This window comes from Kitasatospora sp. NPDC001225 (assembly GCF_053597855.1).
In genome coordinates this window covers 1-57,671 of record NZ_JBSFJC010000039.1, presented here as the reverse complement: position 1 = coordinate 57,671, position 57,671 = coordinate 1, and the positions used below count along the sequence as shown (strand labels likewise).

The window sequence follows — 57,671 nt, the reverse complement described above, 5'->3', positions numbered from 1 at the left end:
GGCGGTGTTCGCCTGGTTCCGGCACGTCCACGGGGCCACCATGGTCGACATGCTGGTCTACCGGGCCGAGGGCCAGGCGGTGGTCCGCGGCGAGGACCTGTACGCGATGCGGCTGCCCGGCTGGGACCTGCCGGCCACCTACCCGCCGTTCGCGGCGATGCTCTTCGTGCCGAGCACCTGGTTCGACGTGAGCACCCTGCGCGTCCTGGTGATGCTCCTCAACTACGCGCTGCTCGCCGTGGCCGTGCACCTGTCGCTCAAGCTGGCCGGCTGGCCGAAGCGGCACCGCGCGGCCGTGGTGGTCCTGGCCACCGGCCTCGGCGTCTGGCTGGAGCCGGTCTTCACCACCTTCCAGTACGGCCAGGTCAACCTCGGCATACTCTGCCTGGTCCTGTGGGACCTGACCCGGCCGGACAGCCACCGCCTCAAGGGTGTGGGCATCGGCCTGGCCACCGCCATCAAGATCACCCCGGGCCTGTTCGCCGTCTACCTGTTCCTGACCGGCCGGGTCCGGGCCGCCTTCGTCTCGGCCGGCACCTTCCTGGCGGCGGGCCTGATCGGCTGGGCCCTCCTGCCCGACGCCTCGTACGGGTTCTGGACCACCTACCTCTGGGACCCGAGCCGGGTCGGTGTGACCGTCCTGGTGGACAACCAGTCGCTGCGCGGCGCCGTCTGCCGGCTGCTCGACGTCAACGACCCCGGCCTGGTCGGGGTCGTCGCCTCGGCGCTGGTCGCGGTGTTCGGGCTCGGGGTGGCGGTGCTGGCCGGCCGCTCGGCGCGGGTGCTGCGGCGGGCCGACGCCTGGGGCGCGGTCTGCGCCGCGCTCACCGCGCTGCTGGTCTCGCCGATCAGCTGGACCCACCACTGGGTCTGGTGTATCCCGCTGCTCGCCCTGCTGGCGGTGGAGGCCAGGACCACGGCCCGGCGGGTGCTGTTCGGCGTGACCGCGGCGGTCTTCCTCTCCCACGTGATGTGGGCGGTGCCGCACCGCTGGGGCCGCGGGGTCGCCTGGTACTGGCAGCTGCCCGGCGCGATCTACCCGCCGATCGCGATCGCCGTCCTGGTCGTCCTGGGCGTGCGGCTGTACCGCGCCCGGCGGCAGGCCGTGGACGCCGCCGGCGGCGGGGCCCTGACCCTGCTGACCGCCAGGCTGGACCGCGACCCCGCGCTGACGAACCGGACCTGACGGACCGGACCCACGGACCCCAGACCGGACGGACCAGACCAGACGTGACCACCCAGACCGCACCCCCGCCGCCGGCCGCCGCCGGGCCCGCCGTCCGCCGGATGGCCGCCGCCGTCCTGCTCGGCCCCGCCCGGCGCACCGCGCTGCTCACCGCGCTCTGCTTCACGGTGACCTGCGCCATCGGCCTGCAGGGCTGGACGTCCGTCTCGCTCGGCGGCTTCGACCTCGGCATCTTCGACCAGGGCGTGCGCGGCTACGCCCACTTCGGGCTGCCCGTCTCGACGCTGAAGAGCTTCCACCACGAGTTCCCGCCCGGCTTCTCGCTGCTGGGCGACCACTTCTCGCCGGTGCTGGCGCTGCTCGCGCCGCTGTACTGGATCTGGGACGACCCGCGCTCGCTGATCATCGGGCAGTCGCTGCTGTTCGCGGCCGGCGTGCCGCTGATCCGGCGGATCGCCGGGTACGCCTTCGCCGGCGCCGAGCCGCGCACCGCCCGCCGGGCCGCCGACCTGGCCGGCCTGGTCTACGGGCTCGGCTGGCCGCTGCTGGTCGCCGCCCGGGTGGGCTTCCACGAGGTCGCCTTCGCGGTGCCGCTGACCCTGCTGATGCTGGAGCGCGGGCTGGCCCGCCGGTACGGCACGGTGCTGCTCGCCGCCCTGCTGCTGTGCTGCACCAAGGAGGACCTCGGCCTGCTGGTCGGGGCGTACGGGCTGGTGCTGCTGCTGCGCACCCGCCGCACCGACGACCGGGCGGGCCGCCGCACCGGGCTGGGACTGCTGCTGGGCGGGCCGGTCGCCTCGGCCGCCGCCATCACCTGGCTGATCCCGGCGATGGGCGGGGAGCCGGGCTACTACTGGAACTACGGCTCGCTCGGCGCGGACGGCGGCGACGCGCTGCGCAACCTGCTGCACGACCCGTTCCTGCTGGTGCAGGCCGCCTTCGACCAGCCGCTCAAGCCGCTGCTGCTGCTGTGGCTGTTCGGCACCATGCTGCTGCTGCCGCTGCGCTCGGCCACCGTGCTGTGCGCGGTGCCGCTGCTGGCCGAACGGATCCTGTCCAGCAACCCCAACCACTGGTCGATCGCCCGGCACTACGACTCGCTGCTGTGGCCGGTCCTGCTCACCGCCGCGATCGAGGTGCTGGGCCGGCTGAGCGCCACCGGGCGGCCGGAGCGGAGCCTGCGGCGGGCCCGCCGGCTGGGCCTCGGCGCGGCCGGCATCGCGCTGGTGGCCGCGGTGCCGATCGGGCTGGTGCCGCTGGTCCTGCCGACCTCCTGGGCGCCCAAGCCGAGCGAGGCGGCGCTGGTCCGGGCGGCCGCGCTGATCCCGGACGGGGCGTCCGTCGAGGCGGACAACCAGATCGCGCCGCGGCTGACCGCCCGGACGGACGTGGTGCTGGTGGACGGCACACCGCGCGGGCGCGAGTACGTGCTCACCCGGGGCGACAAGCGGTCCTTCCCGTTCAAGACGGACAAGGAGCAGGCCGAGCGGATCCAGCTGCTGCTGGCGCACGGCTACCGGCAGCTGTGGGCCGAGGACGGGGTCGTGCTGCTGCACCGGGAGGGCGACGAGCCGGTCCCCGGCGAGCACGTGCCGGGGCCGGGCAGCAAGCCGGTCCAGGACGAGGTCCCGACCGACGTCGGACACAACCTGTTCCGCGGCTGAGGGCGGGGCCCGGACACGCCGGAGGGCCGGCCGGAACGACGTCCGGCCGGCCCTCCGGGGCGGGTCAGGGGCGGTCCGAGCCGGTGTAGTGGCCGCTCTGGTGGGAGCCCTGCGACGGGACGGCGCCGTAGTGGCCGGGCCGGTGGCCGCGCGGGTGCCGGGTCAGCCGGTAGCCGAGGATGCCGGCCAGCGCGGCCAGGAAGCCGCCGCCGATCGTCCAGTACCAGCGGCTGTTCCAGCCGGAGAACCAGCCGGTGTACCAGTGCTCCTCCTGGGCCACCGGGGCGGCCGCCTTGGCCGTGCTCGCGCCGCCGCCGGCCGGCGGGACCAGCGGGGCCTTCAGCTCGCCGCCCTCCGGCTGGGCGTTGTCCGCGTCGCCCTTGGCGGCGACGTGCAACTGCACCGAGGAGGCCAGGCCGAGGTCCGGCTGCGGGACGTCGCTGACCGACAGCCGCACGTAGTAGGTGCCGGGCAGCGGGTCGCCGGACCACGGCTCGGCCCAGGTGCGGACCTCGCGCAGGGTGCAGTTCAGCGCCAGCGAGCCGGCGCTCTGCTCGGCGGTGGCGTTCTGGGTGCCGGCGGTGCACGCCTGGCGGCGGCGCAGCCCGTCGAAGACCTCGACGGACCAGGTCTGCGGGCCGTGCCGGTCGGCCGAGGGGGCCAGGCCGACGGTCAGGTTGACCGTCGGGGTCTGGCCCTCGGCGGCGCCGAACGCCCAGTACAGGTAGTCACCGGTGGAGACGGAGACGTTGGCGTCCTGGTTGGGCGAGAGGTTGACCGCGGTCAGGAAGGAGGTGCCGGCCTTGGTGGCCGGGGCCGGGGTGCCGCTCGCACTGGCCGAGGGGGACGGCGAGGCGGCCGAGGCGGCCGGGGCGCCCAGGGCGCTCAGGGCCAGGGCGGGCAGCAGGGCGAGGGCGGCGAGGGCGCCGCGGATCGTCGTACGCATGGTCAGTTCTCCCGCCAGACGGCGATCCGCCAGCGCGCGATCCAGCCGAAGACCAGACCGAAGGCCAGGCCGGCCAGGGTGAGGGTGAGCAGCAGGATCCAGCCGCGGCCGAGGCCCATCGCGGCGCCCTCCGGGGCGGGCGAGGCGGAGGCCAGGTCGACGGTCAGCTCCAGCGGCAGGCCGGGGTCGGCCAGGACGCCGGCCTGCGGGGCCAGCGAGTTGCTGACGACCAGGCAGACCGTGGTCTCCGGCTTCTCCTTGGAGTCCTTGGTGGCCGTGGGGCTCGCGGTGACGTAGCCCTTGGAGTCGTCGGTGGACCAGCGCAGGCCGGTGGAGACCACGTCGGTGCGGCTGCTGCCGGCGTCGGTGCCGCGGACCAGTTCCTGGCCGGTCGCGCTGGTGGCCTGGAGCAGTACCCCGTAGTCCCGGGCCACCGGGCGGTCGAGGGCGACGCTGACCGAGGCGCGCAGCTCCTGGCCGGACTTGACCGGGACCTTGTAGACGCGGTGCTCGGAGAACTTCTCGCGGTCGGTGTAGACGCCCGGGGCGAGCACCGGGGCGCTCTCGCACTTGTCGGTGCCGGTGGTCTTGACCGGGGTCACCGTGTAGGTGTCGTTGGAGCGGTCGACCAGCTGCTTCACCTTGTCGGTGAGCTGCTCCTGGGTGCGGACGTCGGTGTAGGTGCCGCCGGTCGCGTTGGCGATGCAGAGCAGCTGCTGGCGGGTCTTGTCGTCGTGGGCCAGGCCCAGGGTGTCGACCACCAGGTGGATGCCCTGGGAGGCGAGTTCGCGGGCGACGTCACAGGGGTCGGGCGGGGTGCAGGTGTCCTCGCCGTCGGTGATCAGCACCACCCGGCGGGTGGTCTCGCCCTTGCCGAGGTCCTGGGCGGCGCCGCGCAGGGCCAGGCCGATCGGGGTCCAGCCGGTGGGGCGCAGGGTGGCGACGGCGGTCTTGGCCTCGACCTTGTTGGTCTTGCCGACCGGGTACAGCTGCTTGGTGTCCTGGCAGCCCTGGGCCTTGTCGTTGCCGGGGTAGTTCGCCCCCAGGGTGCGGATGCCGAACTCGGTCTCCGCGGGCAGCGCGTCGATCACCTCGTTCAGCGACTGCTGGGCCACCGCGATGCGGCTCTTGCCCTGGATGTCCGCCTCGCGCATGGAGCCGCTGACGTCCAGGACGAGGTCGACCCGGGGCGCCTCCTTGGTCGCGGGAGCGGCGCCGGCTGATGGTTCGTCGGCGTGGGCGGGCAGGCCGAGGAGCAGCGAGGCGCCCGTTATCGCCACTGCTGCCAGCAGGCTGCCGAGCCTGGTCTGTGGTCGTCGTCCGGTAGTCACCCGGCCGATCCTAGGGCGTGTCCGACAGTTCCCGCCGGGTGCGCGACGCCGGTGCACGCACCTCGCCGCGTTGTCGTCGGTCGCCGATGCTCCGCATGGACTCCCTCCTCCGCCTTGCGATGCACGCACCCCGACGCCGCGCCCTGATCCGACGCCAATTGTCGGACACGCCCTGGGGATCATCAGTTCGTCATGGCGAAACGGGCCCGGATCGTGCCTCAACCAGCTCCGGCGCGAACTCCGGTGCACAGCTGGGGAATCCGTGCTTTCACGGCGGTCTTACGCGGCGTGGATAGCCTTCCTTTCACGACGGACTGGGGCGGGGGAGCGATGGAGCTGACGGCGGTCGGCAAGCGGTACGGGCGGCGGGAGCGGTGGATCCTGCGCGGGGTCGATCTGGCGGTCGGGCCGGGCGAGCTGGTGCGGATCGCCGGGCGGAACGGGAGCGGCAAGTCGACGCTGCTGCGGCTGGTCGCCGGGATCGAGCGTCCGAGCACGGGGCGGGTGGCGCGGCCCGGCCCGGCGGCGTACGTGCCCGAGCGCTTCCCGCCGGCGCTGCCCTTCGACGCCGCCTCCTACCTGCTGCGGGTGGGGCGGGTGCACGGGCTGTCGGCGGAGCGGGCGCGGCGGCGGGCGGGGGAGCTGCTGGACCGGTTCGGTGTCGCGGACCGGGCGGGCACGCCGCTGAGCCGGCTGTCGAAGGGCACCTGCCAGAAGGTCGCGGTCGCCCAGGCGCTGCTCCCCGAGGCGCGGGTGCTGCTGCTGGACGAGGCGTGGACCGGGCTGGACCCGGAGGCCCGGGCGGTGCTGGACGAGGCCGCCGCCGAGCGGGCGGCGGCGGGCGGCACGGTGCTGTTCGTCGACCACGACCCGGCCCGGCTGGCCGGGTTGACCAGCGCCGCGTACCGGGTCGGTGCGGACGGCGTGCTGCGGCCGGTCGAGGACGGGGTGCCGGAACCGGCGGCAGGCGGCCCGGTGATGGAGGTCGAGGTGGACGTCCCGGACGGCGCCCCGCTGCCCACGGCGCTGCCGGGGGCGCCGGAGGTCACCGCGCTGGCCGGGACGGCGGTGCGGCTGGCGGTGCCGGCCGCGCACTCGGACGCGCTGCTGCGCCGGCTGCTGCTGGGCCGCCCGGCCGTCCGGGTGCTGGCGGTGCGTCGGCGCGAGGAGGGGGAGCGGTGACGGCGCGGATCGGTGCGCTGACCCGGTACCACCTGGAGCTGCTGCTGCGCTCGCACGCCTGGCTGCCGCCGTTCCTGGCGTACGCGGTGCTGCTGGTGGTCGGGGTGGCGGCGGGGGACCCGCTGCTGGGCGGCCTCGGCTTCGGCGCGGGGGTGCTGCTGCCGGTGAGCGCCTGGTACGTGCGCAGTGCGCTGAGCGCGGAGCCGCCGGCCTCGCGGGCCTGCCTGGTGGCGGCGGCGGGCCCGGTCCGGGTCCACCTGGGGGCGCTGCTGGCGGCGCTGACGGTGTCGCTGGTGCTGGCGGTCGGTCAGGTGGCGGCGGTCTGGTGGACCAGTGGGCCGGTGGTCGGCCAGGGGGCGCGGCAGGAGCCGGGGACCGGGCCGGCGGTGCTGGCCGGGCTGGTGGCCTCCGTGGTCTGCGCGCTGCTGGGGGTGCTGGCCGGGGCGGTGGCGAACCGTCCGGTGCTGGTCCACGCGCAGTACGGCATCCCGGCGGCGCTGGGGCTGGCCACGCTGCTGCTGGTGGTGCCGGCCTCGCCGGCCAACGCGGCGGTGCGCGGGCTGGTGTCGGCGGCCCGGACCGGCCGGGTCGCGGTGCCGTGGCCGAGCCTGCTGGCCGCCGCCGTCCTGCTGGCGGCGGTCGGCGCGGGGGTGGCGGCGCTGGCCGGGCGGCGGCCGGAGTGAGGGCCGGGGGCTGATCGGCGGGCCCGGGTGATTCGGGCATCGGCGGACACACCGTGGCGGAGTGTCAAAAATACGGATAGCACTCGTTAGGGTGACGAACCGGGACACGGGCGCCGCCGCACCGGCGCCCGGACCCTCCCCGCTAGACCGCGACCCCCAGGACGGTCCGTGGCGACACCCTCCGCCGTGCCGAGATCCGCCGCCGGGCCGAGCCGGCCGGTGCCGACCAGGCGCACCACCGAGCTCGTCCTGGTGGTCGGCGCCGTCCTGATCGCCGTGTTCGGCTACGTCGAGGTCGGCGTCAACCTGGACGGCCACGTCCCGGCCGACGCGGCCGAGTACGGCGCCGCGCTGGGCGTGCTCGCCCTGGCGGCGCACGCCGTGGTCCGGTGGCGGGCCCGGTACGCGGACCCGCTGCTGCTGCCGATCGCGGTGCTGCTGAACGGGATCGGGCTGGTGGTGATCTACCGGCTCGACCGGGCCACCCCGGGGCGCGGCGCCGCCTCCACCCAACTGCTCTGGTCGGCGCTGGGGGTGGCGCTGTTCATCGCGGTGGTGCTGCTGGTGCGCGACCACCGGCGGCTGCGGCGCTACGCGTACGTCGGGGCGCTGGTGGCGCTGGTCCTGCTGGTGCTGCCGATCTTCTTCCCGCCGGTGTACGGCTCCCGGATCTGGGTCGTGATCGGGCCGCTCTCCTTCCAGCCCGGGGAGTTCGCCAAGATCCTGCTGGCGGTCTTCTTCGCCGCGTACCTGGCGGTGCACCGGGACGCGCTGGCGCTGACCGGCCGCCGGGTCTGGCGCTGGCAGCTGCCGCGCGGGCGGGTGCTCGGACCGGTGCTGCTGATCTGGGCGGCGTTCGTCGGCGTCCTGGTGCTGGAGACCGACCTCGGCACCTCGCTGCTGTTCTTCGGCCTGTTCGTGGTGATGCTCTACGTGGCGACCGCGCGCACCGGCTGGATCGCGATCGGCCTGGGCCTGGCCGCCGTCGGGGCGGTGACGGTGGGCTGGCTCTCGCCGCACGTGCACAGCCGGGTCGCGGACTGGCTGGACCCGCTGGGCTCGATCGAGGCGGGCCGGGGCGCCAACCAGATCGCCCAGTCGCTGTTCGCCTTCGCCTGGGGCGGCGAGCTGGGCACCGGGCTCGGCAACGGGCACTCGGTGCTGATCGGCTTCGCCGCCAAGTCGGACTTCATCCTCGCCACGATCGGCGAGGAGCTCGGGCTGACCGGGCTGACCGCGGTGTTCCTGCTGTACGCGGCGCTGGTCTCGCGGGGCTTCCGGACCGGCATCGCGCTGCGCGACCCGTTCGGGCGGCTGCTGGCGATCGGGCTGGCCGCGATCGTCGGCCTCCAGGTGTTCGTGGTGGCGGGCGGGGTGCTCGCGCTGATCCCGCTGACCGGGATGACCATGCCGTTCATCGCCCAGGGCGGTTCCTCGGTGGTCACCAACTGGATCATCGTCGCGCTGCTCGTGCGGATGAGCGACGACGCCCGCCGGCCCGTGCCCGGGGAGGTCTGATGGCGCGCGTCCGGGCCAGGGGCGACGGCCCGCAGGGGCTGCCCGGCATCTCGGTCACCGGGCGCCGGGCGGGCACCTTCTGCCTGCTGCTGGTCGCGGCGCTGTGCGTGCAGGCCACCCGGGTGCAGGTGTTCCAGGCGCAGGACCTCGACCGCAACAGCGCCAACCAGCGGCTCACCGTCGAGCGGTACGCCCAGCCGCGCGGCGACATCCTGGTCGGCCCGGACCCGGTGACCGGCTCCGAGCCGACCGGCGGCCGGTACGCGTACAAGCGCGGCTACACCGACGGCCCGACCTACGCGGCGGTCACTGGCTTCGCCTCGCAGGCGTACGGCACCACCCAGCTGGAGGGGACCGAGGACGAGCTGCTGACCGGCACCGACGGCCGGCTGGCGGGCTGGTCGGTCTGGGACGCCGTCTCCCGCCGGCAGAACCCCGGCGGGGACGTCCACACCACGCTGAACCGGGCCGCGCAGCAGGCCGCGATGCGCGGGCTCGGCGACCAGAAGGGCGCGGTCGCCGCGATCGAGCCGGCCACCGGGCGGATCCTGGCGCTGGCCAGCACGCCCTCCTACGACCCGGGCTCCTTCGCCGGGTACGGCGCCGACGACCAGGAGGCCTGGAACCGGCTGCAGGCCGACGCCGACCAGCCGATGCTCAACCGGGCGCTGCGCCAGACCTACCCGCCGGGTTCGACCTTCAAGGTGGTCACCGCCGCGGCCGCGCTGGCGGCCGGGGTGGTCACCGACCCGGCCGCGCCGACCGGGGCGCCCTTCCCGTACGTGCTGCCCGGCACGACCACGCCGCTGGTCAACGACACCCCGGCCTGCGACCGGGCCGACCTGTCGCTGGCCGCCGCGATGACCGCCAGCTGCAACAGCGTGCTCGGCTACCTGGGGGTGCGGACCGGGCTGGACCGGATGGCCGAGATGGCCGGGAACCTCGGCTTCAACGACGCGAGGCTGGACGTCCCGGTGCGGGCGGCGAGGTCGAACTTCGACACCCGGATGGACGAGTCGCAGCTGGCGCTCTCCTCGATCGGGCAGTTCGACACGGCGGCCACCCCGCTGACGATGGCGATGGTCGCGGCCGGGGTGGCCAACGACGGGACGGTGATGCGGCCACAGCTCGTGGACCGGCTGACCAGGAGCGACGGCACCACGGTGCAGCTGATGAAGCCGGCCGTGTACCGGCGGGCGATGACCCCGGCGGTGGCCGGGCAGGTGCGCGGGCTGATGACCGGCGTGGTGGAGAACGGCACCGGCGGCAACGCCCGGATCGCCGGGGCGGTGGTCGGCGGCAAGACCGGGACGGCCCAGCACGGGGTGGGCAACAGCGGGACGCCGTACGCCTGGTTCATCGCCTGGGCGGCGCCGGCCGGCTCGGACGCGGTGCCGCCGGTGGCGGTCGCCGTGGTGGTCGAGGACAGCGGGGCCACGGACGTCACGGGTGGCGCGCTGGCGGCGCCGATCGCCCGGTCGGTGATGCGGGCGGTGCTCGGCGGATGATCTCCGCAGGTGCGCTGAGCTGCTGCTTTAGCGACCGGGCGGAGGATGCGCCGTTTACGAAGTGTCCGGTTTGTACATTGATATGCGCCGATTCGTACAATGCGCTGGTTGGGACTGTTCGTTTGCGACACTGGTGCTTTCGCGGGGTACTGTCCCATGTTTGTTCGGTTGGTCCCCGATGACACCCCCTGGCACGTCGGGTGACCGACTGCAAGGACACCCTCCCCCGCCCAGAAGGACCGTGGTTTTGGCCAGCAACACCATCGGTGCGCGTCTGCTGCGACGCAAGCCCGTCTCGACACTGATCGCCGAGACCGAAGGCGAGGACGTCCTCCCGGCCGGCGCACCCGAGGAGGGCGGGCGCTCCGGCATCCACCTGCGCCGCTCGATCGGCCTGTGGCAGCTGTCCTCGATCGGCATCGGCGCGACCATCGGCACCGGCATCTTCTTCGTGCTGAACACCGCGGTGCCCTCGGCCGGCCCGGCCGTCATCCTGTCCTTCGTGATCGCCGCGGTCACCGCCGGACTCACCGCGCTCTGCTACGCCGAGATGGCCTCCGCGATCCCGGTCTCCGGCTCCTCGTACTCCTACGCCTACGCCACCCTCGGCGAGGGCGTCGCCTTCGCCGTCGGCATCTGCCTGCTGATGGAGTACGGCGTCTCCGCCTCCGCGATCGCGGTGACCTGGGCCGAGTACCTGAACAAGTTCCTCGACCTGACCTTCGGGGTCACGATCCCCGAGCAGCTCTCCGGGGCGCCGGACAGCGGCCACTGGTTCAACCTGCCGGCGCTGCTGCTGGTCTTCATGGTCTGCTTCCTGCTGATCCGCGGCGTCAGCGAGTCGGTCAAGGTCAACGCGGTGATGGTCGCGATCAAGATCGCGATCCTGCTGATGTTCATCGGCATCGCGCTCACCGGCTTCCACTCCGGCAACCTGACCCCGTTCATGCCGCTCGGCATCAGCGGCGTGCAGATCGCCGCGTCCAGCATCTTCTTCTCCTTCATCGGCCTGGACGCCGTGTCCACCGCCGGTGAGGAGGTCAAGAACCCGCGCCGCACCCTGCCGCTGGCGATCATCATCTCGCTGGTCGTGGTGACCTTGCTCTACATCCTGGTCGCGCTGGCCGGCATCGGCGCCCAGCCGTGGACCAAGTTCGACGGCCAGGAGGCCGGCCTCGCCCAGATCCTCCAGGACATCACCGGCCAGAGCTGGCCCGCGATCGTCTTCGCGATCGGCGCGATCGTCTCGATCTTCAGCATCACCCTCGTGGTGATCTACGGCCAGACCCGCATCCTGTACTCGATGGGCCGCGACGGCATGCTGCCCAAGCGCTTCGCCAAGCTCTCCCCGCGCAGCGGCACCCCGGTCTGGAACACCGTCGTGGTGGGCCTCGGCGTCGGCGCGCTGGCCGCGTTCATCCCGCTGCGGGTCCTGGCCGACATCACCAGCCTCGGAACGCTCATCGCCTTCTCGGTGGTCTCGATCGGCGTGATCGTGCTGCGCCGCACCCAGCCCGACCTGCCGCGCGGCTTCAAGGTGCCCGGCTACCCCGTCGTCCCGCTGATCAGCGTCGGCTTCTGCGTCTACCTGATCACCGGCCTGCACGCCGACACCTTCCGGGCCGGGGCGATCGCCCTCGTCGTCGCCGTGGTCGTCTACTTCGGCTACAGCATCAAGCACTCCCGACTGGAGCAGGCCGAGCCGCAGTCCGCGCCCTCGGACAGCGCCGCCGGCTGACCCGGAGGCAAACCCCGCGTGAAGGGCCGCCGACCGCCACCGCGTCCGGCGGCCCTTTTCACGCCAACGCCCGTCCGGTGTCCGACACCATGGCGACAGGGCCCGGCTCCCACCCATAACCTTCCACCATGGTGAGCACCCGCACGCCCGGCTACCCCCGCCCGCGCGGCCGCTTCACCGGCCGCGGCGGAACGCCGGCCCAGACCTCCACGACCGAGGCGCCGGCCAGGCCACGACGGCCGCAGCGCGGCCTCTCCGTCCGGCCCTTCCCCCGCCAGCGCGGCGAGAGCACGTTTCCGCCCACGCCCGCCCGGCTGAACACCGCCCGGCTGGCCGGGCTCGCCTCGACACGGACCGTCCAACTGCTCGGCTGCCTCGTCGCGGCCGGCTGGGCCGCCGCCTTCCCGCTCGTCTCCGACCTGCCCAACCAGCGGCAGTGGGGCCTGATCGCGGCCCCCGGCTACGTGCTGGCCGGAGTGCTCTGCCTGACCCTGCCGCGCCGCTTCGCGGCCAAGGCGGCCGCCTCGGTCGCCCTGGTCGGGGCCGTCCTGGTGCCGCTCGGGCAGCTCGCCCTGCAGGGCCGCCACCAGTCCGAGGTCATGGTGGTCGAACGCTCGGCCCACCTGCTGCTCACCACCGGCACCGCGTACCTGCCGCACCCGGCGGTGGTCACCGACTACAACCCGTACCTGCCGGCGATGTCCCTGTTCGGGATGCCGCGCCAGCTGTTCGGCGACTCCACCGCCGTCGCGCGGGTCGCCGGGGACGCCCGGATCTGGTTCGCGCTGACCTTCTTCGTCTGCATGCTGGCCGCCTGGCGGCTGCTGCGGCCCGCCCGCCCCGGCGGCGGCGACGGGCGCGCTCCGTTGCTGCCGCTGGCCGTTCTCACCGCCTCGCCGCTGATCGCGCTCGCCCTGGTGGTCGGCGGGGTGGACCTGCCGCTGATCGGCGTCTGCTGCCTGGCCATGGCGCTCGCCGAGCGGGACCGCACGGTCGCCGCCGGGCTGGTGCTCGCCCTCGCCTGCACCCTGAAGTGGACGGCCTGGCCCGCGCTGCCGGTGGCTGTCCTGCTGCTCTGGCGGCTGTACGGCCGGCGCCCGGCGGCCCGGACCGCGCTGATCGGGGTCGGGGTGAGCGCGCTGGTGATCCTGCCCTCCGCGCTGACCCAGGCCGACGCGCTGCGCGAACAGGTGGTGCGCTTCCCGCTCGGGATGACGGCGATCCGCACCCCGGCGGGCAGCCCGCTGCCCGGCAAGGTGCTGGCCGGCTTCGGGCCGACCGGGCACGCGATCTCGCTGGCGCTGATGACCGTGGCCCTGGTCGCGGTGGCGATCTGGCTGCTGGCCCGGCCGCCGGTCTCCGCGATCGCCGCGGCCGACCTGCTGGCCGCCGGGCTCGCGATCGCCTTCATGCTGGCCCCGGCCGGGCGGTTCGGGTACCTGGCGCTGCCGGCGGTGCTGGTGATCTGGCCCCGGCTGGCGGCCCGGCGCTGGAGCAGCCGGCGCCCGGTCCCGCCGGGCCGGGTGCGGCGGGGAAGGCCGCAGCCCGCCCTGCCGCGAGGCTGAGCGGGCTGTCGGCGGCCCGCCCGGCTCCGGGCGGGCGGGGGCTTGCGGGGGCTCAGCGGCCGCCGGCGGCCTTCAGGATGGAGGCGACGGCCGGGCCGGCCGCGTCCACGCCGTGGCCGCCGCCCTGCACCTCGGCGGCCACCGCGACGTTGCCGCGGTAGGCGGTGAACCAGCTGTTGGTGACGTCGACCCCGGCGACCTCGGCGGAGCCGGTCTTGGCGCCCGCGTTGTCGGTGATGCCGGCCATCACGTCCCTGGCGGTGCCGCCGGTGGCGGTGGCCGCCATCATCGCCTTCAGCTTGGCGTCGACGTCCGGGGAGAGCGGGCGGGCGGCCTTCTGCTGCGGCAGCTCGGCGACCAGGATCGGCTGCTTGAACTCGCCGCTCTGCACGGTGGCGGTGACCGAGGCGATGGCCAGCGGGTTCATCTGGACCTTGCCCTGGCCGATGTAGTTCATGGCCTGCTCGTCCTTGCTGCCCGGCGCCGCCGGAACCTTGCCGTCGGTGTTCGGCAGGCCGGTCTTCCACTCCAGGCCGATGCCGAACACGTCCTTGGCCGTGCCGTTCAGCGTCTCGGGCTTGAGGCTGGTCAGGCCCTGGTTGATGAAGGCGGTGTTGCAGGACATCATGAAGTCCTGCTGGAGCGTGTTGTTCGGGAAGGCGCCCGGGAACGAGTTCGGGATCGCGTGCGGGTTGCTGCTCTTCTCCGGGCAGGCCACCACGGTGTCCGGGTTGACGCCGTTCTCCAGCAGCGCCGCCGAGGTGACGATCTTCATCGTCGAGCCCGGGGCGAGCAGCCCGGCGAAGGCCCGGTTCTGGCCGGTGGCCGGCGAGTTGGCGAAGGCCAGCACCTGACCGGTGCTCGGCTCGATCGCGACGATGGAGCCGGGCTTGCCCGCCAGGTCGGTCATCGCCTTCTCGGCGGCGGCCTGGAGGGTGTTGTCGATGGTGAGCTTGAACGGCTTGCCGGGCTTCGGCTCGACGATCGTGAACAGCTTGTCCTGGGGGCCCTTGCCGGCCGGGTCGGAGATCACCACCGCGCTGCCCGCGTCCTGGTCCTTGGCCGGGTCCGGCGGCAGCAGCTTGTTGGCGTTGTCCTGGAGGGTGGTCAGCAGCGACTGGGTGAGCGAGGCGCCCTGGACCGGCTTGCCGTTGCGGTCGACCACGGTGGACGGCGGGGCGAAGACCGGCTGGACGGCGATGGTCTCGTTGCCGGACAGGTGGGGGTGGATCACCGACGGCGCCCAGTGCACGGCCGGGGTGTTGTCGCTCATCTTCACGACGCCCAGGAAGCCCTGGTAGTCCCAGGCCCGGTTGGTGCCCGCGAACTCGGCGCGCGCCTTGTAGGACATCAGCGTGCCGGTGGGCGCGGGCGTGGCGGCGGCGGACGGCGAGTCGCCGGCGCCCGGCGTGCCGGTGGCGCCCGGGGTCGCGGAGGCCCCGGCGGTCGGCTTGGCGGCCGGGGCGGGGGTGCCGGTGGCGGCGGAGAAGACCTGCTGGGTGGTCGGGCCGAAGGGGGTGAGGGTCAGCGCGCTCGGCTTGACCTGGTCCCGGAAGGCGGTCAGACCGGCCGTGGCCGCGGCCGGGTCGTCGGTCAGCGAGGCCGCCTTGGCGATGTCGCCGGCCGCCCAGGCCGTCAGGAAGTCCTTCAGGCCGGCCGTCGCCTGGTCGGCGGTCGGCGGCTCGGCGACCACGGTGCGCGGCTTCTTGCCACCGGATACGCCGTCCGACTCGCTCACCAGGCTGTACACGCCGTAGCCGCCGCCCGCGAGGACGGCGATGGACACGCCGGTGATGATGCCGATCTTCGCGCCACTGCGCATGGTGCAGGTCCCCCAGGGGTCTCGCGGCCGGGCGCAACCGGCGGGGCCGGAAACGCGGTACCCCTCCACCCTAGGCAGCGCGGATCGGTGCGCCGGCGAATCGCCCGGCACTTGTGACGGATCTGGTACGTGTTGTGCACCGCATACGGACGGTTCGCGGGAACGCGGTGTGTCCGGGGCGGTGGATCAGATCCAGGTGTTGAACCACATCCGGCGGCGCCAGTCCTCCAGCGGGATGGTCTGCCCGGTGAACAGCGGATAGAAGAAGAGGAAGTTCCAGACGATCAGCAGGACCAGCAGTCCGGCCGCCGCGGAGCCGATGATCCGGCGGTCCCGGGAGGCGCCGGCCGGCCCGATCAGGGCGCCGATCAGCATCGTCACCGCGAGCACCAGGAACGGGACGAAGACCACCGCGTAGAAGAGGAAGATCGTCCGCTGCTGGTAGGCGAACCAGGGCAGGTAGCCGGCGGCCAGGCCGCAGAGCAGCGCGCCGGCCCGCCAGTCCCGCCGGGCCGCCCAGCGCCACAGGCAGTAGGCCAGCGCCGCGATGCCCGTCCACCACAGCAGCGGGGTGCCGATGCCCAGCACCTCGCGGGCGCAGTCGGCGGCGGTGCAGCCGGCCTGGCCGTACTTGGGGGACTCGTAGAAGAAGGACACCGGCCGGCCCAGCACCAGCCAGGACCACGGGTTGGACTGGTAGGTGTGCGGGTCGCTCAGGCCGACGTGGAACTCGTAGACCGTGGTGTGGTAGTGCCACAGCGAGCGCAGGGCCTCGGGTATCCACGGGAAGTCGGTGGAGCGGCCGACCGCCCAGTCCCGGCCCCAGCCGCCCTGGCCGGGAGCGGTGCTGCTGGCGAACCAGCCCCACCAGGACGCGATGTAGACCGCGACCGCGACCACGACCACCGAGACGAAGGCCGGCAGCACGTCCCGGGCGAGCACCGCCACGAACGGGCGCGGGGCGCCGGCCAGGCGGCGGGCGCCGACGTCCCAGAGCACCGTGAGCAGCCCGAAGGCCGCCGCGACGTACAGACCGCTCCACTTGGTGGCGCAGGTCAGGCCGACGCAGGCGCCGGCCGCGATCCGGTACGGGCGCCAGCCCAGGCCGAGCCGCTGGGCGAGCCGGGCGTCCTCGACCCCGCCCAGCCGCCGGGCCAGCAGGGCCCGGGTGCGGTCGCGGTCCAGCAGCAGGAAGCCGAAGGCGGCGAGGGTCCAGAACATCACCACCAGGTCGAGCAGCGCGGCCCGGCTGAGCACCAGGTGCAGGCCGTCCACCGCGAGCAGCAGGCCCGCCACGCAGCCCAGCAGGGTGGAGCGGAACATCCGGCGGGCGATCCGGGCCACCATCAGCACCGACAGGGTGCCGAGCAGGGCCACCGCGAACCGCCAGCCGAAGGGGTTCATGCCGAACAGCTGCTCGCCCAGGCCGATGATCCACTTGCCGACCGGCGGGTGCACCACGTACGAGGGCGTCGCCCGGTACGGGACGGCCGCGCCCGGCGTCATGATCGTGGTGTTGGCGTCCTCCGGCCAGTTGATCTCGTAGCCGCCGTGCCAGAGCGCGTACGCGTCCTTGGCGTAGTACGTCTCGTCGAAGATGATCGCGTGCGGCTGCCCCAGGTTCGTGAACCGCAGGAGGCCGGCGAAGACCGCCACCGCGACCGGACCCAGCCAGCCGGCCCAGCGGCAGAGGAAGAACCACAGGCCCTGCGGCAGCGAGACGCCCAGCCGCAGCAGCAGCGGCGACTGCGGCACGTCCCGGGGCGTCACCCGGGGGCCGTCCGGCATCGGCGGGGCCAGGCGCTCGGTGAGCGTCCCGGTGGGGCGGGCCGTGTAGCCGAACCGGGCCAGGCGCTCGCGCCAGCCGGCCGGCCCGTCCTGCGGTGGACGGGGGGACGGCAGGCCGACGCCGCCGTACGCGGAGTGGTCCGTACCAGTGGGCGCCTGGGCCGCCGTGTCGCCGTTCATCCGCCACATCGTAGGGGCGCTCTTCGCACGCGTGTCCGCTCCCTCGGAAGCTGACCGAATCGTCACCAAAAACCCCGGGCGCCCGACAGCTGCGAGGATGGGGACCGTGACAGGAGTACTCGTTCTCGCAGGCACCCCCATCGGCGACGTCTCGGACGCCCCGCCCCGGCTCGTCGACGAACTGGCCACGGCGGACGTGATCGCGGCCGAGGACACCCGGCGGCTGCGCCGGCTCACCCAGGCACTCGGGGTGACCCCGGCGGGCCGGGTGGTCTCCTACTTCGAGGGGAACGAGGTCGGCCGCACCCCCGAACTGGTCGAGGCGCTGCTCGGCGGCGCCCGGGTGCTGCTGGTCACCGACGCCGGCATGCCCTCGGTCTCCGACCCCGGCTACCGGCTGGTCGCCGCCGCCGTGGCCGCCGACATCAAGGTCACCGCGGTGCCCGGGCCCTCGGCGGTGCTCACCGCGCTCGCGCTGTCCGGCCTGCCGGTGGACCGCTTCACCTTCGAGGGCTTCCTGCCGCGCAAGAGCGGCGACCGGGCCCGGCAGCTCGCCTCGATCGCCGTCGAACCGCGCACCATGGTCTTCTTCGAGGCGCCGCACCGGATCGCCGAGGCGCTGACCGCGATGGCCGGGGCGTTCGGGCCGGAGCGGCCGGCCGCCGTCTGCCGCGAGCTCACCAAGACCTACGAGGAGGTCAAGCGCGGGCCGATCGGCGAGCTGGCCGCCTGGGCGGCCGAGGGCGTCAGGGGCGAGATCACCGTCGTGGTCGCCGGCGCCCCGCCAGCCGCGCCCCAGGAGCTCACCCCGGCCGAGCTGGCCCGGCTGGTGGCCGTCCGGGAGGAGGCCGGGGAGCGCCGCAAGGAGGCCATCGCGGCCGTCGCGGTGGAGCTCTCGCTGCCCAAGCGGGAGGTCTTCGACGCGGTCGTGGCGGCGAAGCGGGAAGGCCTGGGAAGCGGCCTGGGAAAGGGGTGAATTCCGGGGGTTGCGTTGCTCACGGGGAGTCGTACCGTGGAGAGAAGGCCCCGGTAAACACCAGCTGAGCTGAAGTTTCGGCCGCGCTTCCCGGACCCTGCGAGGATTTTCGTATAGGTCTGACCAACGCGCATCCAAGTCTTCACAAGCCGGGCATCGGCCGGGGCGGTCCGGGCATTTCCTGGAAGGGAAAGACCCAGCCGGACGAGCGTCCGGCGGGCGCTGGGAGACGGCCATGAGCGATGTAGTCGGTACCCCCCGCAGTGGCAGCGCACTGAGCACCGCCGGTCTGGCCGGCCGGCCGCACACTCCCGTCGAGACCGTACGGGAGGCCTACTCCTTCGCGTGCCTGCGCTGCGGGTACGGCTGGGAGCAGGCGTACGACATCGAACACCACGTGGCCAACGACGGGCACGTCGTGTTCGAGTACCACGCCAACGGCGTCCGGGTGCCGTCCCCGCTGCTCAAGCCGACCTGCCCGGGCTGCGGCGGCCACACCGTGCGGATCATGCGCGAGGGCCGGGTCGCCTCCGCCGACCAGGCCTGGCAGCACGCCCCCGGCTACCCGGCGCACGCCGAGCCGGCCGGGGCGCCCACGGCGGCCGAGCCCACCCGGCCGCGCGGACGCTGGGCCCGGTTCTGGTCGCGGCTGCTGGGCTGACACCGGGGCGACGGAACGGGGACCGCCCTCGGCCGGGAACAACTCGGTCGAGGGCGGTCCGCGTGCCCGACTAAGCTTTCCGACCATGGCGGCCACTGCAGACCACAGCACCACCGGGGCGAGCACCCCGGCGTACTACGTTTCCACCCCGATCTACTACGTCAACGATCGCCCGCACCTCGGCCACGCGTACACCACCGTGGCGGGCGACGTCCTCACCCGCTGGCACCGCCAGCGCGGCGAGAAGGTGTGGTACCTGACCGGCACCGACGAGCACGGTCAGAAGATCATGCGGACCGCCGAGGCGAACGGCGTCAGCCCGCAGGAGTGGTGCGACAAGCTGGTCGAGGAGGCCTGGAAGCCGCTCTGGCAGCACCTGGAGATCGCCAACGACGACTTCATCCGCACCACCGAGGAGCGGCACACCGCCCGGGTGCAGGAGTTCGTCCAGGACCTGTACGACAAGGGCGAGATCTACAAGGGCGGCTACTCCGGCCCGTACTGCGTCGGCTGCGAGGAGTTCAAGCTCCCCTCCGAGCTGCTCGACGGCGCCACCGAGGACGAGAAGCTCTGCTCCGTGCACAAGCGGCCCGTCGAGTGGCTGGAGGAGGAGAACTACTTCTTCCGCCTCTCCGCCTACGGCCCGCAGCTGCTGGAGTTCTACGCGGCGAACCCGGACTTCATCCAGCCCGCCTCGGCCCGCAACGAGGTGCTGCGCTTCGTCGAGCAGGACCTCAAGGACCTCTCGATCTCCCGCTCCACCTTCGACTGGGGCGTGCCGCTGCCCTGGGACGAGAAGCACGTCCTCTACGTGTGGGTCGACGCGCTGCAGAACTACATCACCGCGGCCGGCTACGGCAGCGACCCGGAGCGCTTCGCCGAGCTGTGGCCCGCCTCGGTCCACCTCGTCGGCAAGGACATCCTGCGGTTCCACGCCGTCATCTGGCCCGCCATGCTGATGGCCGCCGGGCTGCCGCTGCCCAAGCGGGTCGTCGCCAACGGCTGGCTGATGGTCGGCGGCGAGAAGATGTCCAAGTCCAACCTGACCGGCATCGCGCCCACCGACCTCACCTCGCACTTCGGCGTGGACGCGTACCGCTACTACTTCCTGCGGGCGATCCCGTTCGGCACCGACGGCTCGTTCTCCTGGGAGGACTTCACCGCCCGGTACACCTCCGAGCTGGCCAACGACTTCGGCAACCTGGCCTCCCGGGTCGCCGCGATGGTCGGCAAGTACTTCGACGGGGTGCTGCCCGCCGCCACCGCCGCGGGCGACGCCGAGCAGGCCGTCGCCGACGGGCTGACCAGGGCCGTCGAGACGGCCGACCGGAAGATCGGCGAGGAGCTGGACTTCGCCGGCGGCCTCGCGGCGATCTTCGAGTTCGTCAAGCAGGTCAACGGCTACCTCACCGAGCAGGAGCCCTGGAAGGTCGCCAAGGACGACTCGGCCGAGGGCCGGGCCCGCCTGGCCACCATCCTCTACACCGCCGCCGAGGCGCTGCGCGCCACCGCCGTGCTGCTCAACCCGGTGATGCCGACCACCGCCGAGAAGCTGTGGGTCTCGCTGGGCGCCGAGGCCGCCGGGCTGGGCGCGCTCTCCGCGCAGACCGTCGCCACCGTCGCCGACTGGGGCCGACTGCCCGCCGGTGCCACCGTCACCAAGGGCGAGATCCTCTTCCCGCGCCTCGAAGAGAAGCCGACCGCCTGACATGGCTGCCAAGGACGACGCCCGGTCGACCCCGCCGCCGCTGCCGGAACCCCTGGCAGTGGCGGTGGCCGACTCGCACACCCACCTCGACATGCAGTCCGGCACCCCCGCCGAGGGCCTGGCGAAGGCCGCCTCGGTCGGGGTCACCACGGTGGTCCAGGTGGGCTGCGACGTGCCCGGCTCGCGCTGGGCCGCCGAACTGGCGGCGCGGTACGAGCAGGTGCACGCGGCCGTCGCCCTGCACCCGAACGAGGCGCCGCGGATCTTCCTCGGCGACGCGGACGGCTGGTCCGGCCAGCAGCGGAAGGCCGGCGGCGCCGCCGCGCTCGACGAGGCGCTCGCCGAGATCGACCGGCTCGCCGCACTGCCGCAGGTGGTGGCGGTCGGCGAGACCGGCCTGGACTACTTCCGCACCGGGCCCGAGGGCGTGGACATCCAGAAGGAGTCGTTCCGCCGCCACATCGAGATGGCCAAGCGGCACGGCAAGGCCCTGGTCATCCACGACCGGGACGCCCACGAGGACGTCATCGCCGTCCTGCTGGCGGAGGGCGCCCCGGAGCGGACGGTCTTCCACTGCTACTCCGGCGACGCGCAGATGGCGAAGACCTGCGCCGAGCACGGCTGGTACCTCTCCTTCGCCGGCCCGGTCACCTTCAAGGCCAACCAGCCGCTGCGCGACGCCCTGCTCGCCACCCCGCTGGACCGGGTCCTGGTCGAGACCGACGCCCCCTTCCTCACCCCGCACCCGTACCGCGGCCGCCCGAACGCCCCGTACCTGATCCCGGTCACGGTGCGCTCGATGGCCGCGACCCTGGGCCTGGCCGAGGACGAGCTGTCCACGGCCATCGCGGCGAACACCGCCCGGGCCTTCGGGTACTGACGCCGGGGCCCCGGGGCCCGAGCGCGCGGTCGGGGCCCCGTCCGGATCGGCGCGTGGTCGGGCCCCGTCCGGATCGGCGCGTCCGGACGGCGGCCCCGGCGCCCGTATCCTTGGCGCGTGAGCACCACCGACCCCACCTCTGACAGCCGCCCCCAGCCTCCGGCCGGGGGGACCCCCTTGCTGGGCAGTGCCGACATCCGGGAGCTGGCGGCCGCGTTCGGCGTGAAGCCGACCAAGCAGCGCGGGCAGAACTTCGTCATCGACGGCAACACCGTGCGGCGGATCGTCCGGGCCGCCGAGGTGACGGAGCAGGACGCGGTGGTGGAGGTCGGGCCCGGGCTCGGCTCGCTCACGCTGGCGCTGCTGGAGGTCGCGCGGCACGTGACCGCGGTCGAGATCGACCCGGTGCTGGCGCGGCACCTGCCGGACACCGTCGCCGCCCGGATGCCCGGCAAGGCGGACGCCTTCGACCTGGTGTTCAGCGACGCCATGGAGGTCACCGAGCTGCCCGGCCCGGCGCCCACCGCGCTGGTCGCCAACCTCCCGTACAACGTCGCGGTGCCCGTCCTGCTGCACATGCTGGCGACCTTCCCCAGCATCGAGCGGACCCTGGTGATGGTGCAGAGCGAGGTCGCCGACCGGCTCGCCGCCAAGCCGGGCAACAAGGTGTACGGCGTCCCGTCGGTCAAGGCCAACTGGTACGCCGAGGTGAAGCGGGCCGGCGCCATCGGGCGGAACGTGTTCTGGCCCGCCCCCAACGTCGACTCCGGGCTGGTCTCGCTGATCCGCCGCGAGCCGCCGAAGACCAGCGCCAGCCGCGAGGAGGTATTCGCGGTGGTCGACGCCGCGTTCGCCCAGCGGCGCAAGACCCTGCGCGCCGCGCTGGCCGGCTGGGCGGGCTCCGCCGCCGGGGCCGAGCAGGCGCTCGCGGCGGCCGGCATCGACCACAGGCTGCGCGGCGAGATGCTGACGGTGGAGCAGTTCGCCGCGATCGCCGAGCACAAGCCCGCCCAGGCCGAGGGGGCCGTGGAGGCTGGTCAGCGGACCGGCCGGGCCGGGGCCGCCGAGCGCAGGCCGGTCCGGTCCGCGGCTGCCGAGCCCGGGGCCGCCGAGCCCGGGGCCGCCGAGCCCGCTGAGCAGGCGCCCGCGTCCGCCGAGCAGACGACCGAGGACAGCGAGTGATCACCGTACGGGTACCGGCCAAGGTCAACGTCCAGCTGGGGGTCGGCGGGCTGCGCGCCGACGGCTTCCACGACCTGGCCAACGTCTTCTTCGCCGTCGCCCTCGGGGACGAGGTCACCGCCACCGCGGCGCAGGGCGTGACGCTGAGCTGCTCCGGGCCGGACGCCGCCGCCGTCCCGCTGGACGACAGCAACCTCGCCGCCCGCGCCGCCCGGCTGCTCGCCGCCCACCACGGCATCGCCGACCCGGGCGTGCACCTGCACATCGCCAAGGCCATCCCGGTGGCCGGCGGCATGGCCGGGGGCAGCGCCGACGGCGCGGCCGCGCTGGTCGCCTGCGACGCGCTCTGGCAGCTGGGCACCCCGCTCCCCGTGCTGCTCGAGCTGGCCGCCGAACTCGGCTCCGACGTGCCGTTCGCCCTGGTCGGCGGCGTCGCCCTCGGCCGCGGCCGCGGCGAGATCCTGGAGCCGCTGGCCGTCGAGGGCACCTTCCACTGGGTCTTCGCGGTCGCCGAGGGCGGCCTGTCCACCCCCGCCGTGTTCCGCGAGTGCGACCGGCTGCGCGAGGAGGCCGGCACCGGCTCCAGTGACACCGACGTCCCCACCCCGGACGCCGACCCGGCGCTGCTCGCCGCCCTCGCCGAGGGCGACCCCGTCGCCCTGGCCGCCGCCCTCGCCAACGACCTCCAGCCCGCCGCGCTCTCGCTGCGCCCCGCGCTCGCCGCCACCCTGCGGGCCGGCACCGAGGCGGGCGCGCTCGGGGCACTGGTCTCCGGCTCCGGGCCGACCTGCGCCTTCCTGGTCAAGGACGCCGAGGCCGCCACCGCGGTCGCCGGGGCGCTGCGGGCCTCCGGCACCTGCCGGACCGCGCACGCCACCCACGGGCCGGTCCCGGGGGCGTCCGTCGCGGGCTGACGCGGTGAGGCCGCTGCTACGGGCCCATTAGGCTGGGGAGATCGGGGTGTCCCGAGAGGGGCATCCGGCCGCCGAGCGGCGGGCCGCCCCGCGACCGCCGAACCCTGGAGCGCAGCACACGTGGCCGTCAACCTCGCCACCATCGAGTCCGTCACGAAGGTCTACGGCACCCGCGCCCTGCTGGACGCGGTCAGCCTGGGCGTCAGCGAGGGCGACCGGATCGGCGTCGTCGGCCGCAACGGCGACGGCAAGACCACCCTGATCCGGATGCTCGCCAAGCTGGAGGAGCCCGACGGCGGCCGGATCACCTGGAACGGCGGCCTCGAACCGGCCGTCCTCACCCAGCACGACTCGCTCGACCCGAAGGCCACCATCCGGCACGAGGTGATCGCCGGCCGGGCCGACCACGAGTGGCTCGGCGACGCCCGCATCCGCGACATCATCGAAGGCCTCTTCGGCGGCCTCGACCTGCCCGGCTTCGCCGACGGCCTGGACACCGTCATCGGCCCGCTCTCCGGCGGCGAGCGCCGCCGGATCGCCCTCGCCAAGCTGCTGCTCGGCTCGCCCGAACTGATCATCCTGGACGAGCCCACCAACCACCTCGACGTCGAGGGCATCAACTGGCTCGCCCAGCACCTGCAGAAGCGCCGCTCCGCGCTCGTCTGCGTCACCCACGACCGCTGGTTCCTCGACCAGGTCTGCACCCGGATGTGGGACGTCCAGAACGGCGAGGTGCACGAGTACGAGGGCGGCTACTCCGACTACGTCTTCGCCCGCGCCGAGCGCTCCCGGATCGAGGCCGTCGAGGAGCAGAAGCGCCAGAACATGGCCCGCAAGGAGCTGGCCTGGCTGCGCCGCGGCGCCCCCGCCCGCACCTCCAAGCCGCGCTACCGGATCGAGGCCGCCAACGCCCTGATCGCGGACGTGCCGGACCCGCGCGACAAGTCCGAGCTGATGAAGTTCGCCAACGCGCGGCTCGGGAAGACGGTCTTCGAGCTGGAGGGCGTGACCGTCACGGCCGGCCCGAAGCTGCTGCTGGAGAACCTCACCTGGCAGCTCGGCCCCGGCGACCGGATCGGCCTGCTCGGCGTCAACGGCGCCGGCAAGACCTCGCTGCTGCGCGCGATGCGCGACGCGTACGCCTCCGAGGGCGACGTCCAGCCGGCGTCGGGCGTCATCAAGGTCGGCAAGACCGTGCGGCTGGCCTACCTGTCGCAGGAGGTCGCCGAGCTGGACCCGGCGACCCGGGTGCTCCAGGCCGTCGAGCAGGTCCGCTCGCGGGTCGACCTCGGCAAGGGCCGGGAGATGAGCGCCGGCCAGCTCTGCGAGCAGTTCGGCTTCGGCAAGGACAAGCAGTGGACGCCGGTCGGCGACCTGTCCGGTGGCGAGCGCCGCCGCCTCCAGCTGCTGCGGCTGCTGATGGACGAGCCCAACGTGCTCTTCCTGGACGAGCCCACCAACGACCTGGACATCGAGACGCTCAACCAGCTGGAGGACCTCCTCGACGGCTGGCCCGGCTCGATGGTCGTCATCAGCCACGACCGCTTCTTCATCGAGCGCACCACGGACACCGTCCACGCGCTGCTCGGCGACAAGAAGATGCGGATGCTGCCGAACGGCGTCGACGAGTACCTGGAGCGCCGGGCCAGGATGGCCGCCGCGGCCACCGCCGCCGCTCAGGCCGGCGCCGCCGCCCCGACCGCCACGGCCGTCGCGGAGGACGGGGGCGCGGCCCCCGCGCTGTCCGGCGGGGACCTGCGGGCGGCGAAGAAGGAGATGCAGAAGCTGGAGCGGCAGATCGCCAAGCTGGACGAGAAGGAGTCCAAGCTGCACGCCCAACTCGCCGAGCACGCCGCCGACTTCTCCAAGGTCGCGGAGCTGGACGCGCAGCTGCGCGCGGTCCGGGACGAGAAGGAGGAGCTGGAGATGGGCTGGCTGGAGCTGGCCGAGCAGGTCTGAGCTAGTCGTCCGGTCGGGTACGGAGGAGCGCTTCGAGCTCCTCCGCCGCACGGCCCAGCGCGCTGCGCGTCGGGTCGTGCGGGGCGGGTGTTGCGATTGTCGGGGTCGCCGCGGCTGCCGGGGACGTCGGGGGTGTCGGGGGTGTCGGCGCGCTTGGGGCCGTCGGCGGGCGGTGCGCGCGGGCGCTGGCGGTCAGTTCGTCCAACGCGCGCCGGACCCGGTCGACCTCGGCCGGGTCCGGCACCCGGCCGCCGTACCGGATCTGCGCCGCGAAGGCCGCCACCGCGCCGCCCAGCCGCTCCAGCGCCGCCGTCGCCGGCAGCCACCGCTCGGCCAGCCGGCCGGTGGGCGGCGGCTCGGCCAGTCCCTGCTGCACCTCCCGGCGGGCATCCGCCAGCGACCGGTAGGCCGTACGGCGCAGCCACACCTGGGCGGTGCCGGTCCGGCCGCCGTCCTGGCCGCTGTTCGGGCCGCTGTCCGGGCCGTCGTCCTGGCCGGCGCCGCGGACGACGGCGTCCAGGTAGGCCCGCAGCGCCGTCGTCGCGTCGACCAGCCTGGGCTCGATCCGGTGGCGCGGGCGCTCCGGCCACAGCAGGTAGCCGAAGAGCAGCACGATCGCGCTGGCCAGCACGGTGTCCAGGACCCGGGGCCAGAACTCGGCGGCGCTGCTCTGCCCGCCGAGCTGGAGCAGGACCAGCGCCATCGGCGTCATCACCACGGTGTTCAGCCCGTAGTGCGCCGCCGTGGCGTACGGGAGCAGGGCCACGCAGCCGGCGGCCATCGCGGTCAGCGCCCACTCGTCGGTGGTGGCCATGAGCAGCGCCGCGGTCACCGCCACCCCGAGCACCGTGCCGACCGAGCGGCTCACCGCGCGCAGGAACACCGAGCCGAGGTCCGGCTTCAGCACGAAGGCGATCGTCATCGGCACCCAGTAGCTCTTGCTGAGCGGGTAGTTGGCGGTGACCGCCGAACCGACCGCGATGCACAGCGCGACCCGCAGCCCGTACCGGACCGACCCCCGGGACAGCAGCCGCACCCGCAGCCGCCAGGGGTCCGGCGGCGGCGCGGGGGCGGTGCCGAGCCGGGTGTCGCGGCCGGCCACGGTATCGGCGGCGGCGCGCAGGGCCACGTCCAGGGCCTGCCGCGAGGGGGTGTCGGGCCGCCAGTCGGGGACGGCGACCTCGCCGCCGCCCCGCCGCACGGCGGCCGCCAGCCGGTTCGGCACCTCGGCCACCTCGGGCGGGACCGGGCGGCGCGCCCACAGCAGGCCGGTCGCCGCCTCGGTGGCGGCGAGGGCCGCCTCGTACATCCGGGCCCGGCGGTTCCGCCTGCTTCGGTGGTCCTGCCGTTCCCGGCGGTCCCTCCGATGCGTGCCGAGGAGGTCCTGGAGCTGGTTCAGGCGGGCCGTCAACACCTGGCGGGAGGCGCCCGCCCGCGGGCCGCCCAGGTCGGCGAGAGTACGGCCGAGCGCGTCGTACGCGGCGGCCAGCGCCCGGTTGCGCGGATCTGCGGCAGGCCGGTTCGGCGCACCCGCCGGCAGCCCGAGCAGCACCACGAACGCGGCCCCGACCGGCAGCATCGGCGCCGCCGCCCACCACGGCTGCGGCAACGGCATCCCACTGCCCAGCGCCGCCGACACCAGCATCAGCATCCCCGCCGCCGAACCGCGCGGACCGGTCGCGCTCAGCGCACCCGAGGCGAAAGCGGTCAGCGTCAGCACGACACCCAGGACGAGGCCGTCCGCGTCCGCGTGCTGGAGCGCGGTGCCGATCAGCATGCCGAGCGCCGAGGCGAGGACCGCCGTCCCGATCCGGGCGGCCCGCAACCTGCCCGGCTCGGCCCGGTCGTTCATCGTCGCGTGCATCGCCCCGAGCCCCGCGAACACCCCCAGATCCAGCCGGTGCACCAGCAGCCCCACCGCCAACGGCACCGCCATGCCCACCGCCGCCCGCACCATCAGCGCCACCGGCACCGGCGGCCGCGCGGGCCGCGCCGCACGGGCCCACCAGGGGGAAGGGGAGACGTCGGGAGAGCTCACGCGGTCACGTCCGTTCTGCGGCCTGGGGTCGCTGCTGTGCGACATTGCGCGGCAGATGGGGCGTACCGGGTCAGTCTACCCAGGCCGTCCGCGGCGGCTCCCACATGTCAAGTTCGTACCGATCGCGTACAGGCGGGCCAAGGTCCCTGCCGGTCCGACAGAGGCGATGGCTACGATGACGGAGGCGGAAACCGTCCACAGGGCGGACGGTGTACCGACCAGGACGGTACGACCCAGAAGTTGACGGTGTGTTGCGGAACGCGGCCGCCCGGGACGCCCCGGGCGCGGCGGGCCGTACGGGGGAGAGGTGAACTGCCGTGGCAGGCAATGGTGCAACTAGTTCGGGGACGCCGACTCCGTCAGCGAGTCCGTCGCCCGGTCCTACGCCGACACCCTCGGCGAGTCCTACGCCCAGCCCGTCGCCGAGCCCGGCCCCGAGCCCTACGACGACTGCCGCGCCCAGCCCTTCGGCCAACCCGGCACCCAGCGCGTCGGGGACCGACCCGGGCAGCCAGGCGCCTGCGAACGACTCGGCACCGTTCATGCTGGACCAGAAGCTCCCGTGGCCGCTGGGCGGGATCAACATCGCTCCCGTGGTCAGCACGGTGCAGACCAACGTCAGCGCCAGTGACCTGGTGGCGGCCTTCGGGAAGCAGAACGTCCAGGTCGAGCTCGACACGCTCACGACGTTCGTGGGCAAGATCGAGGCCCTGCTCGCCGCGATGGAGGGCTCGCCGGCCGCGCCGTACAAGCTCCAGGAGCAGAAGCTGACGGGCAAGAGCTTCGCGAGCGCGGAGTTCGCCGAGGCGACGGCGCTGACCACCGCCTACGGGAAGGTGCACGCCCAGCTCGTCCAGCTGCACAAGGACTTCGTGTCGCAGATCCAGGCGATGCAGACGGCGGTTACGCGGACGGCCAGCATCTACGCGACCAACGAGGACCACACGACGGCCGCGCAGAACGCCGTCGCGAAGAACGCGGGTGTCACCACGTCGGCACCTGGGTCGGGCGACGGAAAGTACTGATGGCGGTCTGGGGAGAGTCCTACGGGGAGACGGGGAGCAAGTAGTGTCAGGCAGCACGAACTTCGAAAGCATGGAACACGCCCACCTGCGGAAGATGGTGGACAGCACGGACCCGACGACGGTCCTCAGTCGCGGCACCCAGCTGCAGTCGGCCGGGCGGGTGCTGAAGGAACTGAGCACGGCGCTCAAGTCGCATGTCGGCAACGTCACCTGGGAAGGCCCGGCTGCCGAGAGCTTCAAGACCTGGGTGAACAACCTCCAGCAGTCGGCGCAGATCATCGGTGACCACGCCACGACCGCGGGCGATGCGATGCACCAGGCCGGGGAGGCACTCAGCACCGCCAAGGTCGCTGTGCCGGAGCCTCCGCAGACGGAGATCCAGGCGGTCGACAGGCACAACAGCCAGTCGAACCTGCTCAATGTTCCCCAGCTTGCCGTCGGCCAGACCGTCGACGAGTACATGAAGACGGTCAACCCCAAGTGGGTGACGTCGACGGAGTACGTCCAGGCGAAGGCGAAGGTCGAGAAGGAGCACCAGGAGGCCGTTCTCCAGATGGAGAAGCTGGCCCAGGCGTACAGCGCGGCGACGACGACGCTGAACGGGATTCCGTCGGACGTGGTGCTGCCCGGGACACCTGGTGACGGCACCGGCAAGGACGATGCGTCAACTGTTACGGGTGGCAGCGGTGGCTCGGTAGGCTCTGGCGGCCCCGTCCGCAATCCGCGTTCGGGCGGCGGAAGCGTCGGCGGTGGCTCCGACCCGTCCGGTGGGGGCGGCTACGGCGGAGGAAAGGTCCTGCCCCGTGACCCGGGATCGGGCGGCCCCGGCCCGTCCAACCCGGGCAACACCCCGCCCCCGCCGCACGGTGGCGGCGGCCAGCTGCCGCCCGCGCCGCAGGACCCGGGGACCTCGACCCCGCCGTCGTACCCGTCGGACCCGGTCAACCGTCCGGGCACCGACCTCAACAGCCTGCCCACCCTGCCGACCCTGCCCACGCAGACCGGCCCGTACGGCCCCGGCGGCGGCCAGCTGCCGACGGACGGACCGACCACCCTTCCCGGCTACCCGAACGGGCCGGGTGGCCCGGGCGGCGGGCCCGGCGTTCCCGGTGGCGGCCCGGTCACGGGCATCCCGGGTGGACCGGGCGGCGGCACCGTCCCGACCAAGGGCGGTGGCACCGGGTACGTCCCGGGCAAGGGCGGCGGCCAGATCCCGGTGCGCACGACCCCGTTCGGTGGCGGCCCCGGGCAGGGGAGGAGCGGCACCCCCGGCCTGCCCAGCGGGACGGTCTTCGGCGCCCGTGAGGCGGGGCCGGGCGGCGGCGGCCGGGTCGGCGGGCCCGGTGGCATGGGTGGCGGCATGCACCCCGGCATGGGCGGTGCCCACGGCGGTGCGGTCGGCGCTGGCGGAGGCTCGCGCGGCCGGGGCCTGTCCTCGACCACGGGTGGCACGGTCGGTGGCCGCAAGGGCCCGACGGCCGGCGGGGAGTTCACGCCGGGCGGTACCGGTCTGCGCAACCGCGCGGCGGGTGCCGGCGAGGGCGGCCCCCAGGCCAGGCAGAACGGCATGATGGCCCCCGGAGCGGCGGGCCACGGCGGCCGGAAGGAGCGCGACCGCCGCCAGCGGGCCGACTACCTGCACGAGGACGAGGAGACCTGGACCAGCGGTACGCCGCACAGCAATCCGGACGTGATTGAGTAGGACGGCAACGACTGCCCGGCCACTGGGCATCCCCAGTGGCCGGGCAGTCACGTTCAGGGCACTGGTCTTGCTGACGGGGACATTGACGAGGAGTTGTGATGGGGCGGACGAACGCGCGGGCGCGTTGGCGGGCTGCTGCTGCGGCGCTTCTGGCGGCGGGAATCGTGGTCGGCCCGGTCGCAGCACCCGCGGTTGCCGAGGACACGATCCGGCAGCAGCAGTGGCATCTGGAGGCGATGCACGCTCCGGAGATGTGGAAGGTCACCAAGGGGCGGGGCATCACTGTCGCGGTGATCGACAGCGGGTTCAAGCTGGATCATCCTGACCTGGAGGGGCAGTTCCTGCCGGGCCAGGACTTCAGCGGAAGCCCCGGAGGTGTGGGTTCGGCCGCGGACGGCCATGGCACGGGTATGTCCAGCCTCATCGCCGGAACGGGCAAGGGAAACGGGGGGACGGGTGCGCTGGGGTTGGCGCCGGGTGTCAAGGTACTTCCGTTGAAGATCAACACCGGCAAGGTCGGCTCAATCGTCTCGACTGATTTCCTTGGTCAGATCGGGCAGGCCATCAGCTATGCGGTCGATCAGGGCGCCAAGGTCATCAATATTTCGCAGGGGATTGACGCGGTAACGGCCTACCCGGCGGACGTCACGAAACTGAACGGGATCATCGCGGCAGCCAGGGACAAGGGAGTCCTAGTATTCGCCAGCGTCGGAAATGAAGCCGAGAAGGGGAATCCGGTCGAGTATCCCGGAGCGCTTCCCGGGGTGGTCGGCGTGGGAGCTTCGGATCGAAATGGCACTGTTACGGCGGAGTCCGAACGGGGCCCCCAGGTGGTGTTTGTCGCGCCTGGCATGGATATGATCGCGGCTTGCACCTCACCCACGGGCTATTGCAAGAGTCACGGGACCTCTGACTCGACCGCGATGGTGTCGGCCTCGGCGGCATTGGTGTGGGCGGCGCATCCGGACTGGACGGGGAACCAGGTCCTGCGGGTGCTCATCAATACCGCAGGGAAGGCGAATGACGGGTCCGGTCGCAATGACCTCATCGGTTTCGGTGCGGTGCGGCCGCGTATTGCTTTGACGGATCCGGGAGATCCTGGTCCCGCGAACGTGTCACCGCTCCCGGTTGGCACGCCTGCACCGTCGGGGGCCCCGTCGCCTTCGGCGACCGCGCCTGCTGCTGGGTCTGCGGTGCCGATCCCGGTCGAGACTCCGACCGATGTGGCCGCCGGTGCGCCGTCGGTGCAGCCGAAGGCTGAGGCGTCCTCGGGCTCCGGCGGTGCGTTGCCGATCGTGGCGGGTGTGGTGGCCGGGTTGGTGTTGGTGGCGGGAGTGGTGTTCGCGGTAGTGAGGCGTCGGAAGCCGGCCGCGCAGCCGGACGTGGCCCAGGTGCCGCCGCTGCCGTCGCAGCAGCCGATGGGGGCGGTGCCGCCGGCTCCGCCGTCGTACCAGCCGCCGGTGCCGCCGGAGGACAATCCGTACGCGAGGTAGTTCACGTTGTTGGGGGAACGCGGGATGTGGGGTCGTCGGCTTGTGGCCCTGGGGGTTGTGAGCCTGAGCGTGGTGGGGAGCGCGGTGACACCGGCTGCCGCCGATGGCTCGATTCGTGCTGATCAGTGGCACCTGGACGCGATGCACGCACCTGAGGTGTGGAAGGTTTCCAGGGGCCAGGGCATCACTGTCGCGGTGATCGATGGCGGGTTCAAGCTGGACCATCCGGACCTCGTGGGACAGCTCCTCCCTGGTAAGGACTTCAGTGAGAGCCCGGGCGGCGTCGGCTCGTACGCTGACGGTCACGGTACGGCGATGGCCGGCCTCGTCGCAGGATCCGGAAAGGCCAGTGGCGGCACGGGGGCGTACGGCCTTGCTCCTGCTGCCAAGGTTCTTCCACTGAAAATCAATAACGGGTCCGTAGGGGCCGTGGTTTCGGCGGATTTTCTGGGGCAGATCGGGCAGGCTGTCACGTATGCGGTCGAGCAGGGTGCCAAGGTCGTCAATATCTCGCAGGGAATCTCTGCCGTCACCGCATCTCCTGCTGACGCGGAGAAGCTGAGCAAGACCCTGGCCTGGGCGCGTGCGAAGGGTGTGCTGGTGTTCTCCAGTGTGGGTAACTCCTACCAGTCAGGAAATCTTCTCGAGTATCCGAGCGGCCTGCCGAACGTGGTCGGGGTGGGCGCGATCGACCGCAACGCCACCGTGACTTCGGAGTCCCAGCAGGGGGCGCAGGTCATTCTCTCCGCGCCTGGTGTTGACATCGTCGAGGCATGCACCGGGAATACCGGGTACTGCAAGGGTCATGGCACATCGGACTCTTCTGCTCTGGCCTCGGCCTCGGCCGCATTGATCTGGTCCGCGCACAAGGACTGGACCGCGAATCAGGTCCTGCGGGTCCTCATCAATACCGCGGGGAAGCCGAACGACGGTTCCGATCGCAACAACATCATTGGTTATGGCGTTGTCCGGCCGCGTATCGCGTTGACGGATCCGGGAGACCCGGGTCCGGCGGATGTTTCGCCGGTTCCGGGTGATGCGGCGACACCGTCGTCGGTTCCGTCGCCTTCGGCAACCGCCTCGGCTGCCGCGTCTGCTGTTCCGGGCCAGGCCGAAAGCCCGACCGGTGTGGCTGCCGGTGCGCCATCGGCGCGGCCGAAGGCTGAGGCATTGTCGGGTTCGGGCAGTGCGTTGCCGATCGTGGGGGGTGTGGCGGCCGGGTTGGTGTTGGTGGCCGGTGTGGTGTTCGCAGTGGTGCGGCGCCGGAAGCCGGCCGTACAGCCCGAGGCGGTTCGGGTGCAGTCGGAGGGCAACCCGTACGCGAGGTAGTTCACGTTGTTGGGGGAGTACGGGATGTGGGGTCGTCGGCTTGTGGCTCTGGGGGTTGTGAGCCTGGGCGTGGTGGGGACCGCGGTGACGCCGGCTGTCGCCGATGGCTCGATTCGGCAGCAGCAGTGGCACCTGGATGCGATGCATGCCCTTGAGATGTGGAAGGTCTCCACGGGGCAGGGGGTCACTGTTGCGGTGATCGACGGAGGATTTAGGCTGGACCACCCTGACCTTGTGGGGCAGTTCCTGCAAGGAAAGGACTTCAGCGGCATTCCCGGCGGGGTGGGATCGTTCAAGAACGGCCACGGCACAGAGATGTCCAGTTTGATCGCGGGCACCGGAAAGGGCGTGGGGGGAACCGGTGCCTACGGTTTGGCGCCGGGCGTCAAGATTCTGCCACTCAAGATCAACAATGGGACGGCCGGGTCCGTTGTGTCGGCCGATTTCCTGGATCAGATCGGGCAAGCCGTCACCTATGCGGTTGACCACGGGGCAAAGGTCGTCAACATCTCGCAGGGGATTCCGGCAGTGACAGCCTCGCCGGATGATGTGGCCAGGCTGAACAGGGTTCTGGTCACTGCGCGATCCAAGGGTGTTCTTGTGGTGTCCAGTGTCGGGAATGAGGCGAAAACCGGAAATCTGGTGTCATACCCGGGCGGGTTGCCCAACGTCGTCGGTGTGGGGGCCATCGACCGCCAAGGGACCGTTACGGACGAGTCGGAAACCGGTTCTCATGTCGCGCTGGTCGCGCCGGGTGCGGAAATCCTCGCGGCTTGCACCTCGGAGACGGAGTACTGCAAGAGCCACGGGACGTCGGACGCGGCAGCTCTGGTTTCCGCCTCGGCGGCACTGGTTTGGGCGGCCCACAAGGACTGGTCTCCCAACCAGGTCCTGCGGGTCCTCATCAATTCGGCGAGCAGGCCGAACGGGGGGACGGTTCGTACGGACGATGCCGGCTGGGGTGCGGTGCGGCCGCGTATCGCGTTGACGGATCCTGGGGATCCCGGTCCCGCCGACGTGTCGCCGCTTCCGGCTGATGCGGTTCCGCTGCCGTCGGCGAGTGGGTCTGCTGCCGCCTCGGCGGTACCGGTTCCCGTTGAGAGCCCGGCTGGTGTGCCGTCGGCGCCGCCGAAGGCTGAGGTGGCGTCGGGTTCGGGCAGTGGTGCGGTGCCGGTCGTCGCGGGGGTGGTGGCCGGGTTGGTGTTGGTGGCGGGGGTGGTGTTCGCGGTGGTGTGGCGGCGGAAGTCGGCTGTGCGGCCTCGGGTGGCTCAGGTGTCGCTGGTGCCGCCGCCGGACCTGCCGTCGTACCGGCCGCAGGTGCCGCCGGAGGACAACCCGTACGCGAGGTAGCCGGGTTGCCGCGTTGCGGGGCAGCCGCGCAGGCGGGTCGGCTGAGGCGAGAGGGCGTCAGGTGCATCCTGGCGCCCTCGCGCGTGTCGGGGGCGTGGGGCGGTGGGTGTGCGCCGGGGTCACTCGGGTGGAGGCTGGTGGGGGCGGGGTGGGGGTGGCGAGGGTGGTGGTATGGATGCGGAGGGTGCTTGGCGGGTCGGGCAGGTGCGGCGGGCGGCGGCTGCGGCGCTGATCGGGACGGCGATCGAGTTCTACGACTTCTTCATTTACGGGACGGCGGCCGCGTTGGTGTTCGGGCCGGTGTTCTTTCCCGGGTTGGGCACGGTGGGGGCGCTGTTGGCGGCGTTCTCGGTGTACGCGGTGGCGTTCCTGGCCCGGCCGGTGGGGGCGGTGGTGTTCGGGCACTTCGGGGACCGGGTGGGGCGGAAGGCGACGCTGGTGGTGTCGCTGCTGCTGATGGGGTTGGCGACGGCGGCGGTGGGGCTGTTGCCGGGGTTCGGGGCGTGGGGGTGGTGGGCGCCGGCGGTGCTGGTGGTGCTGCGGGTGTGCCAGGGCGTCGGGTTGGGCGGGGAGTGGGGCGGGGCGGCGCTGCTGATCGCGGAGAACGCGCCGGCCGGGCGGCGGGGGCGGTACGGGGGGTTCCTGCAGCTGGGGCCGACGATCGGGTTCGTGCTGGCGAACGGGGTGTTCCTGGCGCTGCAACTCGGCCTGGACGAGGGGGCGTTCCGCGCGTGGGGTTGGCGGGTGCCGTTCCTGGCCTCGTTCGTCCTGGTCGCGGTGGGGCTGTTCGTGCGGCTGCGGGTCGAGGAGTCGCCGCTGTTCCGGACGGAGGGGCGCCGGGAGCGGCTGCCGGTGCTGGAGGTGCTGCGCGGGCACTGGCGTCCGGTGCTGGCGGGCGGCGGGGCGATCACGGTGGGGTACGCGCTGTTCTACCTGACCACGACGTACGCGCTGGCGTACGCGACGACCGGGCTCGGGGTGGCGAGCACGGTGGTGCTGTCGATGCTGCTGGTCGGGGCGGTGGGCATGGCCGCGACGGTGTGGTTGAGCGCCTCGCGCAGTGACCGTTGGGGGCGGCGGCGGACCTTGAGGTGGGCGACGGCTCTGGCCGCGGTCTGGTCGCCGGTGCTGTTCCCGCTGTTGGAGACGGTGAGCCGGCCGCTGATGTTCGTCGGGCTGGCGGGGGCGATGGTGGTGCTGGGCTGCATGTTCGGGCCGTTGGCGGCGTTCCTGCCGGAGCTGTTCCCGACCCGGGTGCGCTACACGGGCGCGGCGCTGACGTACAACCTGGGCGGTGTGGTCGGCGGTGCGACGACGCCGCTGGTGGCCACCCGGCTGACCGGGGCGTACGGGACGGCGCAGCCGGTGGGCTGGTACCTGGCGGTGCTGGGTGTACTGGCCCTGGGGTGCCTGCGGATGCTGCCGGAGAACACCGGCGCGGAGCTCGGTTCGCTGGACGGTGTGGCGGGCGGGGTGACGGGCGGTGCGGCGGACGGTGCCGAACTCGGTGCGGCGGACGGCCCGGTGGACGGCGGAGGCCGCCGGGCGCCCCGGTTGGGGACGGATCCGGCGGCCTGACGAGGGGTGGGCTCAGCCGACCAGGGCGGCGCGGCCGGCCAGCACGACGGCGGTGTGCCGGGCGACGCGGTCGCCGAGGTGCTCGGCGGTGGCGATGTCGGACTTGTGGACGGCCTCCGGGCCGGCGTCGGCCGGGGAGGACGCGGCGGCGCCGTTGGAGAAGCCGAGCCGGTTGAGGTCGTCCTCGGAGGCGGTGGTGGCGTTCCAGCCGGGCTTGAGGCCGAGGTTGACCCAGCTCATGCCGTGCTGGGCGGCGAGGGTCTGGAAGAAGAAGAGGGTGCCGGCCTTGTCGCCGCTCTTGGAGGCGGAGTTGGTGAAGCCGGCCGCGACCTTGTCCTTCCAGGAGTCGGAGAACCAGCGCTTGCTGGTGGCCTCGGCGAAGACGTGGAAGGCGCCGGAGGCGGTGCCCATGTAGGTGGGGGAGCCGAAGACGATCGCGTCGGCGGCGTCCAGCTGGGCCCACTGCTCCTCGGTGATGGTGTCGACGGCGATCGTGACGACCTCGGCACCCGCGGCGGCGGCGCCACGGGCGACGGCCTCGGCGATCACGGCGGTGTGGCCGTAGCCGGAGTGGTAGGCGAGGGCGACGGTCGGACGGACGGCGGTCATGCGGCGCTCCAGGGGACGGGTGCGGGCCGGCGCGGTGGCCGGCGGGCAGGCGTGGGGACGGGACGGGGCGGGCGCACCGCGGTGGCGGCGGGCCCCGGCTCCGTTGGTCTCCAATATAGACCAGGTCTCCATTGGTTACCAAGAGTGGATTGGAGACCGCGGGGCTACCCTGGACGCATGACGACGGAGCAAGCGGCCCGGACCCGGACCGGACAACCCGCGGAGCAGGACGCGAAGGACGTGCGGACCGCGCAGGAAGCACGGGACGCGAAGGAAGCGCGGGACGCACGGGGGGAGCCGGGCGGACCGGGCGAGCCGGAGTACGACGTGTTCGCCCAGCTCTGTCCCAGTCGCGCGGTCTTCGCCGAGCTGGCCGACAAGTGGTCGATGCTGATCCTGATGAGCCTCCTCGGCTGCGGGCCGCAGCGCTTCTCCGAACTCCAGCGCGGGGTCGGCGGGGTCAGCCGCAAGATGCTCACCCAGTCGCTGCGCAACCTGGAGCGCAGCGGGCTGGTGCTCCGTACGGTCTTCCCGGAGACGCCGCCGCGGGTGGTCTACGACCTGCTGCCGCTCGGTCGCGAACTGGCCGAGCTGCTCGCGCCGGTCGGCCGGTGGACGGAGCACCGCGCCAGGCGGATGGTGGCGGCCCGCGAGGAGTTCGACGCGGTGCACGGCGAGGACTGAGCCGGCGCGTGGCGACGGCCGGGAGGGCCGGTGCGGCGAGGTCCGGGCCGGCCGGCGGCGGAGGCCGGAGGCCGATTTCCCTTCCGGGCCCGGAGCCGTGTAATGTCTTCCTTGTTCGACCGGCCCGGTGAAAAGCCCGGCAAGCCCCTATAGCTCAGTCGGTAGAGCGTCTCCATGGTAAGGAGAAGGTCTGCGGTTCGATTCCGCATGGGGGCTCCACTGAAAGACCCTCGCCTCACGGCGGGGGTCTTTCGCGTTTCCCGACCGGTTCCGCGGCCCGACACGCCACGGCCTAGCGGGTCGGGTACGGAATGCGCTGTGATGGTGCGTCATCGGCCGCCCGCCCGAGGGGTGCGGGCGCGAGCCGAACCCCGACCGGGAGGGTGTCATGGGTGTTCGACTCGTCGTGGTGGACGACCACCGGCTGCTGGCCGAAGCGCTGGCCACCGCACTTCAGCTGCGCGGCCACCGGGTGCTGGCGGTCGGCTCCCCGGCCGGTGTCGCCGCCGATCTGGTGGTCGGGCGGCGGCCCGAGGTGTGTCTGCTGGGGGTGGCCGCGCCGGGGGAGTCGGGTGCCTTCGACGGGCTGCGCCGGATCCGTCGGGAGCGCCCTGAGGTGGCCGTGATCGTGCTCGGTCCGGTGGGCGAACTGCGCGGAGTGGCAGGGGCGTTCGCGGCCGGCGCGGCCGGGTACGTGCCCAGCGACGAGCGGATCGAGGTGGTCGAGCGGGCCATCGGGCGGGCGCGCGCGGGCGAGGCCGCGGTCGCGGTGGACATCCTGCGCGGCGCCTTCGACCAACTGCTGCGCCCGGCGGCCGAACCGGACGACGAGGCCGTCCGGCTGCTGCGGCTGCTGACCCGCCGTGAGGTGCAGGTGCTGGCCCGGATCGCGGACGGCGAGGACACCGCGGCGATCGCCGCCGGGATGCGGATCGCCGCCAGCACCGCCCGGACGCACGTCCAGCGGGTGCTGATGAAGCTCGGCGCACGGACCCGGCTGGAGGCGGCCGCGGTGGCGGCGCGCACCGGTCTGCTGGAGCGGATGGCCGGCGGCTGAGGAGTTGGTGAGAAGGCTGGAAGCAGTCGTCCGGGTGGCGCGGAGCACCCCGGTGGGATTGGGAGAATGACCCCAGTCGTACGGATTCCGTCGACGGCTTCCGCCCGACCGGGCGGACCGTCGTTCGCTGGAGGTCGCAACATGAGTAAGTACCTGGTCACGGGTGGCGCCGGCTACGTCGGCAGTGTGGTCGCCGCCCACCTGCTGGAGGCGGGGCACCGGGTGACCGTCCTGGACGACCTCTCCACCGGTTTCCGCGAGGGCGTCCCGGCCGGTGCCGAGTTCGTCGAGGGCCGGATCCAGGAGGCCGACAAGGTGCTGGACGGTTCCTTCGACGGCGTGCTGCACTTCGCCGCCTCCTCGCAGGTGGGCGAGTCGGTCGCGGACCCGGAGAAGTACTGGCGCAACAACGTGGCCGGCTCGCTGGAGCTGATCAGCGCGATGCGCGCGGCGGGCGTGCGCAAGCTGGTGTTCTCCTCCACCGCCGCGACCTACGGCGAGCCGGAGGCCGTGCCGATCGCCGAGACCGCCCGCACCGCGCCGACCAACACCTACGGCGCCACCAAGCTCGCGGTGGACCACCTGATCACCAGTGAGGCCGTCGCGCACGGCCTGGCCGCCGTCTCGCTGCGCTACTTCAACGTGGCCGGTGCGTACGGGTCCTACGGTGAGCGGCACGACCCCGAGTCGCACCTGATCCCGCTGGTCTTCCAGGCCGCGCTGGGGCAGCGTCCGCACATCGCGGTGTACGGCGACGACTACCCGACCCCGGACGGCACCTGCGTCCGCGACTACATCCACGTCGCGGACCTGGCCGAGGCGCACCTGCTGGCGCTGGACGCGGCGAAGCCGGGCGAGCACCTGATCTGCAACCTGGGCAACGGCAGCGGCTTCTCGGTGCGCGAGGTGATCGAGTCGGTCAAGCGCGTCATCGGCCGGGAGATCCCGGTGCAGGTCGCGGGCCGCCGGGCCGGCGACCCGGCGGTGCTGGTGGCCTCGGCCGCCCGCGCCCACGAGACGCTGGGCTGGACCCCGCGCCGCCCGAACCTGGACGAGATCGTCGCCGACGCCTGGACGTTCACCCTGGCGAAGAACGGACGGTGAGAAAGGCCGGTGAGCAACGGCCGGTGAGCAGTGGCCGGTGAGCAGTGGTGGAGTGGGGGTCGGACGGTCCAAGTCCGGCCACTCACGCACCTTCTGACGAAACTTCACCGAATCGCCACGAGCGCGTATCCCGCCCCGTACGCTGAGTGCGGTACCGGTGGGGGCCGGCGCCCATTCGGCCTCACCGGCCACCGGTGGGCGGGCGGAACGGCGGGTCCGGAACGCGGATGCCGGGCCGGTCCCCGCCCCCGGGCTCGGGCGGTGCGAGCAGGGGGAGGGACGATGGGGCGGATTCGCGTCCTGGTGGTCGACGACCACCGGATCTTCGCCGAGGCACTGGCCGCGGCGCTGGCCGCCGAGCCGGACGTGGAGGTGGGGGCGGCCGGCAGTGCCGCCGCCGCCGAGCGGGCCTTGGAGCGGGCGGCCGGCGAGGGCCGGTCCTACGACGTGGCGTTGATCGACGCCGACCTGGGCGTCGAGCCGGTCGGGACGGTCGGTGCGGCCGGGACGATCGGGGCTGGCGGCCAGGCGGGCGTGCCGGGAGCGCAGGCGGGCGGCGGAGTGCCGGCCCGCCGTCGGCCCGGCGCGGAGTACGGCGACGAGGCCCGGCGCGGCCGCGGTGCCCCGCCCGTGCCGCAGCCGCGCCGGCCGGCCGTACCGGTGGGGGTGCCGGTTCCGCTGTCGGGCGGGCTGCCGACCGGGGTGCGGGCCGCGGTGGACCCGCTGCGGGGCGATCAGTTCAGACCCGCCGCCCCGCCACCGGACGGCATCACCCTGCTCGCCCGGCTCCGCCGCGCCCACCCCGGGCTGCGCGCCGTCGTCCTGGCCACCGCCGACGACCCGCACCGCGCCGCCCGCGCCCTGCACGCGGGCGCCACCGGCTGGGTGGCCAAGGAGAGTTCACTGGCCCGGCTGCTGGCGGTGGTCCGGGGGGTGCTGCGGGACGAGACGCACCTGCCGCCCGCGCTGCTCACCGGGGTGATCCGCGAGCTCACCACCGCCCGGCGGGACCGCACCGAGAGCGAGCGGCTGGTGGACACCCTGACGCCGCGGGAGAAGCAGATCCTGCGCTGTATGGTCGCGGGCCTCGGCCGGCAGGCCGTCGCGGAGCGGCTCTACCTGTCGCCGCACACCGTCCGGACGCACATGCAGAACGTGCTGGGAAAGCTCGGGGTGCACTCCACGCTGGCGGCCGTCGCGGTCGCCCGCCGGGCCGGGGTCAGCCCGGCCGAGCCGGCCGCGCCCCCGCCGTCCCCGGTGGTCGGCACCGTCGAACGGCCCTGACCCGCAAGCCCGGGCCCGGAGCCGTCAGCCCGGAGCCGTCAGCCCGGGATGTTGTCGAACGGGGCGACCAGTACGCGCAGCAGCGCGGCGAGTTCGGTCTGCTGGCCGGAGGTGAGCTGGGCGAGCAGTTCGCGTTCGTGCGCGAGCAGTCCGGCGAGCGCCTGGTCGGCGCGGTCGCGGCCGTCGTCGGTGAGCCTGACCAGCACGCCGCGACGGTCGTCCGGGTCGGGCAGGCGCTTGACCAGGCCCTTGCCGGTGAGGCGGTCGATCCGGTTGGTCATGGTGCCGGAGGTGACCAGGGTCTGGGTGAGCAGCTGGCCGGGGGAGAGCTGGTACGGGGAGCCGGCCCGCCGCAGGGCGGTCAGGACGTCGAACTCCCAGGGCTCCAGCCCGTGCTCGGCGAAGGCGGTGCGGCGGGCGCGGTCCAGGTGCCGGGCGAGCCGGCTGACCCGGCTGAGCACCTCCAGCGGCTCCACGTCGAGGTCGGGGCGCTCCCGGCGCCACGCTGCGACCAGCCTGTCGACCTCGTCCTCCATGACGATCAGTGTATCGGTGGATGTGTCGATGTGAAGTCTCTTGACATCGAGAAATGTGCCAGCAAGGCTAACGCTGGATATCTTGATATCGAGATACCTGCGAGGTGAACCATGACCACCCCCGTCTGGGACCCGGAGCAGTACCTGCGCTTCGCCGACGAACGCAACCGTCCGCTGCGCGAACTGCTCGCCCGCGTCCCCGCCCTCCCGCACCCCGGTGCCGAGGTGATCCTGGACATCGGCTGCGGCCCCGGCAACTCCACCGCCGCGCTGCGCGAGCGCTGGCCGACCGCCCGCCTCACCGGCGTCGACAACTCCGCCCCGATGCTGGCCACCGCCCGTACCGAGGGCGAGCCCACGGCCGAGTACCTGCTCGCCGACGCCCGCGAGTACGACCCGGCCCCGGCCGGGCCCGACCTGATCGTCTCCAACGCCACCCTCCAGTGGGTGGACGGGCACCTGGCGCTGCTGCCGCGCTGGGCGGCGGCCCTCGAACCTGGTGGGGTGCTCGCCTTCCAGGTGCCCGGCAACTTCGACGCCCCCAGCCACACCCTGCTCGCCGACCTGCGCCGCAGCGCCCGCTGGCGGGGCCTGCTCGGCGAGGAGGCCGTCCGGGCCGGCGCCCACCCGCCCGAGCGCTACCTCGACGCCCTGGTCGCCGCCGACTGCCTGCCGGACGTCTGGGAGACCACCTACCGCACCCTGCTGCCGGGGCCGGACCCGGTGCTGGAGTGGGTCAAGGGCACCGCGCTGCGCCCGGTCCTCACCCGGCTCACCGACCCGGCCGACCGGGCCGCCTTCCTGGCCGAGTACGGGCGGCTGCTGCGCGAGGCCTACCCGGCCGGGCCGCGCGGGACGGTCTTCCCGTTCCGGCGGATCTTCGCCGTGGGAACCAGGCGGCCGCGGGGGTGAGACGGCCGCGGGGGTGAGACGGCCGTACGGGTGAGGCGGCCGCGGGGCCGGGTCGGCCCGGGCGGCCCGGCCGGTCAGCCCTTGCGCTCGCCGACCAGCCGCGGGTGCCGCTCCAGGCCCTCCAGCCCGTGCCAGGCGAGGTTCACCAGGTGCGCCGCCACCGTCGCCTTGTCCGGCTTGCGGACCTCCAGCCACCACTGCCCGGTCAGCGCGACCATCCCGACCAGCATCTGCGAGTACATCGGGGCCAGCCGGGCGTCGAAGCCGCGGGACTTGAACTCCAGGCCCAGGATGTCCTCGACCTGCGTGGCGATGTCGCTGATCAGCGAGGCGAAGGTGCCGGTCGACTGGGCCACCGGGGAGTCCCGGACCAGGATCCGGAAGCCGTCCGTCGAGGTGTCGATGTAGTCCATCAGCGCGAAGGCGGCCTGCTCCAGCAGCTCGCGCGAGTGCCCGCCGGTCAGCGCCCCGGTGACCATGTCCAGCAGCAGCTGCATCTCGCGGTCGACGACCACCGCGTACAGCCCCTCCTTGCCGCCGAAGTGCTCGTACACCACGGGCTTCGACACCCCGGCGCGCTCGGCGATCTCCTCCACCGAGGTGCCGTCGTAGCCGCGCTCGGCGAAGACCGTCCGGCCGATCTCCAGCAGCTGTTCGCGCCGCTGCTTGCCGGTCATCCGGACCCGGCCGCCCCGGCGGCGGGCCGTCGGGGCCGGGCCGCCGCCGGCGCCCCGGTCCGGACCTCCGTCGTCGGTGCCGGCCGCCGGTGCGGCGGCCCGCGGACGGGCCTGCGCCGTGGCGGGCGCCGCGTCCGTCCGCGTGCCGTGGTGACCGCCCCTGCTGTCTGCGCTGCTCCCGTTCACCCCTACATCATGCTGGAAGCGCCGCCTCATGCGGCGCGGCGGGCGGCGATCCGCTGCGCGTCCGGCCAGCGGACGTCCCGGACCCAGCCGGCCAGCTCGAACCAGCGGATCAGCCGGGCCGAGGAGTCGATCTGCCCGCGGAGCACCCCGTGCCGGGCCGAGGTCGGGTCGGCGTGGTGCAGGTTGTGCCAGGACTCCCCGCAGGAGAGCACGGCCAGCCACCAGACGTTGCCGGAGCGGTCCCGGGAGCGGAACGGGCGCCGGCCGACGGCGTGGCAGATCGAGTTGATCGACCAGGTGACGTGGTGCAGCAGCGCCACCCGGACCAGCGAACCCCAGAAGAAGGCGGAGAGCGCGCCCTCCCAGGACAGGCTCACCAGGCCGCCGATCAGCGCGGGCAGCAGCAGCGAGATAGTGGTCCAGAGCCAGAACAGCCGGGAGATCCGCCGCAGGGCCGGGTCGCGCACCAGGTCCGGGGCGTACGTGAGCTGCGGGGTCTGCTCCTCGTCGAACATCCAGCCCATGTGGGCCCACCAGAGGCCCTTCATCAGCGCCGGGACGCTCTCCCCGTAGCGCCACGGCGAGTGCGGGTCGCCGTCCTTGTCGCTGAACCGGTGGTGCTTGCGGTGGTCGGCCACCCAGCGCACCAGCGGGCCCTCGACGGCGAGGCTCCCGGCGATCGCCAGCGCCAGGCGCATCGGGCGGCCGGCCTTGAAGGCGCCGTGGGTGAAGTAGCGGTGGTAGCCGATGGTGATGCCGTGGCAGGTGAGGTAGTACATCCCGACGGTGATCGCGAGGTCCGTCCAGCCCAGCCCCCGGCCCCAGGCCACCGGGACGGCGGCGACCAGGGCGGCGAACGGCACGAGGATGAACAGGGAGAGCGCGATCCGCTCGGCCGGGCCCTGCTTCTCGCCGCCGCGGGTGGCGGAGAGCCGGGTGGCGGCGGTGTCGGAGTCGCCGGTCCCGGCGGTCTGGTCGGCGGTCTCCACGGCGTCGTCGGTCTCCACGGGTGCGGCGGGGTCGGTGGGTTCGGCGGGTTCGGGGTCGGGAGACGGAGTGCGGGACGCGGCGTTCCCCGCGCGCGCCTCGCCTGCCTGGATGGTCATGGGCGTCCCTTGTGCGGCGTCCCGGAACGGGAGCGAAGCGGAGCTACGTTGGCGTAACCTACGGCATCGTAGGTTGCGCTCCGTGTCCAGGGGAACACACCGCCGCGCGGCGCTTGAGTGAATTCACCCGACTGGATGGATGAACCGGGGGGCCGACGGGTTCGGCCGCCGGGGCTGGAATCCGGGCCGTGGATCGGTCAAGTCGATACCCACGGCAGGGCCCTCTCGGGTAGGGTCTGACACGACTGTCCGCCGTGGTGTAATGGCAGCACAGGGCCCTTTGGAGGCCTTTGTCTGGGTTCGAATCCTAGCGGCGGAGCCTCTGCACGCCTCGGGTTCGGGCGTTATCCGTAGCGCCGGTATTGTCGGTGCTGCTCGGCGGACTGTGCGAATGGCGACCGGCCTGGGTCCGGGCCGGGCCTGCTCTGCCCTCTCTGTGAACCTACCGAGGAGCCTCCCCGCATGGGTGCCAATTCGCTTGCCGCCGTTGTCGTGCTCGCCGCCGGTGGCGGGACCCGGATGAAGTCGAACAAGCTGCCCAAGGTGCTGCACGAGGTGTGCGGCCGCTCGTTGGTGGGTCACGCGGTCTCGGCGGCCCGGGAACTGACGCCCGGCCAGCTGGTCGTCGTGGTCGGCCACCAGCGCGAGCTGGTCGTGGCGCACCTGACGGAGCACTACCCGGCCACCCGCACCGCGGTGCAGGCGGAGCAGAACGGCACCGGGCACGCGGTGCGCACCGCGCTGGAGTCGCTGGCCGCCGACGGCGCCGTGCTGGACGGCACCGTGATCGTCACCGCCGGCGACTCGCCGCTGCTGACCGGGGAGACCCTGCGCCGGCTGGCCGACGCGCACACCGCCCAGCAGAACGGCGTCACCGTGCTGACCGCCGTCGTCCCGGAGCCCTTCGGCTACGGCCGCATCCTGCGGGACGAGGACGGCACCGTCGCCGCGATCGTCGAGGAGCGGGACGCCAGCGCCACCCAGCGCGCGATCACCGAGATCAACTCCGGCGTCTTCGCCTTCGACGCCAAGCTGCTCACCGCGGCGCTGGGCGAGCTCACCACGGACAACTCGCAGGGCGAGGAGTACCTGACCGACACCCTGGAGATCCTGCGCACGGCGGGCCACCGGGTCGGCGCCGTGGTGGCCGAGGACCACCGGGACATCCTGGGCATCAACGACCGGGTCCAGCTGGCGCAGGCCCGCCGGCTGCTGAACGACCGCCTGCTGGAGCGGGCGATGCGCGAGGGCGTCACCGTGGTGGACCCGGCGACCACCTGGTTCGACGTGCAGGTCACGTACGAGCCGGACGCCGTGGTGCTGCCGAACACCCAGCTCCAGGGCGCCACGCACCTGGGCGAGGGCTGCGAGGTCGGCCCGAACTCGACCCTCAAGGACACCCTGGTCGGTGTCGGCGCCCGGGTGAGCAACACCACGGCCGACCGCGCCGAGATCGGCGAGCTGGCCACCGCCGGCCCGTACGCCTACCTGCGGCCGGGCGCCCGGCTGGGCCGCAAGGCGAAGGTCGGCACCTATGTCGAGGTGAAGAACTCCGAGCTGGGCGAGGGCGCCAAGGTGCCGCACCTGTCCTACATCGGCGACGCCACGATCGGCGAGGGCACCAACATCGGCGCGGCCTCCGTCACCGTGAACTACGACGGCGTGAACAAGCACCGCACGGTCATCGGCGCGCACTGCCGCACCGGCTCGGACAACATGTTCATCGCCCCGGTCACCGTCGGTGACGGCGCCTACACCGGCGCCGGCTCGGTGATCACCAACGACGTCCCGGCCGGGGCGCTCGGTGTGAACCGGGCCACGCAGCGCAACATCGAGGGCTGGGTCGAGCGCAAGCGCCCCGGGACGGTGTCCGCGCAGGCCGCGAAGGCGGCGGCGGACGGGGCCGAGCAGGCCTGAGCGGGCGGGCCGGGGCCGGGGGACGGTCCCGAGGCGGACGGTTTCTGCGCGGGCGCGTAACCTTGGGGACATACGTGCGCCACAGGGCTTACCGCCCGTGTCCAGGCGTACCGACAATTCCCCAACCCGTACCGCGAGCGGGCCCTGCCTGCCCGCCACCGGGTCGAGGGTTCAGCGTTCGCAACGCGAGGAGACGGTGCAGTGAGCGGGATCACGACGTCGGGTGAGAAGAAGCTGAAGCTCTTCTCCGGCCGTGCCCACCCGGAGCTGGCGAAGGAGGTGGCCGAGGCGCTCGGGACCGAGCTGGTCCCCACCAAGGCCCTGGACTTCGCCAACGGCGAGATCTACGTCCGCTTCCTGGACTCCGCGCGCGGCGCGGACTGCTTCGTGATGCAGAGCCACACGGCTCCCATCAACCAGTGGATCATGGAACAGCTGATCATGATCGATGCTCTGAAGCGGGCCTCCGCCAAGAGCATCACCGCGATCCTGCCGTTCTACGGGTACGCCCGCCAGGACAAGAAGCACCTCGGCCGCGAGCCCATCTCGGCGCGCCTGGTCGCCGACCTGCTGCGCCAGGCCGGCGCCGACCGCCTGATGGCCGTGGACCTGCACACCGCGCAGATCCAGGGCTTCTTCGACGGCCCGGTGGACCACCTGTTCGCGCTGCCGCTGCTGGCCGACTACATCGGCGGGAAGGTCGACCGCGACAAGCTGACGGTCGTCTCCCCGGACGCCGGCCGCGTGAAGGTCGCCGACCAGTGGTGCGACCGGCTGGACGCCCCGCTGGCGATCATCCACAAGCGCCGCGACATCACCCAGGCCAACACCATCCTGTCGGCCGACGTCGTCGGTGACGTCAAGGGCCGGGTCTGCGTGCTGGTCGACGACATGATCGACACCGCCGGCACCATCTGCGCCGCGGCCGACGCGCTGTTCGACAACGGCGCCGCGGACGTCGTGGTGGCCGCCACCCACGGTGTGCTCTCCGGCCCGGCCGCGGACCGGCTGAAGAACTCGCGGGTGAGCGAGTTCGTGTTCACCAACACGCTGCCCACCCCGGCCTCGATCCAGCTGGACAAGATCACCACGCTGTCCATCGCCCCGTCGATCGCCGCCGCGATCCGCGAGGTCTTCGAGGAGGGCTCCGTGACCAGCCTCTTCGAGGGCGTGCACTGACGAAGGCCCGTGCAGGCGGCCCCGGTCCGGTCGGACCGGGGCCGCCGCCGATTTCGCGGGAGGCCGCTCGTGCGGTTAGACTCGTGAAACTGCTCGGCGAGGGATGCCGTGCGCCTGCTTGCCGGGTGCCCGCTCCGTGATCGACGCGCTGCCGGTGCCGGACTCCCGTCCACCGGCAGGCCGTTGCCGCCGAGTGACCCCCGAACGTACTGAGGGTGTGGTCCCGGCGGTTTTCGCATTGCCTGCACCCCCGCGCCATTTCCACGAGGAGTGCAGTCGTGTCCGAGATCCGTATTGCCGCTGAGACCCGTTCCGAGTTCGGCAAGGGTGCCGCCCGTCGCGCCCGCCGCGCCGGCTTCGTCCCCGGTGTCGTCTACGGCCACGGCCACGCCCCGGTTCACCTGAACCTGCCCGGCCACGACCTGATGATGGCCCTGAAGACCCCGAACGCCCTGCTGGTCGTCCCGATCGAGGGCAAGGACGAGTACGTCCTGCCGAAGGCCGTCCAGCGCGAGGCCATCAAGCGCACCATCGAGCACGTCGACCTGCTGCTGGTCAAGCGCGGCGAGAAGGTCACCGTCGAGATCCCGGTCCACACCGAGGGCGAGCTGGCCGCCGGCGGCAACCTGCTGGAGCACGTCCTGAACGCGCTCCCGATCGAGGCCGAGGCCACCCACCTGCCCGAGTCGGTCACCGTCTCGGTCGAGGGCCTGGAGGCCGGCGCGGCCATCCACGCCAAGGACATCGTCCTGCCGGCCGGCGTCACCCTGGCCGTCGACGCCGACGCCGTCGTGCTGCAGGTCATCGGCGCCCAGGCCGCCCCGGCCGAGGACGAGGCCGCCGAGGCCGAGGGCACCGAGGCCTGAGCCTCGCCCCGTTAGTCGGACCGCTGCCCCGGTCGCTCCCGTCGGAGCGCCCGGGGCAGCGGCGTGTCCGGGATGATGACGACGAGCGCGAAGGAGAGGAAGGACGGCATGGCGGACGAGTACGAGGGCCCGTGGCTGGTGGTCGGGCTGGGCAACCCCGGGGAGCAGTACGCCCGGAACCGGCACAACATCGGCTTCATGGTGGTGGACCTGCTGGCGCAGCGGATGGGTGCCAGGTTCAAGGCGCACAAGAGCCGGGCGCAGGTGGCCGAGGGACGGCTGGCGGGCAGGCGGGTGGTGCTGGCCAAGCCGATGTCCTTCATGAACCTCTCCGGCGGGCCGGTGACGGCGCTGCGCGACTTCTACAAGGCGCCGGCCTCGGCGCTGGTCGCGGTCCACGACGAGCTGGACATCGACTACGCGACGCTGCGGCTGAAGCTGGGCGGCGGGGACAACGGCCACAACGGGCTGAAGTCGATCACCAAGTCGCTGGGCCCGGACTACCACCGGGTGCGCTGCGGGATCGGCCGTCCGCCGGGCCGGATGGAGGTCGCGGACTTCGTGCTGAAGGACTTCTCCGCGACCGAGCGCAAGGAGCTGGAGTGGTTCGTGGACCGCTCGGCGGACGCGGTGGAGGCGCTGCTGTCCGAGGGGCTGGAGCGGGCCCAGGGGACGTACAACTCCTGAGCCTCCTGACCGTCCGTCAGGACCCTGTGCGGGGTACGCAACGGTCGTACAACGCTTGGCCCGTCAAACCTGAATCGGTGTGAGAAACCTGTGCGGGATCGGATAGCGTCGGCCTGGTACGCGAACGAGTCCTGGGGAGTTCTCGATGCGGGAATTGCGTCCGGACCGCCGAGTGCGGTGGAGCCGGGGGGTCGAGCTGAGGCGGCTCGGCCGGCGGGTCGGTACGGCCGGTGCACTGGGGGTGGCCGGCGTCCTGCTGTCGGGCGGTGCGGTGGCGCACGCGGAGCCGGTCGCCGAGTCGGACCCGGCGGTCTCCCCGGAGCCGGCGGCGGCGCAGTTCGGCCCGGTGCTCGGTGACTCGATGGGCCCCGACGCGGGGCTGCTGGCGGTCGGCGGCGGCCTGGTGGTGGCGGCCGGCGGCGCGGCGCTGTGGCTGAAGCGCAAGCGCGCGGGCGAGACCGCGGAGTAGGAACCTCACGGCCGAGGGCCGGTGTCCCCGACGGGACACCGGCCCTCGGCCGTTCTCGAGTCGGCCGTCAGCCGGTGTTGCGCAGGCCGGCGGCGATGCCGTTGACGGTCAGCAGCAGCGCGCGGGCGCGCAGCGGGTCGTCCTGGCGCCCGGCCGAGAGCTCCTCGCGCTGGCGGCGCAGCAGCGCGACCTGGAGGTAGGAGATCGGGTCGAGGTAGGCGTCGCGGACGGCGAAGGTCTGCTTCAACACCGGGTTGTGCTCCAGCAGTTCGCTCTCGCCGGTGAGCCGGAGCACCTCGCGCAGGGTGAGCGCGTGCTCGGCCTTGATCTCGTCGAAGACGTGGTGCAGCTCGCCGGGCACCAGCTGCTCGACGTAGTGGCGGGCGATCCGCAGGTCGGTCTTGGCCAGCGTCATGGCGACGTTGGACAGGAAGTTGCGGAAGAAGTGCCACTCGCCGTACATCTCGTCCAGCACGTCGCCGAGGCCGGCCGCGCGGGCGGCGGCGAGGCCGGATCCGACGCCGTACCAGCCGGGGACGATCTGCCGGGACTGGGTCCAGCCGAACACCCACGGGATGGCCCGCAGGCCGTCCAGGCCGGCGCCGGAGTCGGGGCGGCGGGACGGGCGGGAGCCCAGGTGCAGCGAGGCGAGCTGGTCGACCGGGGTGGAGGCGAAGAAGTACTTCGGCAGGTCCTCCTGCTCGACCAGGCCGCGGTAGGCGGTGTGGGCGGCCTCGGAGACCTGGTCCATCGCGGCGTCCCAGCGGGCCAGCGACTCGGGGGCCTGGCGCGGGGCGGTGTGCAGCGCGGAGGCGGAGAGCGTGGCGGAGAGGGTCAGCTCCAGGTTCTCCCGGGCCAGCGAGGGGAGCAGGTACTTGTCGGAGATGACCTCGCCCTGCTCGGTGACCTTGATCTCGCCCTCCAGGGTGCCCCAGGGCTGGGCCAGGATGGCCTCGTGCGAGGGGCCGCCGCCGCGGCCGACGGTGCCGCCGCGGCCGTGGAACAGGCGCAGCCGGATGCCGTAGCGGTGGGCGACGTCGCGCAGCCGGCGCTGGGCGCGGTGGATCTCCCACTGGGAGGTGGTGATGCCGCCGAACTTGGAGGAGTCGGAGTAGCCGAGCATGACCTCCTGGACGTCGCCGCGCAGCGAGACGAGCAGGCGGTAGGACGGGTCGGAGAGCATCTCGTCGAGGATGCGGTCGGCCTGCTGGAGCTCGTCGGTGGTCTCCAGCAGCGGCACGATGCCGATCTTGGCGATGCCGGCGTGCAGGTCGATCAGGCCGGCCTCGCGGGCCAGCACGGTGGCGGCGAAGACGTCGTCGGCGCCCTGGCACATCGAGATGATGTAGCTCTCGACGATCTCGTCGCCGAAGCGCTCGAAGCCCTGGCGGACGGTGTTGAAGACGCCGAGGGTCTTGGTGCCGGCCTCGTCCAGCGGGGCCGGGGTGGGGGCGAGCGGGCGGCGCGAGCGGAGCTCCTTGGCGAGCAGCTTCTGCCGGTACTCGCGGGGCATGTCGGCGTAGCGCCAGGCCTCCTCGCCGAGCCGGTCGAAGAGCTGGCCGAGGGCGTGGTGGTGGGCCTCGGCGTGCTCGCGCACGTCCATGGTGGCGAGCTGGAGGCCGAAGGCCTCGACGGTGCGGATGGCGCGGGCGAGGCGGCCGTCGGCGATGAGCTCGCCGCGGTGGGAGCGCAGCGAGTCCTGGATCAGCCGCAGGTCGGCGATCAGCTCGCGGGTGCCGAGGTAGTCGCGGCCCTCGACGTGCGGGGTGCCGCCGGCCAGCCGCTCGCGGGTGTTCTCCAGCTTGAGCCGGATGCAGGTGGCCTTGAGGCGGTAGGGCTCCTCGGCGTTCATCCGCTTGTAGCGCGGGCTGAGTTCGGGGAGCAGGTGCAGGTCGGTGTTGAGCGAGGCGAGCAGCTCGACCGAGGCGCCGGCCAGCCGCTCGGAGGTGGAGAGGGTGTTGCGCAGGTCGTCGATCGCGGCGAGCGCGTCCTTGATGCCGTACTCGTGCTGGAGGTTGAGGACGTCCCAGGTGACCTGCGGGGTGACGTTGGGGTTGCCGTCGCGGTCGCCGCCGATCCAGGTGCCGAAGGTGAGCGGGCGCACGCCGTCGGGCAGGCTCAGGCCGACCCGGGCGAGCTCCTCGTGCAGCTCCTCCAGGACCTCGGGGACGGCCTCGCGGTAGAGCTCGTCCAGGTAGTAGACGGCGTTGCGGGCCTCGTCGGTGGGCTCGGGGCGGGCGATGCGCAGCTCGTCGGTCTGCCAGAGCAGGTCGATGACCTCGGCCAGGCGGCGGTCGGCGGAGCGCTTGGCGCTGCTGGTGCGGGCCTGGTCGGCGGCGGCCAGGCCGGAGGTGACCTCGTCGCGGTGGATGCGGTCGAGGAGTTCGCCGATCCGGCGCAGCTTGTTGAGGACGCTGCGGCGGGCGGCCTCGGTGGGGTGCGCGGTGAAGACCGGGCGCACGGCGAGGTGGGCCAGGGTGTCCTGGAGGTGCTTGGCGTCGGCCTCGGCGAGCAGGTCGGCGGTCTGCGCGAGCAGCGAGCCCTCGCGGGCGCGGCGGGTGGCGAACTCGCGGCCGCGGTGCACCTGCTCGGTGACGTTGGCGAGGTGGAAGTAGGTGGAGAACGCCCGGACCAGCTTCGCGGCGGTGTCCAGGTCGATGTCGGAGAGGAGTTCGGCGGTGGCCTCGCCGTCGGTGCGGCTCAGCAGGCGGACCTGTTCGACCAGGCCCAGCAGCTGGGGGCCCTCCTGGCGGACCAGCGTCTCGCCGAGCAGGTCGCCGAGGCGGCGGATGTCCGCACGCAGGGCGGCGTTGTCGGGATCGGCGACGACGGGCGTGGGGCTGTCCGCCGGGGTGGGGACCGGAGCGGTCACGGCTGTCTCCCTGTGGTGGTGGGGTTCGGCAACGGCTCATCGTCACAGGTCCACACGCGTGTGGCGGGTGTGACGCGTGCGGACCGCGCTGTCCGACGCGACCAGCATAGGTGTCGGGGAGGGTGCTGTCCGCGACGTGGCCGGATGGCGGACAGGGCTGCCGAAAACCACCTGTGGTCTGGACCACTTGACGGCCTAGGGGGGTGTACGGGGAGATCCCGGTGGGGAGGGGAGGGGGTTGCCGCTTACGCTGTGGGGCATGAGCAACTCGCCTGGGGAGCGCGTGCCGGTCCGGTCGTTCTTGTGGTGGAAGCGGCCGCGCAGCGCTTTCCTGGACATCGGGCTGGCGTTGCTCGCCGCCGTCGAGTGCGCGGCCAGCACGATCGCCTTCCTCTCCGCCCGGATCCACGTCAGCACCGCGGGAGCGGTCGGGATAGCCGTGCTCGGCACGCTGGCCGGCGGCTCCCTGGTGGTGCGCCGGCGCTGGCCGGCCGTCCCGGTGCTGGTGACGCTGCTGGTGATGCCCGGGATGCTGGGCGTGGTGCTGCTGGTGGTGGCGCTGTACACGCTGGCGTCGACCTGGGAGTGGCCCTCGCGGCGCCGCCGGGTGGTCGCGCTGTCCGCGCTGGCCTTCGCCGAGGCGGCCGCCGTGATGGCGGTGTCGCTGATGACGCCCGGGGACGGGCCGGTGGACCCGCCGCCGCTGTGGGGTCAGATCCTGCTGTCGCTGCTGGTGGCGGTCGGGCTGACGGTCGCCCCGGTGCTGACCGGACTGTACGTCGGCGCGCGGCGGCGGCTGATCGAGTCGCTCAAGGACCGTGCGCACGGCCTGGAGACCGAACTGGACCTGCTGGCCGAGCAGGCGCAGGAGCGCGCCCGCCGGGCCCGGCTGGAGGAGCGCACCCGGATCGCCCGGGAGATGCACGACGTGGTGGCGCACCGGGTGTCGCTGATGGTGGTGCACGCCGGGGCGCTGGAGCGGATCGTCGGCAAGGACCCGGAGAAGGCGGCGCAGAGCGCCAAGCTGATGGGCGAGGTCGGCCGGCAGGCGCTGAACGAACTGCGCGAGATCCTCGGGGTGCTGCGGATGGACGACGAGCGGCAGCCGGAGCCGGACTCGCTGGCCGGGCTGCCGCGGCTGGTGGACCAGTCCCGGGTGGCCGGGATGGCGGTGACCCTGACGGTCAGCGGCAGCCGGCAGGAGTTCACCGGCGAGGCCGAGCAGACCGCCTACCGGGTCGTCCAGGAGGGCCTGACCAACGCGCACAAGCACGCGGGCGGCGCCCAGGTGTCCGTCCTGCTCTCGTACGCGCCGAACGGGGTGCGGGTGGCCGTGGTGAACGCCTGCCCGGGCGGGGAGCGGGGCGCGGCGAAGCTGCCCAGCGGGGGCAACGGGCTGGTCGGGATGCGGGAACGGGTGATCGCGCTGGGCGGCACCTTCTCCTCCGGGCCGGAGGCGGACGGCGGGTTCCGGATCGAGGCGGTGCTGCCGTCCCGGCTGGCGGTGCGGGCCGAGCGGCTGCGCTGAGCCGGGCCCGGCACTCCGGCGCTCCCGGTGCTCCTCCTCCGTACGCCTCGGTGCCCGTCAGTACTCGTCAGTACTCGTCCGGGGTCCGCAGCCGCTCCGGGGCCGTGCCCAGGACCAGGGCGGAGACCGCCTGGTCGATGCCGTGCCCGAGGAACCACTCGCCGGTGTGGTCCAGGCTGTAGACCCGGCCCTCCTCGTCGACGGCCAGCAGCGCCTGCCCGTACGCCTCCTCGCCGAGCGGGGCCAGCCGGGTGCCCAGCGCCCGGCCGAGGTCGAGCAGGGTGCGCGGCTGGTGCAGGCCGCACAGCGGGTCGATCAGGAACGGGGTGCGGGCCAGCTGGCGGCCCGGGCCGGACAGGTCGAAGGCGAGGCCGCCGAACTCGGCCCAGGCCTCCACCGCCGCCGGGAACACCGCGTGCGTCACGCCGGTGGGCGCGCCGTACCCGACCAGGGCGTCGGCCCACTCCTCGGCCTGCCGGATCTGCCAGCGGCCGGGGTGCCAGCCGGCCGCCTTGAGCTCGGCGGCGACGTCGGCGGGGAAGCGCGGGCGGGTCCGGGCGCCGGCGGGGGAGAGGGTGGCCGGCGCGGGCGGGATGGGCGGGTTCAGGGCGGGCTCCAGGGCTGGGGGACGGGGGACGTGCCGACGGCTCGGCCGGCCGGTGCGCGGGCGGTCAGTGCGCGGGCGGCCCGACGGCGACGCTGCGTACGGTGAAGTGCTCCAGCATCGGAGCGCAGGAGCGGCAGGGCGGGGCGTGGCTGCCGTGCGCCGGATCCCCCTCCTCGCGGATGCGGACGGTCGTCATCCGGGAGCCCTTGAGCGCCTTGCGGGCCTCGTGCAGCGTCATCGGCTTGCGGGCGGCGCGCTTGGAGCGCCGGCCGTCGACGGCGGCCAGGTGCTGGGAGAGCAGGACGGCCTCCGGGCAGCGGCCGGTGAACCGCTCGCGGGCCTCCGTCGGCAGGGCGTCCAGGAAATCGGCGACCAGGTGGTGCAGCACCGGGCGGCGCGGGTCCTTGTCGCCCGCCAGGGTGTGCACCTCGCCGCCCTTGAGCGACAGCGCGGCGGCGACGGCGGGCAGCAGGCTGTCGCGGTGGTGGCGCAGCACGGGCGGGCCCGCCGGCTCACCGGTGGTCATCCGTCGTCCTCCTCCTGGTAACCCGGTGTCGGCCGGAGTGACCGGGCCCGTCCGGGGCAAGCCTGTTCAGGGGCAAGCCTGTCAAACGGCACTGACAACCGCGCAACCGGGGTGCGGCGGCGGCCGGTGGCGCCACGGACCGGCCCGGCGGTCACCCGATGCTGGCCGAACGCGCACGCGTCCGTCACGACTTGTCCGCCGATTTACCGAAACGGCCCCGGAGGCCGGTACGCGGCCGGTACCGTTCCGGCAGCGAGCCGAAGGGGGGACGCGGCCGACCGCGCGGAGCAACCGCCGGGCGGGCCCGACTCCCGTGCCCGCGCCGGACGTTGAGGCCACCGGGGAGGGCCTGCCGCCCACCCCGGCGCTGAGCGAAGGGGCCCGTGCGATGACGTCGGAACCGCAGGACGACCACTGGCAGGCCGCCAACCAGGCACCCGGCGGCCACGTACCCTCACCGGACGAGCCGCCCCGGCCGGTGCCCGAGCGCCCCGTCGGGCTGGCCGTGGTCGGGGCCGGCTACTGGGGCCCGAAGCTGGTCCGCAACGCGCAGCAGACCCGGGCGCTGCGGCTGCACTGGCTGTGCGACCTGGACGAGGCCAAGGCCCGCGCGGTGCTGGGGGAGTACAGCACCGTCGGGGCGACCGCCAGCTACCGGCGGGTGCTGGCGGACGAACGGGTCGGCGCGGTCGCGGTGGCCACACCGGCGGGCGCCCACTACGCGCTGGTGCGGGCGGCGCTGGAGGCCGGCAAGCACGTCCTGGTGGAGAAGCCGATCACCACCTCCGCCGCCGAGGCCGAGGAACTGGTCGACCTGGCCGAGCGGCGCGGGCTGGTGCTGATGTGCGACCACACCTTCTGCTACACCCCCGCGGTGCGGCGGATCCGGGAGCTGGTGCACGGCGGGGAGATCGGGGACGTCCAGTTCTTCGACTCGGTGCGGATCAACCTCGGCCTGGTGCAGCCGGACGTCGACGTGCTGTGGGACCTCGCCCCGCACGACCTGTCGATCCTGGACTTCGTGCTGCCGCCCGGGGTCGAACCGGTCGGGGTGTCCGCCCAGGGCGCCGACCCGATCGGGGCCGGCCGCGCCTGCGTCGCGTACCTGACGGTCCGGCTCAGCAACGGCGCGCTCGCGCACTGCCACGTCAACTGGCTCTCCCCGACCAAGGTCCGCACCACCCTGATCGGCGGCTCGCGGCGCACCCTGGTCTGGGACGACCTCAACCCGCAGGCCCGGCTGGCGGTGCACGACCGGGGCGTCGACCTCACCCCGCCCGACCAGCTCACCGACGAGATCCGGCACCGGGCGCTGATCTCCTACCGGGTCGGCGAGATGGTCGCGCCGGCACTGGTCGAGCAGGAGGCGCTGCGCAACGTGATGGCCGAGTTCGCCGCCGCCATCACCGAGGGCCGGGCCCCGCTCACCGACGGCCGGGCCGGGGTGCGGGTGCTGCAGCTGCTGGAGGCGGCCTCGCTCAGCCTCGAACTCGGCGGGGTCACCGTGCCGGTGGGCGCGGCGGTCCGGGCCGGGGCGGAGGCGCGGTGAGCGGGGTGGTGCACGGTTCGGGGAGCGGCGCTGCGGGGGCGGGGGTGGGCGTTCCGGCCCAGGGCGGCGGTGCGACGGGGGAGGGCGTTCCGCTGGTCGATCTGGCGGCGGCGCACGCCGAGGTGGCGCAGGAGGTGCGGGCCGGCTTCGACCGGGTGCTCGTCTCCGGAGCCTTCGTCAAGGGCCCCGAAGTGGCCGCCTTCGAGCGGGAGTACGCGGCCTTCGTCGGCGTCCGGCACTGCGTGGGCGCCGCCAACGGCACCGACGCGCTCGAACTGGCCCTGCGCGCCCTGGACCTGCCGCCCGGCGGCGGGGTGGTGCTGCCCGCCAACACCTTCGTCGCCACCGCCGAGGCGGTGCTGCGGGCCGGGCTGCGCCCGGTGCTCGTCGACGCCGACCCGGAGTACCTGCTGATGGACCCGGAGCGGGCCGCCGCCGCGCTGCCCGGCGCGGTCGCGCTGCTGCCCGTCCACCTCTTCGGCCAACTCGCCCCGATGGGCCCGCTGCTGGCGGCGGCCGACGGCCGTCCGGTGGTGGAGGACGCGGCGCAGTCCCAGGGCGCCCGGCAGCACGGGCGCACCTGGTACGGGCGGATCGCGGCCACCAGCTTCTACCCGGGCAAGAACCTCGGCGCCTACGGCGACGCCGGGGCGGTGCTCACCGACGACGACGCCCTGGCCGACGCCGTCCGGCTGACCGGCGACCACGGCGCCCGCGACCGGTACCGGCACGAACGGTTCGGCTGCAACTCCCGGCTGGACGCGCTGCAGGCCGTCGTGCTGCGGGCCAAACTGCGCCGGCTGCCCGCCTGGAACGCCGCCCGCCGGACCGCTGCCGCCCGCTACGACGCGCTGCTGGGCGGGCTGGACGGACTCGCCCTGCCCCGTACCGCGCCCGGCAACGAGCACGTCCGGCACCTGTACCCGGTGCGGATCGGCCCCGGCCGGGACCGCGACGCGGTGCTGGCCGCGCTGCACGCCGCCGGGATCGGCGCCGGGGTGCACTACCCGGTGCCGGTCCACCTGCAACCCGCGTTCCGTCACCTCGGCCACCGCGAGGGAACGTTCCCGGTCGCCGAGCGGGCCGCCCGCGAACTGCTCAGCCTGCCGCTGCACCCGCACCTCACCGAGGCCCGGCAGCTGCGGGTGGCCGAGGCGCTGGCGCGGGCGCTGGGCGGGCGGCTGTGACGGCGGGGGCACTGCCCGCGCTCCGGGCTCTCCGGGGCAGGGGCCCGTCGTCCGCCTGGCTGACCGGGGGTTGAGGGCAGGCCACAGGGCCTGCCTTCGAACTCGCGTCTGCGGGGCGGCGTTGGGGCACGCACCTCGCCGCGTTGTCGTCGGTCGCCAATGGCCCCCAGCCTTCGGCCGGGAGGTGCCCCCACCGCAGTGGCTCCCTCCTCCGCCTTGCGAT

Annotated in this window: 46 protein-coding genes and 2 tRNA genes (1 of these 48 running past the window's edge); 36 read left to right on the top strand and 12 right to left on the bottom strand. The window is 73.4% G+C overall.

Features of this window, described 5'->3' with window-relative positions; genetic code table 11:
* Together ACWDCZ_RS16285 and ACWDCZ_RS16280 are read left to right on the top strand one after the other, a co-directional pair.
* Positions 1-1,186: the 3' portion of a glycosyltransferase 87 family protein gene (locus tag ACWDCZ_RS16285; RefSeq protein WP_387974677.1), read on the top strand. It extends 17 nt beyond the left edge of the window; 1,186 of the gene's 1,203 nt are visible here — the last part of the coding sequence; the start codon falls outside the window, past its left edge; it ends in the stop codon at positions 1,184-1,186.
* Positions 1,187-1,230: 44 nt separating this feature from the next.
* Positions 1,231-2,850 carry a DUF2079 domain-containing protein gene (locus tag ACWDCZ_RS16280; protein WP_449816209.1) on the top strand — a complete coding sequence of 540 codons (1,620 nt, stop codon included), beginning with the start codon at positions 1,231-1,233 and terminating at the stop codon, positions 2,848-2,850.
* A gap of 64 nt (positions 2,851-2,914) precedes the next feature.
* Here ACWDCZ_RS16280 and ACWDCZ_RS16275 read toward each other — a convergent pair whose 3' ends face one another.
* Positions 2,915-3,796, bottom strand: a complete 882-nt coding sequence (locus ACWDCZ_RS16275) for a peptidase (protein ID WP_375876010.1) — start codon at positions 3,794-3,796, stop codon at positions 2,915-2,917.
* A 2-nt stretch (positions 3,797-3,798) separates the two neighbouring features.
* Complete coding sequence (locus tag ACWDCZ_RS16270) at positions 3,799-5,127, bottom strand: VWA domain-containing protein (protein ID WP_074001269.1); 1,329 nt, start codon at positions 5,125-5,127, stop codon at positions 3,799-3,801.
* 330 nt (positions 5,128-5,457) lie between these two features.
* On the opposite strand from ACWDCZ_RS16270, the gene ACWDCZ_RS16265 reads away from it, so the two are divergent.
* The 6 genes from ACWDCZ_RS16265 (at position 5,458) to ACWDCZ_RS16240 (ending at position 13,321) form a co-directional block, all read left to right on the top strand.
* On the top strand, positions 5,458-6,309 hold the full coding sequence (locus ACWDCZ_RS16265; protein ID WP_380775262.1) for an ATP-binding cassette domain-containing protein: 852 nt from the start codon (positions 5,458-5,460) through the stop codon (positions 6,307-6,309).
* The gene (locus tag ACWDCZ_RS16260; protein ID WP_375876012.1) at positions 6,306-6,992 is read left to right on the top strand and encodes an ABC transporter; all 687 of its coding nucleotides are present in this window, start codon (positions 6,306-6,308) and stop codon (positions 6,990-6,992) included. The genes ACWDCZ_RS16265 and ACWDCZ_RS16260 overlap by 4 nt, the downstream gene beginning before the upstream one ends.
* A gap of 186 nt (positions 6,993-7,178) precedes the next feature.
* Complete coding sequence (locus ACWDCZ_RS16255) at positions 7,179-8,510, top strand: FtsW/RodA/SpoVE family cell cycle protein (protein ID WP_074001271.1); 1,332 nt, start codon at positions 7,179-7,181, stop codon at positions 8,508-8,510.
* Complete coding sequence (locus ACWDCZ_RS16250) at positions 8,510-10,018, top strand: penicillin-binding transpeptidase domain-containing protein (RefSeq protein WP_449816208.1); 1,509 nt, start codon at positions 8,510-8,512, stop codon at positions 10,016-10,018. The genes ACWDCZ_RS16255 and ACWDCZ_RS16250 overlap by 1 nt, the downstream gene beginning before the upstream one ends.
* A gap of 178 nt (positions 10,019-10,196) precedes the next feature.
* Positions 10,197-11,756 (top strand): amino acid permease, encoded by a 1,560-nt coding sequence (locus ACWDCZ_RS16245; RefSeq protein WP_375876013.1) that lies wholly within the window; start codon positions 10,197-10,199, stop codon positions 11,754-11,756.
* Positions 11,757-11,884: 128 nt separating this feature from the next.
* On the top strand, positions 11,885-13,321 hold the full coding sequence (locus ACWDCZ_RS16240) for a glycosyltransferase 87 family protein (RefSeq protein WP_387974658.1): 1,437 nt from the start codon (positions 11,885-11,887) through the stop codon (positions 13,319-13,321).
* 52 nt (positions 13,322-13,373) lie between these two features.
* Here the strand turns inward: ACWDCZ_RS16240 and ACWDCZ_RS16235 are convergent, their stop codons facing one another.
* Together ACWDCZ_RS16235 and ACWDCZ_RS16230 are read right to left on the bottom strand one after the other, a co-directional pair.
* Positions 13,374-15,143: a penicillin-binding transpeptidase domain-containing protein gene (locus tag ACWDCZ_RS16235; RefSeq protein ID WP_074001273.1), complete on the bottom strand. Its 1,770-nt coding sequence runs from the start codon at positions 15,141-15,143 to the stop codon at positions 13,374-13,376.
* Positions 15,144-15,329: 186 nt separating this feature from the next.
* Positions 15,330-17,111, bottom strand: a complete 1,782-nt coding sequence (locus ACWDCZ_RS16230; RefSeq protein ID WP_375876015.1) for a dolichyl-phosphate-mannose--protein mannosyltransferase — start codon at positions 17,109-17,111, stop codon at positions 15,330-15,332.
* Positions 17,112-17,217: 106 nt separating this feature from the next.
* Between ACWDCZ_RS16230 and rsmI the strand changes: the two genes are divergently transcribed.
* From rsmI to ACWDCZ_RS16195, 7 genes are all read left to right on the top strand, one after another.
* A complete protein-coding gene (rsmI, locus tag ACWDCZ_RS16225) occupies positions 17,218-18,087 on the top strand; it encodes a 16S rRNA (cytidine(1402)-2'-O)-methyltransferase (protein WP_449816207.1) in 870 nt (289 codons plus the stop codon).
* Between the two features lie 235 nt (positions 18,088-18,322).
* Positions 18,323-18,748, top strand: coding sequence for a hypothetical protein (locus ACWDCZ_RS16220; RefSeq protein ID WP_387974655.1), 426 nt, complete (start codon positions 18,323-18,325; stop codon positions 18,746-18,748).
* An 85-nt stretch (positions 18,749-18,833) separates the two neighbouring features.
* Positions 18,834-20,456: a methionine--tRNA ligase gene (gene metG / locus ACWDCZ_RS16215; RefSeq protein ID WP_375876017.1), complete on the top strand. Its 1,623-nt coding sequence runs from the start codon at positions 18,834-18,836 to the stop codon at positions 20,454-20,456.
* Position 20,457: 1 nt separating this feature from the next.
* Complete coding sequence (locus ACWDCZ_RS16210) at positions 20,458-21,336, top strand: TatD family hydrolase (protein WP_416875252.1); 879 nt, start codon at positions 20,458-20,460, stop codon at positions 21,334-21,336.
* Positions 21,337-21,453: 117 nt separating this feature from the next.
* Positions 21,454-22,518: a 16S rRNA (adenine(1518)-N(6)/adenine(1519)-N(6))-dimethyltransferase RsmA gene (gene rsmA / locus ACWDCZ_RS16205; RefSeq protein ID WP_449816206.1), complete on the top strand. Its 1,065-nt coding sequence runs from the start codon at positions 21,454-21,456 to the stop codon at positions 22,516-22,518.
* Entirely contained in the window at positions 22,515-23,432 is a 918-nt protein-coding gene (locus tag ACWDCZ_RS16200; protein WP_449816205.1) for a 4-(cytidine 5'-diphospho)-2-C-methyl-D-erythritol kinase, read from the top strand. Before rsmA ends, ACWDCZ_RS16200 begins: the two co-directional genes overlap by 4 nt.
* Positions 23,433-23,552: 120 nt before the next feature.
* Complete coding sequence (locus ACWDCZ_RS16195; RefSeq protein ID WP_074001278.1) at positions 23,553-25,391, top strand: ABC-F family ATP-binding cassette domain-containing protein; 1,839 nt, start codon at positions 23,553-23,555, stop codon at positions 25,389-25,391.
* Between the two features lies 1 nt (position 25,392).
* Here the strand turns inward: ACWDCZ_RS16195 and ACWDCZ_RS16190 are convergent, their stop codons facing one another.
* Positions 25,393-27,429 carry an FUSC family protein gene (locus ACWDCZ_RS16190; protein WP_449816204.1) on the bottom strand — a complete coding sequence of 679 codons (2,037 nt, stop codon included), beginning with the start codon at positions 27,427-27,429 and terminating at the stop codon, positions 25,393-25,395.
* Between the two features lie 542 nt (positions 27,430-27,971).
* Here ACWDCZ_RS16190 and ACWDCZ_RS16185 point away from each other — a divergent pair.
* From ACWDCZ_RS16185 to ACWDCZ_RS16160, 6 genes are all read left to right on the top strand, one after another.
* On the top strand, positions 27,972-28,454 hold the full coding sequence (locus tag ACWDCZ_RS16185) for a hypothetical protein (RefSeq protein ID WP_117489285.1): 483 nt from the start codon (positions 27,972-27,974) through the stop codon (positions 28,452-28,454).
* A gap of 70 nt (positions 28,455-28,524) precedes the next feature.
* On the top strand, positions 28,525-30,156 hold the full coding sequence (locus ACWDCZ_RS16180) for a WXG100 family type VII secretion target (RefSeq protein WP_380775277.1): 1,632 nt from the start codon (positions 28,525-28,527) through the stop codon (positions 30,154-30,156).
* Positions 30,157-30,254: 98 nt separating this feature from the next.
* Entirely contained in the window at positions 30,255-31,649 is a 1,395-nt protein-coding gene (locus tag ACWDCZ_RS16175) for a S8 family serine peptidase (protein WP_449816203.1), read from the top strand.
* Between the two features lie 57 nt (positions 31,650-31,706).
* Entirely contained in the window at positions 31,707-32,978 is a 1,272-nt protein-coding gene (locus tag ACWDCZ_RS16170) for a S8 family serine peptidase (protein ID WP_449816202.1), read from the top strand.
* A 57-nt stretch (positions 32,979-33,035) separates the two neighbouring features.
* The gene (locus ACWDCZ_RS16165) at positions 33,036-34,328 is read left to right on the top strand and encodes a S8 family serine peptidase (protein WP_449816201.1); all 1,293 of its coding nucleotides are present in this window, start codon (positions 33,036-33,038) and stop codon (positions 34,326-34,328) included.
* Positions 34,329-34,499: 171 nt separating this feature from the next.
* Complete coding sequence (locus tag ACWDCZ_RS16160; RefSeq protein ID WP_063780210.1) at positions 34,500-35,906, top strand: MFS transporter; 1,407 nt, start codon at positions 34,500-34,502, stop codon at positions 35,904-35,906.
* Between the two features lie 12 nt (positions 35,907-35,918).
* Here ACWDCZ_RS16160 and ACWDCZ_RS16155 read toward each other — a convergent pair whose 3' ends face one another.
* Positions 35,919-36,515: a flavodoxin family protein gene (locus ACWDCZ_RS16155; protein ID WP_449816200.1), complete on the bottom strand. Its 597-nt coding sequence runs from the start codon at positions 36,513-36,515 to the stop codon at positions 35,919-35,921.
* Positions 36,516-36,692: 177 nt separating this feature from the next.
* Between ACWDCZ_RS16155 and ACWDCZ_RS16150 the strand changes: the two genes are divergently transcribed.
* The 5 genes from ACWDCZ_RS16150 to ACWDCZ_RS16130 all read left to right on the top strand — a co-directional run bounded on the left by ACWDCZ_RS16150 (position 36,693) and on the right by ACWDCZ_RS16130 (position 40,644).
* Complete coding sequence (locus ACWDCZ_RS16150) at positions 36,693-37,199, top strand: winged helix-turn-helix transcriptional regulator (protein WP_449816199.1); 507 nt, start codon at positions 36,693-36,695, stop codon at positions 37,197-37,199.
* 143 nt (positions 37,200-37,342) lie between these two features.
* Positions 37,343-37,418: transfer RNA gene (locus ACWDCZ_RS16145), tRNA-Thr, on the top strand.
* 169 nt (positions 37,419-37,587) lie between these two features.
* Entirely contained in the window at positions 37,588-38,256 is a 669-nt protein-coding gene (locus ACWDCZ_RS16140; protein ID WP_049653699.1) for a response regulator transcription factor, read from the top strand.
* A 141-nt stretch (positions 38,257-38,397) separates the two neighbouring features.
* The gene (galE, locus tag ACWDCZ_RS16135; protein WP_449816198.1) at positions 38,398-39,360 is read left to right on the top strand and encodes a UDP-glucose 4-epimerase GalE; all 963 of its coding nucleotides are present in this window, start codon (positions 38,398-38,400) and stop codon (positions 39,358-39,360) included.
* Positions 39,361-39,642: 282 nt separating this feature from the next.
* Positions 39,643-40,644 (top strand): LuxR C-terminal-related transcriptional regulator, encoded by a 1,002-nt coding sequence (locus tag ACWDCZ_RS16130; protein WP_449816197.1) that lies wholly within the window; start codon positions 39,643-39,645, stop codon positions 40,642-40,644.
* Positions 40,645-40,682: 38 nt separating this feature from the next.
* Here ACWDCZ_RS16130 and ACWDCZ_RS16125 read toward each other — a convergent pair whose 3' ends face one another.
* A complete protein-coding gene (locus tag ACWDCZ_RS16125; RefSeq protein ID WP_049660288.1) occupies positions 40,683-41,180 on the bottom strand; it encodes a MarR family winged helix-turn-helix transcriptional regulator in 498 nt (165 codons plus the stop codon).
* Between the two features lie 111 nt (positions 41,181-41,291).
* Here ACWDCZ_RS16125 and ACWDCZ_RS16120 point away from each other — a divergent pair, with 111 nt between their 5' ends.
* Positions 41,292-42,092, top strand: a complete 801-nt coding sequence (locus ACWDCZ_RS16120) for a methyltransferase domain-containing protein (protein WP_449816196.1) — start codon at positions 41,292-41,294, stop codon at positions 42,090-42,092.
* 74 nt (positions 42,093-42,166) lie between these two features.
* Here ACWDCZ_RS16120 and ACWDCZ_RS16115 read toward each other — a convergent pair whose 3' ends face one another.
* Positions 42,167-42,769 carry a TetR/AcrR family transcriptional regulator gene (locus ACWDCZ_RS16115; protein WP_063780418.1) on the bottom strand — a complete coding sequence of 201 codons (603 nt, stop codon included), beginning with the start codon at positions 42,767-42,769 and terminating at the stop codon, positions 42,167-42,169.
* Between the two features lie 212 nt (positions 42,770-42,981).
* Positions 42,982-44,061 (bottom strand): fatty acid desaturase, encoded by a 1,080-nt coding sequence (locus ACWDCZ_RS16110; RefSeq protein ID WP_079271852.1) that lies wholly within the window; start codon positions 44,059-44,061, stop codon positions 42,982-42,984.
* A 248-nt stretch (positions 44,062-44,309) separates the two neighbouring features.
* Between ACWDCZ_RS16110 and ACWDCZ_RS16105 the strand changes: the two genes are divergently transcribed.
* The 6 genes from ACWDCZ_RS16105 to ACWDCZ_RS16080 all read left to right on the top strand — a co-directional run bounded on the left by ACWDCZ_RS16105 (position 44,310) and on the right by ACWDCZ_RS16080 (position 49,179).
* Positions 44,310-44,380: transfer RNA gene (locus ACWDCZ_RS16105), tRNA-Gln, on the top strand.
* 143 nt (positions 44,381-44,523) lie between these two features.
* Entirely contained in the window at positions 44,524-45,978 is a 1,455-nt protein-coding gene (gene glmU, locus ACWDCZ_RS16100) for a bifunctional UDP-N-acetylglucosamine diphosphorylase/glucosamine-1-phosphate N-acetyltransferase GlmU (protein WP_375876031.1), read from the top strand.
* Positions 45,979-46,179: 201 nt separating this feature from the next.
* On the top strand, positions 46,180-47,157 hold the full coding sequence (locus tag ACWDCZ_RS16095; protein WP_049653615.1) for a ribose-phosphate diphosphokinase: 978 nt from the start codon (positions 46,180-46,182) through the stop codon (positions 47,155-47,157).
* Positions 47,158-47,435: 278 nt separating this feature from the next.
* Positions 47,436-48,023: a 50S ribosomal protein L25/general stress protein Ctc gene (locus tag ACWDCZ_RS16090; protein WP_049653621.1), complete on the top strand. Its 588-nt coding sequence runs from the start codon at positions 47,436-47,438 to the stop codon at positions 48,021-48,023.
* A gap of 108 nt (positions 48,024-48,131) precedes the next feature.
* On the top strand, positions 48,132-48,710 hold the full coding sequence (gene pth / locus ACWDCZ_RS16085) for an aminoacyl-tRNA hydrolase (RefSeq protein WP_074001289.1): 579 nt from the start codon (positions 48,132-48,134) through the stop codon (positions 48,708-48,710).
* A 145-nt stretch (positions 48,711-48,855) separates the two neighbouring features.
* A complete protein-coding gene (locus ACWDCZ_RS16080) occupies positions 48,856-49,179 on the top strand; it encodes a hypothetical protein (protein WP_143204483.1) in 324 nt (107 codons plus the stop codon).
* Between the two features lie 67 nt (positions 49,180-49,246).
* Here the strand turns inward: ACWDCZ_RS16080 and ppc are convergent, their stop codons facing one another.
* The gene (ppc, locus tag ACWDCZ_RS16075; protein ID WP_049653627.1) at positions 49,247-52,051 is read right to left on the bottom strand and encodes a phosphoenolpyruvate carboxylase; all 2,805 of its coding nucleotides are present in this window, start codon (positions 52,049-52,051) and stop codon (positions 49,247-49,249) included.
* Positions 52,052-52,310: 259 nt separating this feature from the next.
* Here ppc and ACWDCZ_RS16070 point away from each other — a divergent pair, with 259 nt between their 5' ends.
* A complete protein-coding gene (locus ACWDCZ_RS16070) occupies positions 52,311-53,579 on the top strand; it encodes a sensor histidine kinase (protein WP_049653628.1) in 1,269 nt (422 codons plus the stop codon).
* 67 nt (positions 53,580-53,646) lie between these two features.
* On the opposite strand, the gene ACWDCZ_RS16065 is transcribed toward ACWDCZ_RS16070, so the two are convergent.
* Both ACWDCZ_RS16065 and ACWDCZ_RS16060 read right to left on the bottom strand, forming a co-directional pair.
* Entirely contained in the window at positions 53,647-54,174 is a 528-nt protein-coding gene (locus ACWDCZ_RS16065) for an SUKH-3 domain-containing protein (protein ID WP_049653631.1), read from the bottom strand.
* A 76-nt stretch (positions 54,175-54,250) separates the two neighbouring features.
* Complete coding sequence (locus ACWDCZ_RS16060) at positions 54,251-54,712, bottom strand: YwqJ-related putative deaminase (RefSeq protein ID WP_049653632.1); 462 nt, start codon at positions 54,710-54,712, stop codon at positions 54,251-54,253.
* Between the two features lie 388 nt (positions 54,713-55,100).
* Between ACWDCZ_RS16060 and ACWDCZ_RS16055 the strand changes: the two genes are divergently transcribed.
* On the top strand, positions 55,101-56,261 hold the full coding sequence (locus ACWDCZ_RS16055) for a Gfo/Idh/MocA family protein (RefSeq protein WP_449816195.1): 1,161 nt from the start codon (positions 55,101-55,103) through the stop codon (positions 56,259-56,261).
* Complete coding sequence (locus ACWDCZ_RS16050) at positions 56,258-57,448, top strand: DegT/DnrJ/EryC1/StrS family aminotransferase (protein ID WP_449816194.1); 1,191 nt, start codon at positions 56,258-56,260, stop codon at positions 57,446-57,448. The genes ACWDCZ_RS16055 and ACWDCZ_RS16050 overlap by 4 nt, the downstream gene beginning before the upstream one ends.
* The last annotated feature ends 223 nt before the right edge of the window (positions 57,449-57,671 follow it).

Coding starts and splice junctions, on each gene's coding strand:
- ACWDCZ_RS16125 (WP_049660288.1), bottom strand. CDS start 41,180: ATGGAGGACGAGGTCGACAGGCTGGTCGCAGCGTGGCGCCGGGAGCGC.
- ACWDCZ_RS16180 (WP_380775277.1), top strand. CDS start 28,525: ATGGAACACGCCCACCTGCGGAAGATGGTGGACAGCACGGACCCGACG.
- ACWDCZ_RS16115 (WP_063780418.1), bottom strand. CDS start 42,769: ATGACCGGCAAGCAGCGGCGCGAACAGCTGCTGGAGATCGGCCGGACG.
- ACWDCZ_RS16120 (WP_449816196.1), top strand. CDS start 41,292: ATGACCACCCCCGTCTGGGACCCGGAGCAGTACCTGCGCTTCGCCGAC.
- ACWDCZ_RS16150 (WP_449816199.1), top strand. CDS start 36,693: ATGACGACGGAGCAAGCGGCCCGGACCCGGACCGGACAACCCGCGGAG.
- ACWDCZ_RS16220 (WP_387974655.1), top strand. CDS start 18,323: ATGAGCGATGTAGTCGGTACCCCCCGCAGTGGCAGCGCACTGAGCACC.
- ACWDCZ_RS16210 (WP_416875252.1), top strand. CDS start 20,458: ATGGCTGCCAAGGACGACGCCCGGTCGACCCCGCCGCCGCTGCCGGAA.
- ACWDCZ_RS16230 (WP_375876015.1), bottom strand. CDS start 17,111: ATGAACGGCGACACGGCGGCCCAGGCGCCCACTGGTACGGACCACTCC.
- ACWDCZ_RS16275 (WP_375876010.1), bottom strand. CDS start 3,796: ATGCGTACGACGATCCGCGGCGCCCTCGCCGCCCTCGCCCTGCTGCCC.
- ACWDCZ_RS16055 (WP_449816195.1), top strand. CDS start 55,101: ATGACGTCGGAACCGCAGGACGACCACTGGCAGGCCGCCAACCAGGCA.
- glmU (WP_375876031.1), top strand. CDS start 44,524: ATGGGTGCCAATTCGCTTGCCGCCGTTGTCGTGCTCGCCGCCGGTGGC.
- ACWDCZ_RS16185 (WP_117489285.1), top strand. CDS start 27,972: ATGCTGGACCAGAAGCTCCCGTGGCCGCTGGGCGGGATCAACATCGCT.
- ACWDCZ_RS16060 (WP_049653632.1), bottom strand. CDS start 54,712: ATGACCACCGGTGAGCCGGCGGGCCCGCCCGTGCTGCGCCACCACCGC.
- galE (WP_449816198.1), top strand. CDS start 38,398: ATGAGTAAGTACCTGGTCACGGGTGGCGCCGGCTACGTCGGCAGTGTG.
- ACWDCZ_RS16140 (WP_049653699.1), top strand. CDS start 37,588: ATGGGTGTTCGACTCGTCGTGGTGGACGACCACCGGCTGCTGGCCGAA.
- ACWDCZ_RS16080 (WP_143204483.1), top strand. CDS start 48,856: ATGCGGGAATTGCGTCCGGACCGCCGAGTGCGGTGGAGCCGGGGGGTC.
- ACWDCZ_RS16245 (WP_375876013.1), top strand. CDS start 10,197: ATGACACCCCCTGGCACGTCGGGTGACCGACTGCAAGGACACCCTCCC.
- ACWDCZ_RS16155 (WP_449816200.1), bottom strand. CDS start 36,515: ATGACCGCCGTCCGTCCGACCGTCGCCCTCGCCTACCACTCCGGCTAC.
- ACWDCZ_RS16175 (WP_449816203.1), top strand. CDS start 30,255: ATGGGGCGGACGAACGCGCGGGCGCGTTGGCGGGCTGCTGCTGCGGCG.
- ACWDCZ_RS16240 (WP_387974658.1), top strand. CDS start 11,885: ATGGTGAGCACCCGCACGCCCGGCTACCCCCGCCCGCGCGGCCGCTTC.
- ACWDCZ_RS16160 (WP_063780210.1), top strand. CDS start 34,500: ATGGATGCGGAGGGTGCTTGGCGGGTCGGGCAGGTGCGGCGGGCGGCG.
- pth (WP_074001289.1), top strand. CDS start 48,132: ATGGCGGACGAGTACGAGGGCCCGTGGCTGGTGGTCGGGCTGGGCAAC.
- metG (WP_375876017.1), top strand. CDS start 18,834: ATGGCGGCCACTGCAGACCACAGCACCACCGGGGCGAGCACCCCGGCG.
- ACWDCZ_RS16265 (WP_380775262.1), top strand. CDS start 5,458: ATGGAGCTGACGGCGGTCGGCAAGCGGTACGGGCGGCGGGAGCGGTGG.
- ACWDCZ_RS16130 (WP_449816197.1), top strand. CDS start 39,643: ATGGGGCGGATTCGCGTCCTGGTGGTCGACGACCACCGGATCTTCGCC.
- ACWDCZ_RS16110 (WP_079271852.1), bottom strand. CDS start 44,061: ATGACCATCCAGGCAGGCGAGGCGCGCGCGGGGAACGCCGCGTCCCGC.
- ACWDCZ_RS16250 (WP_449816208.1), top strand. CDS start 8,510: ATGGCGCGCGTCCGGGCCAGGGGCGACGGCCCGCAGGGGCTGCCCGGC.
- ACWDCZ_RS16235 (WP_074001273.1), bottom strand. CDS start 15,143: ATGCGCAGTGGCGCGAAGATCGGCATCATCACCGGCGTGTCCATCGCC.
- ACWDCZ_RS16070 (WP_049653628.1), top strand. CDS start 52,311: ATGAGCAACTCGCCTGGGGAGCGCGTGCCGGTCCGGTCGTTCTTGTGG.